Source organism: Desulfosporosinus nitroreducens, from assembly GCF_023897015.1.
GTDB lineage: Bacteria > Bacillota > Desulfitobacteriia > Desulfitobacteriales > Desulfitobacteriaceae > Desulfosporosinus > Desulfosporosinus nitroreducens.
Genome location: NZ_JAMHFY010000014.1, coordinates 57,672 through 115,342, shown reverse-complemented (window position 1 = coordinate 115,342; position 57,671 = coordinate 57,672). Strand labels below are relative to the sequence as shown.

Genomic DNA, 57,671 nt, shown 5'->3' with positions numbered 1-57,671 from the left:
ATTAGTGATAAACCACTAGGAGGTGTATTCATTGGATACAAGACAAGCAGTAGTGAACAGAATCGTTGAACTTTGCAAAGAACGGAATATTACGCCCAATGCTTTGAGCTATCGTGCCGCCGTACCACAATCGACTATAAAAAGCATCCTAAATGATGAGAGCCTGAACCCTGGTATTGTAACAATTAAAAAATTGTGTGATGGTTTAGAAATCTCACTATCGGACTTTTTTAATACGGATGTCTTTCGCAATTTAGAACAAGAACTCACATGAATCTCCGATATTAACGCTGCATCTCCCCGAAATCTTTAACCGTAAATGCTTTGTTTTAGTTGGCCTTCCCGCCAAGCAGACCTAAAAGTAAGATTATCATTCATCCTTTAGATGCTCTTGTACCCTACCAATATTTATGGGAACTGGGAAACGCTTATCTGCGGACAAAGGGGGCCAACGCCGAGCTTTCCAGAGGTATGGGCTTCTATTTCTTGGAGTTAGGATTTAAAACCCGCCTCTCTGAGATTATCTCGGACAATTAGAAAACTTGGCTACGCCCACACGAAGACACTGTCTTCGCACATATTAGCCCTTCTTGCAGACACTGTACCTGCATGTCCCTTCTGCTCCTTTATTCACAAAATTGTGGCCAGACTCATGAGGATGACAAACCTCATATAAAATGCCTATTCCAAATTGGCCTGCGCGGGCCAATTTAGAATAGGCATACTTTTCTTATCCCAAATTAGCCTGCGCGGGCCAATTTGAAATAGCCTGGGTTCTGACCTTGGCGACGAATTTGGATTGTTGTCACTGTCGGGGAAGGCAAGTAGTATTGTCCCATACTAATCTTGTTGTCCTCAATCCATTTCGCAGCGGAATCTGGCTTTACCATGGATAACATTTATGCCGACTGGACGTGTTTGGGGTTAGAGATTCAGAAATCTGAATGGTTATAGGGTTAGCCCGAATTGAAGACTCAGCTCAGACAATTCTATGTGAAAAAGGAGCGAAGCCTAAGATTCCCTCAGTTTCGCTCCCTTTGTTAGTTATCCGCTCAACTGAAACTCTCTCCGGTTCTATCTTCAGAACATCAGCTTAAAATGCAAAATCTTTCCGTTTTATCCTACAACACTAAGCCACAAATCTAAGCTAATATGTAGCCATCCCCGATCCGAGGGAAGACTTGGATAAGGCTGAAACCGAGGCTGTAATGGACACGATCATTCAGAAGAATGTATTCCTTACGTCCAGCGATGAGCTGATCGGAAAGCGGGATATTAAGGTTGTTGGAACCACGATCAACGACTTCTACGACCCTCCGCAAGTTTAGGTGGAGCCAAAAAAGAACGGCGGCCGTGTGGCCGCCACTTCTCGCCTAACTTGTGGCAAGATAAACTAAGCACCGGCATATACCTAGACCAGCTCATTCTCCGGACCTCTGATCATCCTGCAGAGACACATCCGCCAGAGAGGCCCCCTCCAAAGAGTCCAGAATCAGCATCCCTTCTCCCTGGAAATTTTCCCAGAATGTATAACATTCCCTGATGACTGTCGGTTCGTCATTCATAACACCCCAGTTATGGGCTAATAGCATTGGGCTGTGCCGCTAGTTTTTCAAATCAGTCGAACTTCATAGGTATTGAAGTCAATCAGAATCACCATCTTTCCCAGGGTGCGAGCAATAGAAAGGATTTCCCCCGCGCCGCCGTGTTTGCCATTCCATAGCACAAGCACATAATTACTTTGCTTGACCATGTATTCCTTTTTCTTTCTGATGCAATCTTTACTATAATGACGCTGCAATAGAGTTTCCTTATCGCATCGTTCTACAATAGAAAAGTACCTATCACGCTGCGCTATCGTCCAATTTGCCGCCTGATCCTCACAGGGAATAACGCACTCTAGGGTAACTTCGGGATAGTCTCTTTTGAGGTCAAGGACGATTTCTGCGAAAAACTGGCCTACACATAAATCAACACCGCTGATGAAATGATTAACTCCCATAGCTTCAATCAAATAGACCGCCTGTTCCATCAGTACCTGCTTCAATCGCAGGCTCCCTGCGTTTTTTTCGTCAAACTCAATATGAAAGCTTTTATTGCGAGGTTCCGAAAAGCAGCAGGCAGTCCTTATATTGGCATCTTTAATAATCATTGCCATTTTAGGCAACCACCTTTCTCATAATAATAAGGAATTAAGGCATATATCCTCTTGCATTATACGGAATACAATTCCCTATGTCAATAGAAACATATGCTGTAATTCCGTATAAAGAGCCGATGTATTGTCTATAATCATATACAAGGTGGTGAATTGTAATGTATGAGGATTTATTTTACGAAAGATTAACCACGCTCCGCACACAAAAAGGAGTTTCCGCAAGGGATATGAGCCTGTCTTTAGGTCAAAGTGAAAGCTATATCAATAAAATTGAGAACAAAAAGTCGCTGCCTTCCATGACAGGATTTTTTTATATCTGCGAATACCTTAATCTCCCTCCCAAGGATTTCTTTAATGACGAAGTAAGCTTTCCGACAAAATTAAATGATTTAATTAACGAATCTAGGAAGCTAAGCGACGGCCAGTTGGAACATCTTCTGGCTATCATTAAGGACTTAAAAACAACGTAAGAAAAGCAGTCAAAACAAAAGGACTGACGTGTTGCGAGCACACCAGCCCAGCCGATTGTCTAACCGAAGGGTTAGCCCGAATTAGAAGTTATAAGCAATAACCGCAATCCTAGCAGGGGCGGTTATTGCTTTTTTATGATCAATACAACTCCTCTGATTCCCTTAGTAGGTCATGTTGTTCAGCATTTCACTTGTTAACCTTAAACCTTCACCGTCTTCTTCATCACAAACCCCGGCAAAGGCTCCTTCATCTTCCAGACAATACTAATGGGTGCTGAACCATAATGGCTTTGAAAATCGGCAAATCCAATACAAGTAAAGGTCGAGGCAAAAGCCCCCTCTTTCTTATACTCTCTCACAAAAAACAACATCATTCCCACCACTGGTTACTTGGTTAAGATACCTCTGCCCTGTCAGCGATTCCTCGGTTGTTCGACTCTGAGACTGCCAATGAAATAGCTCTTCACTGATGGAATAATCCTGATACATGTTTGACGGAGAATAGTCCTTTTCGGACTTGTTCTGGTCACAAAAAAGACATCCAACTTCAAAAGGGCTACAATAAAAGGCGTAAACTCAAGATTATTCCAATACCCTTCAAAGGTGGCCCGGATCTTCTCCAGAATATCGTCTGAGTCATATTGGGATAGCTTAATATTCCATTCCAATCCGCTTGTCATGGCAGACTCAGAGATATTCGACGGCTTTAAAATCCGTGGCTCCCAGATAGGAAGTGGTGATAACCCGCAGTTTGCCGCCTCCCATTGTTAAACTGAGTCAGCTCAATGTTGACCCTAGAGTGAGACTTAATATAGGGGTGACGGATGCTACACTTGGGAAAGGGATGGGGCTTACCTCAAAGGAATACATTCTATTGAGCCTCAACCCTAAACAATAAGTTGATAAGTTGGTGTCTGGCACTGGTCCCTTTCTATCTAAAGCTAAAAGTGCCTCGTGGCCAAGCTTTAAGGACTTAATAATGTCCTTATACTCCTGGGGTATATCACGAATCTTTTCGTATTTACGAACAACTGCCCTGGCAATGCCAGTTTCCTTGCTAATCATGTCGATATCCCACTGCATACCTAACAACCGATGAACGTAACGGATCCGTTCTGAACTACGCATTTTTTGCTTATTGTAGTCCCGACGTAACCGCTTTGCGATACGATAGGCAGGATCTGATTCTGGTTCGATAGTACATTGGACACTTTCCCATCCAAGGTGAACCAGACTTATATACCTCTTATAGCCGTCTACAAGAATATAGTGATCGTTGATTGGCCCCTCGACGATTAAAGGATTGTCTAATTTATTCTTTCTGATATCGGCTGTTAATCGTGTATCCTCTTCACATCCAAATAAGGGGTCCAGAAATATTTGGGACAATCTAATCCAATCAATAAGCCCGGGCATAGGAACACACCCCCAATCCTCCTAAGGAAAGGTTATGTGAGAAATAAATTGTCCTATTCTCTAATCGTCCAGTCTCTTTACTCCTAAAACTTTTCGTTTCGCGTCCTAGCCATAAAGAAAGTTATGACACTTTTAGTGCTGAGTCTTCACGATGCAATTGAAACCTTATGCCAAGCAAATTCTAGTTTACACGTTAAATTAAAACGAGGCGGCCTGATTTGTCCCTCAGCCAAAGGTTAAACTTGAAGGACTTCCCCAACACTCATCCACATGAATGAAAACGTCACTTATCAACTTCAGACCTTTACCGTCTTCTTCAACACAAGCCCGGGCAGCGGCTCCTTCTTCTTCCATACAATACTCATGGGCGTTGAAGCATTCATTTCATCTTGAAAATTTCTCTTTTAGAAATTCGCCTTATACAAGAACATCATTTTCAAAAGCAAACCGGTTATCTATGGACAGTCCCCTTTGGCAAAAAAGCGAATTGCGGACAAAAAATCGCCCCACACTTCAATAGTGTAGGGGACAGTTTTTTCTGATTCGACAGGCACCAGTGCTCCCAGGGCCCCTTATAAGGAGCAGACCCCTCCCTCGATCAGTAGTCTCAATCTTTTAGCACTTTAACTTCGTTTTCCGTCATACCTGTTGCTTTAGCTATCTTTGAAATCTCCATTCCCAAGTCCAAAAGATTCTTCGCAACTTCTACCTTTCCCTTCTGGATTGCTTCCCTCGACCGGAGTTCTGCTTCTCTGACGGCCGCCTTCTCATCTAAAACTGCCTTGCGTCTCGCAAAGTACTCTTCTCTCACATTCTTCCAGTAAATGTTCGAAATATTCCTCGTTTAAGAAGGTTCCATTTTTTAATCTCTCTTTGTCCAATATATATCCTCGGATGGCGAAAGTACGCAATACTCCGGTTGCCCATTGTCGAAACTGCGTTGCTCTGAGCGAATTCACCCGATAACCAACTGAAATGATGGCGTCGAGGTTATAGAATAAAACATCTCTTCTAACTTCTCTGTTTCCCTCTTTTTGAACTATCCGGTTTTTTCGGATAGTTGCTTCTTCCACTAGTTCACCCTCAGCGTAAATATTTTTCAAATGGTCATTTACCGTCCTAAGATCCACACCAAAAAGTTCTGCAATTAATTTTTGAGTGAGCCAAACCGTTTCATCTTCAACTCGAACTTCTATTGTATTTTCATTTGCTTGTGAAGTGAATATTAAAAATTCTGCTGTACTATTTCTGATTCGCAGTTTATTCTCGGCTTTTTTCTTATAATCCTTCACAGCAACCCCTCCAAAATATTGTAAAAATTGTCACAATGTAATAATATAACCAAACATATGTTCAGGTCAACCCCCAACCTATATTTGGTCTCAAAAGCTCTTAGTTTACCTATTAATCTTTCGTGCGTTTGGCTATGTCATAAAACATCTTCGCGCGGCTCACAACTTAGCCAACTAAACGGCTGACATAAGCCCCTGATTATCATTTGCTTACACTCTCCATAGGACGTCTGCGGGGTACATCTGCTTTTCAGGCTAATACCCATATCCGTACTGATCAGGGAGGATTTAAGATTTAGCTGATTGGCGAATCAAATATTCTTATTCGTCTTCATCTCTACCTTCGGTAAAAAGCTCATCTAGACACCCGTCATCAATAGCTGACCCTCTATTTTTATATGGAACTGGCCGTGGCCTACCCATTTTGTAAAATTTGCATGACTTAGGTCCATAACAAAAGGCTTCAAATCTATATTTTTTATGTTCTTCTCAAAATCCCATTGAATTTAACATTATCATATTTGCCTAGATACATTTATAACATTTTGTTTCCCACAAACCTTTACTTAATAGCCTGGCACCTCTTTCTTCATATGTCTGCATCGATGGAGGCATCGTCATCCAAGGCGGTGGTATATTTTCAAGATTCGTGACTGCTCTACTCAAACATTTTAAAGAGCCAGCTCTATAATAATCTGCAAATTCTCTTTCTTTATATTGTTTTGTCCAGGCTGTACCTTCAAGTACATCACCTATTCGAAATAAACCCTTAACCTGCTGATTCTCAGAAATTGCAACCGAAAACTGATTTTTACCCTCACTGCTATCGCCTACAATAAAGAGATTATACCCTATGTGATAGTGTGTTCGATTATCCATAAGATATCTCCAGACTCTGGTTCTAGGTTGAATAGCTACAATTTCACCTTGCCAATTCAGTTTTAATGAAATATTACCATAAACTCTCTTATTCATCTTCACTATTCATCCTTTAAATCGTTATCCGGGCTAGTTGATAAAGCCCCATTAAAATCAAACCTTCACCGTCTTCTTCATCACAAACCCCGGCAAAGGCTCCTTCATCTTCCAGACAATACTAATGGGTGCTGAACCATAATGGCTTTGAAAATCGGCAAAGCCCAGACAGGTAAAGGGAGAGGCAAAAGCCCCCTCTTTCTTATACTCTCTAACAAAAAACAACACATTCCCACCATTGGTTACTTGGTTAATGTACCTCTGCCCTGTCAGCGATTCCTCTGTCGTCCGACTCTGAGACTGCCAATGAAATAATTCCTCATTGATAGAATAATCCTGATACATGGTTGAGGGAGAATAGTCCTTTTCAGACTTGTTCAAGGTCACGAAAAATACATCCAGCTTCTTCTCAGCTAGATAGAGAACTCCTTCTCGAAATGAGCTCCTCTTTTGTTCCGTATGTTTTCCCAGAGCCACTAAAATCTGATCAAAGGTATAAGCACAATATAAGTCGAGTGGGAATTCATCCTCAAAACCAACTAATGGCTTATCCACAAAATTGATATTACAGAATTGAAGATCCAGCAAATCCATCAGTTCTTTGTAAAGCCGCGGATCATTAATAACCCAATATATCGCCTCTTCTATAGAAGCAAACCTATTTCCTAGATCACTCCCCCCCTTACCCCACAAGGTATAGTGAAGCATGGTTAGCATTGTCCGTTCCACCGCGGTCAAAGAATTCAATGAAGAACCTTTACCTAAAAGAATTTGCGGCAGGATCTTCTGCATAAAATTAATCCAGCGCCTGGAATTCAGCAAAGACAGCCTCCCCAGCGCTGAAGCCAGCAATCGTTCCCTCTCGGCATCGACCTGATAGCCCTTAAGTAAACCGGCTTGAGCTGCCAATCCCACAACCGTTACCTTTTTGCTGTAGATATCTTGCGGGGTTACATGATAAACCCTCGAAAAACTCCCTGACCTTTAGCTCCTGTCTGGTTTCTATAAGAACATATAGCTTGCTGATTATATTACGTTTAGTATTAATCGCATTTCGAATGTTCTCTAGAATGTAGTCCTGGGATTGTTTTTCCAATTGAATCGAGCAGCCTTTAGGAACATTGCCAAAACCCGTCTTAATCTCCTGCTCAATGGTTTTTCGACTCCTTGATAACAAGGCTTTAAAACGGTCTTCAAAGGAATACCTCTGATGCGCTTGTCCCACAAAATCTAATACCGTCAGCGCTTCTTTTCCCGCACAGAGTCATAGCCCCCTGCCTAACTGCTGCAAAAAGACGGTTAAGCTTTCCGTCGGCCGTAGAAAAAGAACCGTGTTCACTTCAGGAATATCAATTCCTTCATTATATATATCCACCACAAAAACTAAGGTGATTTCCTTCGTGACCAGGCGCCGCTTCACGCTGTCCCTCACTGCGTTATCCGACTCCGCGACTAGAAACTCTGAAGGAATCCCCGCTTTTGTTAAAAACCTGAGCCATAAATTCAGCATGCTTTTTACTTAAACAAAAGCCAATTCCGATGATTTCGGAACGATCCAGACAATATCGTTCCAGGGCGTCAATAATAAAACCAACTCGTTTTTCGGCAACGGCTTTTTCGAACACTTAGAGGTTCTCTTGTTCCCTCTCATCATAATTCCTAGCAACCCATTGAACCTGACTGAGGTCAACATTATCTGTTACACCGAAATAATGAAAGGGACTGAGCAATTTCCGTTCAATGGCTTCCCATAACCGGATTTCGGCAGCAACTCTGCCCTGGAAATAAGTATAGATGCTTCGTCCGTCCGCTCTCTCAGGCGTTGCCGTCAGTCCTAGTAACGCCTTCGGCTTATAATACTCTAAAAGTTCTTGGTAGGATGGGGCTGCGGCGTGATGGAATTCGTCAATCACAATATAATCATAGAAGTCAGGCGTAATCTGTGGCCAGTCCCCTTTGGTATGCCCTTGTTCAGGAACCTTCACGAAGTATGGTCCTAGTTAATTTATGTCTAATATAAGGGGATCATACCACATCCCTTTGATCTCACAGACAGTCGACCCAAGGTTTCACAAACTCAACAAAAAGTTGATAAGTTGGTGTCAGGCACTGACCCCTGCTGACCCCTGTTTTGATAAGTTGGTGTCAGGCACTGACCCCTGTTTTACCAGTACCGCAGCCGATTTCCAGTGTCTTACAAGGATTTATGTCCATCGTGGTTACTGTCTGAATAAGGTTAAAATCAGGTCTGCCAAGATCCCAAGGAGTTTCTCCTGCTTTATATCTTTTCTTGTAACCTTCCCCTATCATGGTCATATTTTTGCCTCCTCATATAAAACCAGTGCAATTTATTATTTGTATTCTACTTTGTACACTATAAAATATGTATTTCACCTAAGAATTAGCCACCTTTTGCAGGTCTTTGCTTTTGGAAACAATTCAGGCCAGACCTGAATGATCTGACCTTCCTCATCAAGGACTTAAAAACGATTTAAGAAAGGCAGTCAAAAAGGAACTAACTGTACTTCCTTATCTCTTCAGCTTTACCCAGTGTGACCTGTTGCATATTTTATAGTCCATAGGTATAATATTATAAAAGGACTGACGTGTCACAAGCACGCCAGTCCGGCAGGTTGTCTAACCAAACGGTTAGCCCGAATTAGAGGTTATAAGAAATAACCGCCATCCTAGCCGGGGCGGTTATTTCTTCTTCATGATCATAACAATGAGTGTAGCAAATGCAATCATTAAATACATCGCCTCAACCATTGTGATCATCCTACCACCCCCTTTCTAAAAGGGTGTGGCAAACCGTCCCACGACAACCTGTTATTAAATATTATAGCATGATTTTCCAGACAAATGGACGAAAATTATCCCTAACTATTCTAGGGATTAGGCCGCCTCATAATACGAGGGCGGCCTGATTTGTTTTTCCATGAAGTGTATTTCTAAGACTTCCGCAAGCTAATTGTATCTGTTTTCTTATAATCAGGCACGCAAAATACGCCTCTCTGCAAAGTCTTGACGCTCTCCAATTGGCCCTTCAGATTGGCAAGCTCCCTAGTCACCTCGGTGATGATACCGCTTTGGTCTTCACCGTTTTCTGGAAGTCCGCGTTCTCCTGCAAGGCCTGATCTTTTTCTTGCCAGGTCTACATACGCTCATTAAGAGCTTGCCTGAGTCCTGTTTGGTCATTCCCTCGATATCCATATCAATGATGAATTGCGCCCGTTTCTCCTTTGGACAGTTTCGCATTTTCTGCCACTTGAATCCCCCTCCGCTCCTCGTAATCATTCCCTATGACATTTTATATCCGTGAAAAATCATTTACAGAGGTAACAGTCTATAAGCTATTATGAATCGAGGTATTTTTGGAAGAGGTCCATGTGTTTCAGCCTCGCCGGTGAATAAAGGTTGGCAGTCATATCGCTGTAAAGGTCAGATAGAGGTTGTTTCATCCCTGACCGGCGACATAACAACTCCCTTAACTGAGGTATACCTTTAATGAATTCCGTGAATTCCAAGGCCAGAAGTTCAATTTCCGGCAGATCCAGCCGCAAGGATTCCAGAACTTCTCTCAAGGTCTTGTCATTGGACTTATCCCCCAAAGCACGTGTGTCGTCAGTCTCATAGGTCCCCTTAAGCTGCCACAGTAAGGTTAAATATCTGTTCTCGGCGCTCCTCCCCCTCTTCTATTCTAGAAACCTCAGGTTCGATGGTTACCTGCAACCATTCCACTAAACAAGCTATCTCCCCTCAGCAGACTCTCCACGTAAAGTCATGCAGGTACTTGTAACAAAGGCGACCAGACTTTTTTTACTGTCAGTTACCTCACACTGTAACAGACCGATTGTCTTTCCCATCTTAATAACCTTGGCTTCGGCTCTTATTAATCCCTCCCATACTGGCTTCATAAAATTTATCTTCAACTCTAATGTTGTAAATGATTCATCTTCCCCGAGCGTGGAATAATAAGCCGCACCCATAGCAGCATCAGCAACATCGCAAATTACTCCTCCGTGAAGAGTACCCATGGGGTTAGTGTGCTTCGTTCCAGCTTCAAGCTCCATCACTGCCTGACCCACACCAACTTCTACAATATTAAACCCTATCAGGCGGGCAATTGGGGGAATGGGCATGTCCCCGAATTTTCTCCTAATTTTTTCTGTCATTGTTTGGTTTCATCTCCTTTTGTGTTTTTTAAATTAGCACCTTGGTCCCCCAACTCCCATTCTCAGCCCACTATTGTGCATGAGTATTATTCGGACGGTTGAACACTCAATTTAATTGACGATTTCGCGTCTCCTTTACGATATTACATATCATTACTGGCCGACAGGACATGACTTCATACAATTAAAGCATTGATACTGATTACCTAAATGATGCGATTCACGTATTCTTTGATACTCTTCACTCATAAGCATTTTCTTTTTCTCTTCAGGCGAGGCCCCAAAAAGCTGGTTCCAGAACATTATCTCAGTCCTCACTCCGTATGGAAGTGAATGCGGCATACATTTCATCAAGTCGGTTTTTCCCTCTATATCCAAAGCTTTTCCTGGGCAATTTTCAACACAAAGATTACAATGAATACAGAAATCCTCGTTAGGTCTTGGCGAAGGATGCAAATTAAGGTTGGTAATGATACTAACAAAATTAACTCGGGTACCGAACTGAGGGTGAATTACTAGGTTGTGGCGACCAAAAGACCCCAGCCCAGCAGCAATAGCTGCATGACGATGAGAAAAGTCGGCAATAGCCCTTCTGTCATTATGGATCTCAAACGGGGCTGTCCATGGAATATTTGCTACTTTTGCCCTGAATTTGTTCTCCAGAAACCTAGCAACTCGATAGCATGCGTTCCTTGCGAACTGCTCCAAATCTAAATAGCCATTAAGGGCAATACTTAAACTTGGACTTTCGCAACTTGATAAGACTTTAAATGCTAAAACTATTATAGATTTCGCATCAGGTAGAAACTTCGTGATCTCATAAGATTTTGGGCTGTTGTAATCAAACGCATTGGCAAATCCTACATCATCAACACCTATGCTTAAAGTAAACTCGCGAATCTCTTTCTCCATGATTCCATACTCCTTTCACATTAGGAAATTGACCCTATATATTAAGTTTACTAGCAATTCTTAAGCACTTTTACTTTATAATAATTCTAACTCATTGTGTGTATATACACGTAATTGTGTAAAAAAACGTTTTAGAGTTTGGCTTCGCGCACTAAATCCTGCAGGTCGTTCAAAAGTACAGTCAAACGTTTATTGCCCATTTTCTCAGCCAGCTCTAATTGAACTCCCTCCCACATGGGTATAGCCTCTTGCAGCAATGAAATTCCCTCTTCAGTAAGGTTAAATATCTGTTCTCGGCGATCCTCCCCCTCTTCTATTTCTAGTAACCCTTTGTTTTCTAAAATTTTAGCATTACGACTTAAGGTGGACCGATCCATTCCAAGGGGACGAGCCAGCTTCCCAATCGGTATACCACGATTCCCGGCAACGGCCATCATTAAAGAAAACTGCGTTGCTTTTATTCCTGTTGGCTTTAGCGCTTGGTCATAGACCAGGCTCAAAAGCCTAGAGGCCTTGCGCAAGTTGAAGCAGACACAAGTCTTGCCCGTTATCCTGGACATTTTTTTTAAGTCTTCCCTTGTAGTTTCTTTGTGCATTTAAAGTCCCTCTTTAGCATTTAATGTTAATATAAGTATATACACATATTAGATATAATCAAGATTTATTTGATAATTTCAATAACTTTCGAAAAACTCCCTGACCTTTAGCTCCTGTTTAGTCTCGATAAGATCATAGAGCTTGCTGATTAATATTACGCTTAGTATTAATGGCATTAGCGTGATGGAATTCGTCAATGACAATATAATCGTAGAAATCAGGGCAGTGACCTCTGTTAAATCCTTCGAGTTAAAGGATTGAAATCGGCGGAACGACAAAAAGTGACTGCCCGTAAGCATGTTCCGCCGAGTACATCAGGACAGCAGCACAATGTGCGAGGAAATGTGTTCTATGCGCCTTATGAACCGGGTTATGAAAAAATAGCGTTAAATTGTGTTATATAACTGTTTTGCAAATCATTATCCTGATATTGACACCGGCTAAGATCCTTGATATACTGACCAAACAAAAGCAAATTGCAATGCGATGATTAGGAGAAGTACATACTCCCGATATTTAAGAGAGAAGATGGTTGGTGCGAATCTTCATGGAGGAAGTATGGAAGTAGCCTTTGAGCAGTGAACCGAACGAGAGAAATCTTTAGTAGACTTCAACGGAGTTTCCACCGTTACAAGGAAAGCGGTATCGATCACAGTAGTCGTGCTGATTTTATTCAGGACCATACATGTTTTCCGTACTGACAGAGTGCAGAGGTTTTTCCTCTGAATTTAGGTGGTAACACGGAAGTAGATTCGCCCTAAGCTAAAGTAAAATTTAGCTTAGGGTTTTTTATTTCCTTTAAAATTTTAAGGAGGAGACAAGATTATGCAACAAATCAGAGGCACCAGTTTATTGGTAAAAGCGTTACAGGAAGAAGGAGTAGATACAATCTTTGGCTATCCGGGCGGGCTGGTAACGGATATTTTCGACGAACTCTATCACCATGATGACATTAAAGTTGTCTTGCCGCGCCATGAGCAGGCCCTGGTTCATGAGGCAGACGGTTATGCACGTTCGACAGGTAAAGTGGGAGTCTGCCTGGTTACCGGCGGTCCCGGCGCAGCAAACATGGTCACCGGAATTGCAACCGCTTACTATGACAGTGTGCCGCTGGTTTGCTTGTCCGGGCAGGTTGCCTCCAGTCTGATTGGCGACGATGCCTTTCAGGAGGCTGACATCGTCGGGATCACCAGAAATATTTGTAAACATGGAGTTATTGTTAACGATCGCAAGAATCTAGGCAGAATACTCAAAGAAGCTTTCTATATTGCCAGAACCGGGAAACCCGGTCCGGTCTTAGTTGATTTGCCTAAGAATGTTATGGTGGAGTTAGGCAGTGATGAATATCCGGACAAGGTGAATATCCGGGGGTACAAGCCAAGTACAAAAGTCCACATCGGACAGCTTAAAAAGGCGGTAGATTTATTAAATACTTCCCAAAAACCAATTTTCCTGATTGGCGGAGGCGTCAATATCGCCGGAGCCCAGGCTGAACTGACCAAGCTGGTGGAACTGACCAAGATTCCTGTGGTCACCACCATGATGGGCAAAGGCAGTATTGATACGAAACATCCCTACTATCTCGGCAACGTAGGCATGCATGGCAGTTATGCCGCCAATATGGCCGTTACGGAATGTGATCTGCTCTTTTCCATCGGAACAAGATTCAGTGATCGGGTTACGAGTAAAATCAGTGAATTTGCCCGCAATGCTAAAATCGTGCATATCGATATTGATTCAGCCGCCATCTCCAAGAATATTAAGGTGGATATACCCATTGTCGCCGACGCCAAAGAAGCCATTACAGCTATGCTTAACTATGTAAACGAGCATGAGACAGCGGAATGGCTGCAGCAGCTTTTTACCTGGCAAGCGACCCACCCCCTTACTATGCAAAGTAACAACGGGCTGACAGCTAAAAAAGTCATTGACCATATCAATGAAACCTGCCAAGACGCCATCGTCGTGACGGACGTGGGACAACACCAAATGTGGACCATTCAGTTTTTAGAGTTAAATAGGAATATGCAGCTCTTAACTTCAGGGGGTATGGGAACAATGGGCTATGGTTTCCCTGCTGCCCTAGGTGCCAAACTGGGTAATGAGCATAAAACGGTGATTTGCATTTCCGGTGACGGGGGAATGCAGATGAACATTCAAGAGCTGGCTACTGCTGTGGCGGAAGAGCTTCCTGTGATTATCTGCCTGTTTAACAACAGTTCTTTAGGCATGGTAAGACAAGTTCAAACCCTCTTTTTCGAAAAGAATTATTCAAGTATCTGTACCAGACGCAGGAAATCATGCCCCAGAAAATGCAGCGGTACAAGTGATCAATGTCCTCCCTATTCACCGGATTTTGTGGCCTTGGCTAAAGCTTACGGAGCGGAAGGTATCCGGGTGACCACAGAAGGGGAAATTGGGGCCGCCTTCGATCAGGCCTTAAAAAACACGGATGGTCCTACGATCATCGAATTTATCATTGACAAAGACGATCTTGTTCTGCCTATGGTCCAAGGCGGCAAACCATTGTATGAGATGATTTTAGAATATTAAGGAGGGCAAAAAACATGGAAAAACGCTGGCTTTCACTTTTTGTGGAAAATGATATCGGGGTTCTGTCCAAGATCTCAGGCCTGTTTTCAGGCAAAGCCTATAATTTAGAAAGTCTCACAGTGGGCATGACAGAGGATGAGACTGTTTCCAGAATGACCATAAGATTAATCAGTGACGATGAGACCTTTGAACAGATTAAGAAGCAATTAAATCGCTGCATAGAAGTCATCAAGGTCATCGATTTTACGAATAGTCCCATTCATATGAAAGAATTGCTCTTTGTTAAAGTCAGAAAATGCTCTAAAGGGGATCTGGACGAATTGTTCAGAATTGCTGAGGTCTTTGGTGTTTCAATCATCGATTATGATAAAGAAAGTGTCTTGATGGAATGCGTTCAAACAGAAAGCAAGAACAACGCTCTGATTACTCTCTTAAGCAGTGATTTTCAAAGCATTGAAGTGGTTAGAGGCGGAAGTGTGGCCATAGAATCTATCAGTATCACTGAGCGGTGATTACAGGGTCGTTTATTCTCGTAAAAAGGCAGATGCAGACTGCCTAGAAAAGCAAGCATAGAGACTCAATAATCTGGTTGATCAACTACTTGAGCTTGAGGCTCAAATGTCCGACCCTGGAATTTCTTGTGACTCCTCAAGACATGCTTCGTTGCAGCATGAACGATATGGATATCTGTTAAGGGCTGATGGTTGGTAAAAATACAAAAAGCCTATTGGTCATAACCATAGGCAAATTATTCTTATCTCGAGTTAATATGCTTGGTCTGAATTCGGTTAAATATTCTTAAAGATCTCTCCCACTGAAAATACTGGAACTGGAAGTTATTATAGTAGTTGATGGATCGTTAATTAGTGGAGATGGAAGCCTTGCTGCTTCAAAGTGCATACCTAGTGGAACATCCGTGAGAAAACCATTCGTGGAACTTACAGCAGAGACATTCACTGCATCTCCTGCAGTTAATTGGAGGATTGCAGAAACACTTGTCACATTTCGAAACGTGATTTCACCAAAAAAATCGTTATCAACAACGACAGGATTTCCATTTATCTGGATACTTATTAACACTCTATGATTAACTTGAGTAATATCCGGATAAAAATCAACACTGGCAATAACTGAATAAATTCCATCTTGTTTTGGAGTAAAGGTCGAGCAAACCGGGTCATATTCATTGTTCAAGTCAAATACTTGATTTGGATACATCACTGGAACGACGGGAATGTCTGCAGCAACACTTTGTTGAGTAGAGTTATTGACAGCCCTGAAAGCGGATGGTCTAAGACACTTTATTCTCTTATGACAACAGGTTGAATTTAGGGTCAAATTCTGAAATCTTTTTATAATATTACGCAGTGTATCATGTTTCTCTGTAAACATAATAACGAACTCCTTTCATCGTTTGCATTAGTATATGCCGGACATGATGAGTTGGACCACTCTATGGTTACAGATTACGGAAGGGCATTAGAGAAAAAAACTGCAAATCTATAAATATAAGACAAAGCACCTGCGTAATTCGCAGGTGCTTTTTAGTTGCCTCGCAGTCTCCTCAGGGCCTGTCTTTTTCTTGCCGGGTCTGCATCCGTTCATTGAGAGCTTGCCAGAGTTCCTGATTGGTCATTCCTTCGATATCCATATCAATGATGAATTGCGCCCTTTCCTCCTTTGGGATCCCTAAAGGAATTACCGCCTAGCTGTAGTTCAAATTCGGATCCGGATCCGAATTTGAGGAGGTAGGCTGTCCGTCTCCGTACTCTTTGAAGATACGTATCAGTTTATTAGCCCTGCTCTGGGAGAAATCCACCGACTCTTCCAGCCACTTACCCCACTCTCCATACTTAGCAGGGCCTTGGCCTCCGTCAGCTGCCTTCTGATTTCGACGGCGGCTGCAAGCTAGACCCTCTCAGCCTGGTATTTGATCATATTAATTTCAGTCGCCATTACCTGGGTGGTGCGTCCGCTGATGATATCAGCTTGAGTTACTGTATCAGTCATGTATCCAAACTCATTGGGGTTAATTTCACTCATTAGGATATGTGGTCATATCTTATATTCAAGGAATCTGAGCGCTAGGTTATTCATCCAATTAAACCAATTATTACCATTTTGCATAATTCAACATCCTTTTCAATCTCACCTTCTAAGTGGATATAAATGGGCATACTATTATTGAATAACCCTTTGGCAGGTGATATGATATGGACAAAGATAAGAAAAATAGTATTACTGAGGAGGGAGAAGCCATGGCTACTCCTTTAAGCAAAAAGGAAGAAACAATTAAAGAAAAGTTAGATAGAATTAGTTCTAAAGCTTCTGTCCTTACTGGAAAAGACGGTATGATCGAACTTGATCCTAATAATCCCCAACATAAAGAGTGGTTTGAAGATGACAAATGTAAAGGGAATTAACGTCAAGACTTTTTCAGAAATCGGCATTATTGACGATGACGAGTTTATGCATATAATTGAACAAAAGATTTATATAACTAGACCTCAAAGGAGGTCTTTTTATTATCTTCATAGCCCACTCGTCGAAACTTGTCGTTTTGTGAAGGGTTCTCCTACGCGGAACGACAAGTTTCGATATAAGCTACTCTGGCAGAATACTGCGGATACTCTCGTTTGAAATATCCGAGGACAAATTTCTCATACAACCTCTTAAAATTAACCGAATGTGCTTGTGCGTAACTTTTTAATACATTTGTTATCATTGTTTCATAGCACTTGCACAAAGAGTCCTCCTACGTGAATTAAAGTTTCAACTATCTTCATTACATATTTTATAGGCATCCATAAAAAAGTTCTGATTCGCCCATTTGGAGACATCCCCCACAATATAAAGATTCTCTTTTGCACGGGTCACTGCTACGTTTAGAATATTGGGTTTAGAGCTCGCCCATTGAATCGCGCCCTGCCCTTTCGATCCGGAATCGACCCCTAAGCAGATAATGACTGTGGTGGCCTCTCTTCCCTGAAAGGTATGGATTGTTCCAATATTAGAATAAATCCATGAATTGATTACCTTTTTGTTTACTGTATCTTTATCTTTACATAATTCATGATATAAATAATCATTATCGCGCAAATATCTTATGACCCCTGATTTCACACTTCGGAATGGGCTAATAATAAAAAGTGATGGACAACTATCCACTCCATTTGCTTGCCACTCTGATAAAAATGCTTCTTTCACAATGGGTAAAACCTGCTCTGCCTGCGCGCGTACAAAATGTTTGTTAACAGCCTGCCCATGTACATCGATCCAATTACAGACTGGTTTTTCAATGTCCTTTGTCCCATAAATCATTTTTCCGTTATAGGCTATCTTATTGGCAATATTAAAGATCTTGCGCTGACATCTTCCGTGAACAAGTAATGGGGACCCTATAAAGAAATCTTTTTCTCCGATGGACCGGGAACCTACATATACATTCGCCTTATCTGCAAGACTTTGAACACTCGTTTCTTTACATGCAATAAAACCCGTTTGTTTAAAATATTGTTTTAAACATTCCATGGTAGTGTCGTGAATCGTAACTACCGGTTCAATCTGCAACGGATCACCGACTGCGATAACTTTTTTAGCCCTCCACATTGCTCCTGCTGCCGATTGCGGAAATGCCTGCCCTGCTTCATCAATCAGTAGAAGACCGAACTCTTCTTTCCCTATATTTTTTAAGAAGCTGCCAACCGATGCAAACGTAGTAGAGATAACTGGCACCACAAGCATAAAGCTCTGGAATAGTATCCCTGAAAATTTCTGCATCTCTGCCTTTGTCAGCATTCCACGTATCATTTTATTAAAGGTATCTAGTTGTACTCTCATTTGCGGTGAATTTTCCACAAATGCTTTATGTAGATTCATGGCCTCCAAAAAGAGCTTCTCACGTAATTCAGTCAGTTTATCCGCATTCCACGGTGCTGTATTCTGTGCTGCCTTACGTTCCTCTTCCGAATTTTTACCCACTAAATCTGACAAAAAGCTGTCATCCGGTAATAATCCTTGGTATCGCTTGCGTATTGGCTCAACGAAATTTTGACAATCGGATATCTGCTGCACTAATGTCAATCGATCATTCTCAAGTTGTTCCTTTATCTTATTTACCTTTATCATCGATTTATTTAACGCAGCAATTTTATCTTCTTCTGCTAATTTTTGTTTAAGTGCATTTTGCCGCCTTTTTTCAATGATATTATATTGCTGAATCATTTCATTTTTAGGTTGAAGTAAGCATCTTAATCTGAAAAAGGTCAGAATATTTCTGATCTCCTGCATCTGAGACGTGCATCTCTCAAAATCGTCATCTAATTCTGCACATAACACTTGCAACTCTTCCTTTTGCGCCACCAATTCATCACAAAACTTAGCGTTCTCTCTATATTGATTTTCCTTATCACGTTGATCTTTTAAATAACCATTTATTTCTTTCAGCTTTTGATAACAGGCGTTTATTTCTCCATATTCTGCTTGTACTGCCTGAAGGGCTTCAATAAATTTACTTTTAGCCTCTTTCCAATACTTCTCACAATCAGCAGGGGTTCTCTTCTTCTCACCATTACCAGTATGTAGATCCAACAAATGTTTATTAAATTTAAATTTTTCTTTTTCCTCTGGTTTAATCGGCCAGAACTCGTCCATGAATTCGGCACAATTTTTTCTGTTTCCCAGAGCAGCTGCGCATATTCCCCATGTCTCGTCATCTAAAATCCGATTAGATAGATCATCAAAATAGGTATATTGATCTTTATATTCCGATTTAAGCGATGACTTCTTAGGTAGTTCTATAGTAATATTCTTTACTGCTGCATTATTATTGGAGGCTACTAATATACCGTATTCTTTGAGACGATTGTCTATATCCTTTAAAGTACTGTCAAATCCTTTATAGGTGATTGTGCCTATCTCATTTGTGAAAGCATCATCCGGTCTTTCAAACTCTGAAAGCAGTAATGCTCTTTCCACCAGATTAGCTGCTATAATATCTTTCAAAAGGAACGTCTTACCCGTTCCGGGAGGCCCATTAACCGAAAATATTTTTTGGGTTAGTTTCTGTCTATCCATTGAAATATTAACTGCAACCTGCTGCATACTTCTCGCTGGATAACCATTCGGCCATTTTCCATATGGCAAATGACTAGGATCAAAAATTTCAAAAAGGGCCTCTTTATTAGTTTCAATATTAATCCGCTCTACTGCATTATGCTCAACATAGGCATCTAAAGAAACCCCAAAGTTGTTAGTTTTTACATCTGAAATAATTCTTTCCAAATCACGGGCAAAGAAGCTGTTCAGCAAATCATTGGCCTTAACAAGTTCATCGACCGACGCGTTTTCTTCTTCGATTTCTTTATCAGTCTTCACTGGGACAGACGGATCACCATGTTTTGTTTGCTTTTTATCACCAATGACACGATCAATGCGCATCCAACACTCAGCGAATTCAATTTTCCAACCTATATCTTCACTTATCTTAATTATGATTTCGTTAAGCAAAGGATACGTAATCATGGATTGAGCTTCAAACAGTTCCATAAATAGTCTTTTTTCATACCTATGGAAATCTTCATCCCAACCCTCGATATTTATCTCCTGATTATTCACTCTTTGAACTGCCCATGGAAATGAAGAAATTCTAAAATTAGATTTATCAAATGATCCATCAGAAGCAAGGCGGAATTTACAGAAACAGCTAACTTCGTCACTCTCGTCCCTGAATTCTTTCTGGGCATTTAATTGTTCGGTGATAATTTCTAAAGCACTGTCGACTTTAAAAATACCGAAATAAACCTCATAATAACGCACGGCCTTATTTTCAGGTATATCATCAAGCGCAGAGAAATCGGGAAATCCATCAGCTTTGCTGATATGATAAGTTTTGATATTCTCGTTATGTTGTTCCTCTAAAATATATGGATAGAAATGCTCTAATTTGTGCCAATACAGGATTGTATTTAGATTCACTTTGTTTCTCTCTTTCTCTTTATTCCCTTGTTGCTACCTCTCAACCAACATTTTTAGCTAATATTTAACCCCTAGATCACCCAAAAACAATTGCCCACCATTGGGCTTTAGGTTCATCCCTCACTTGTTAGCATTTATATCACTCACCGTTTTCGATTTAATTCTCCAAATTTTTATCAATTCCTGCTTATTGGTAATTAAGAATATAGGCATTGAGATTAACTCCCCATTAACAAAGCTTCCCGAAGAATACCTCTTAGGGAAGCTTTGTTAATATAGTAGTCGCACAAACAGAACGACTAAAATATTAATTAGTAGCCCATCCAAATCGAACGCTCTACCGATTTTGATAGATCCACAAATAGTGTATTTTTGCTAACTGATACTCAGATGTTTTCTGACTCTTTTAATTGTATATATAAATTTTCCAACTTTAACTGCGCAAGAATAAGCTTCTTTTCCGAATCTATAGACATGGCATTTGCTTTCTGTGCAACCTCGATAGCATCAGCAATCATAGCGCTGATGCTGACTATTATCCGTTCTATCCGTTTATCCTGTAGGTTAATGACTTCCCGCTCCATAGACTCCTCCCGAATAAAAAGCAAAGATTTGACACATATTTTAAGGGAATATCCCTTAAAAGTCAATAAGGGATATTCCCTTAAGGCATAATTATTCTGAGGTGATTGCTTGTGTATGAGAGAATCCGCAATATGCGGGAAGATAGAGACATGACTCAGTCCCAAATGGCAGAGTATCTGAGAATTCATCAGACAACTTACTCTGACTATGAGATTGGCAAACTAAATATACCGCTGCAGGTTCTGGACAAAATAGCCGACCTGTTTGAAACCAGCATCGATTATTTGGTAAACCGCACGAATGTAGAGATACCCTATCCTCGCAAGAAATAGGTTATGCTGAAAATACAGAAAAAACCTTCAAGACCCTCAGAGTATTGGCCTTAGTCTTGACGGTTTAATATATGACGATTCGACGGCTGGAAATGAGTTATTTGATGGATAGATTTTTACAACCGTCGGCAGCCTGATTGTCTGCCATCAATAGATATATCCCCCATCATTACTGTCCCCAACACCTGAGGGATAATCTCCTCATTCTCTACTATCTTGCTCGTTTCCTGTCCTGATTTTTTCTATACTTACGCTTTACAAATGATTATAATCCTCAATATAACTTTATCGAACCACCTATAATTATACGACAAAAAGTAACTGCCCGTAAGCATGTTCCGCCGAGCACAAATGCGGCTGAAGAGCTGTAATAAAACAAATCCGTCTGTTCAATATCGTTTAATTTAAGCTTAATGGTGGCATTCTTGAGTGCATGAGAATACGCAGATATTACATATGATTCGGCAATATGAACTTGAAATGAGCAGACTGTAAAAGATAAATTTGGTATCCCCCATTTAATACGGATTCATAAATATATTTTTCAGGATGTTATCCATAGAAAACAAGTAACTGCGAAAAGCAATAAAACGCACTTTGGGCTAGGTGCGTTTTAAATCGGCGGAACTTGTCGTTCCGTGCAGGTTCCTGGAACGACAACAAGTGACTGCCCGTAAGCTGTTCCGCCGAGTAAGAAGGTTGACCGCAGGGAATCCTTCTCCAGACAAATCAAAGATTTCTTCAGTTGGGAAGGTTATTGTAGTTGAAAATGGCACTAAAGGTAAAGTGTGGGGCAATTATACCACACACTTCATAGCTTCTATTATTGCCCCGCAATACCATTAGCTTTGCTATTACAACCCGACTTTGGATTTTACTACTAGCCTAGAAGGAATATTTGCTAAACGTAATAAGTCACCAAAATGACTGGTTATCCCAATATTGCCTATCAATTCAATGCCAATACCGGTTTCATTTAACTCTTTTATAGTCTTTCGAAGCTCCTCTAATCCTTTGTTCACATTAAACTGAATATATTTTTCTGGAGAGCCTTCAACAATGACATTTTGAGAACTATTTACTTTAATCTGATTAAGTTGAACAACCCAAACATCTTTCCCATCATACACCCACTCAATAGATACTTCACCTAGCTGTTTATAATGACTTCTAATTTTGCTATTGAGCTTTTTAACTTTTTGAATAATCTCACGCGGCAACTTTTCAATACTTCCTTGACCAATCATAAATGCATCACCTTTTCCAAAAACCCCTTCGATAATATCATCCTGAGGGTCTTTTTTGATAATGCATCCTCCGGAATAAATAGATTCAACAGCATTCTGAGACATTATAGAAGCAATATTTATGGGATTTTCACCTTTTTGCTCCTCTTTGTTCATCAGATCAAACGGATCGATCCATTTATCTCCGGTATAATATTTCCCCGGTTCCTTAATAACCGGGCAAGTCCTTATCCATACTTCATTTAAGCCAGTAGATTTTCCATACGTAAAAGGTGCAACATTTCTGGCTAAAACTGTTGTTTTGGGAACCTTTAGACCTAAAATATCTGCTATGAGAAGACCAAATGTCTTATCCCCAATAAATTTCGAGAAATTATTAGGCCATATTATTTCTTTATTTGAAATTGCATTCTCAAATCGCTCGTATTCCCAAATAATAGTGTGTTGTTTTTCAGTCCCCTGTCTATGCGGATGGATACTAAATTCGACCCTGTAATCTGTACCAAAATTCACCTCTGGTCTAAAACCATAGACTTTCTCCAATAGGGCCATTCCAATATCTCTGGGTAAAGAGCAAACCCCTTCCTTATCAACGCACTTTGGTGTGTCATTTGGTGAGAACTCAATAATATCCCCCAGCACTACACCTGACACACCGCCATCATTGACATCAATATTTTCATTAACTATTGAGTACTTTCCATTAGCAGCATTTTCTTCAATTATACTTATAATTTCATCTAAATCTTCGATGCTCTTGTTATAAACAAATCTGTTACCTTTCATCATTTCAGGACTAAAGCTTCTAATATTTACAGCCTTATATGATGAGGCTTCTATCAACTTTTCAATCAGTAAACGGATGTTACACATATCCGAATGTCTATATTTGCTTATATGGACATACTTTAGCCCTTCTTCCTTTATGGGAGAAAAACTAATGAATTGAGCAACGTTGCCTAAATTTTTTTCAACAATATTATGCAACTTGTCATCTTTCAACATATCTTTTTTTTCCATTTGTATACACCTTCACTCTAATAGTCGTAGTTTCCACCGATTGCGTTCAAATCTGTGTAAATAACTTCTGCATACCTATCAGTCATACTTGCAATATAATCCGCGACAATTCTCTCTTTCGAGTTGGCTCCAACTGGTTCGTTATCGTTATTGTTATCTTTATCTTTTATACGTTTTCGAATATTTAATGGCAACAACCTGATGTTCGCAACAAAATCATCAAATAAACAATTTGCTATTTTTTCTGCTTTTGCATCAGATCTCGTTATTTCAGGACTAAAAATATAATAATCATCTAGAAGTTTTCTTAGTTCCTTATAGTTTTTTCTATACTCATCGGTAAAGTTTATCATTAAACAATCCATATACGCATTCTTTTTTATTTTTTTAACAGTCTTAATTGTGCTGTCAACTAATTCTTGTTGGTCTTTGTCGTTACGCTTTTTAATGTCTTCTAATTGAGCTTCTAGTTCTTTTATTTTGTTAACTTCTAAATATTCAACATAATTCACTTCAACTGCAGAATCTTCTTTCTCTTTTTTTGCTTGCTTTAATTCTTCTTCTTTTATCAGTCGTGTAGTTTCTATTCTAATACCATTGGGTTTTAAAGTTTTTGACTTAATATTTTTTTTACTTTGATCAATGAGCTGAGCAATAATATTTCGTATCAAATTTCTTGTCTCAAAAAGCTTTATATTCTTCTTAATTTTGGGGTTTTTTGTTAACTCTGCCAAGATAGTCTTTAACTCTACTTCAAGCTGAGGGTAATTTTTTTTTGCATGTAAGTATATTTCAGTGTTATAAAAATCCTCAAAATCATGTGTGAGGTACGCAATTTTATCCGCCCAATAAACAACCTGCATTTCCAACGTGCCCGCTTCATCCAGTTTATATTGTGAACAGTCCCATTGCCTATTATCATAATCTCCTACGTACACATCAGTGTCATGTTTGAGAATCCCTTCAAATATTAAATCTTGTAGCTTTTGGACTTTTTTCGGCGTTTTGTCTTTTCTCATTTTCTCGTTTAAGTATTTTACACTCTGAATTGCATGTGAAAAGCCACCTTGCTTGTTAAGTTTTTTATTTAGGGCTCTTTCAACTGCATGTCCAAAGGGAGTATGCCCGACATCATGTCCGCAAGCTATAGCAGATACTAAGTCTGAGTTTAATCCTAGCGCATCTGATAGACTTATTGCTATTTGCTCAACTTCTAGAGTATGGGTTAACCTGGTTCTATGGTCTCCGGATTTCATTGCAGATATTACTTGCGTTTTATCTTGCAATCGTCTGAAACCACCGGTATACAAAATTCTATCTCTTTGTCTTCGAAAATTTGTTCTGTAAGTCTCTTCTTCATATAACTTCTCCGGATGCTTATACCCCCATTTTTTAATTAGCCCATTTTTGCTCTTCTCCAAATCAATACATTTCATGAGAATTTCAGACATGTACGCATCCTCCTCATATATCATCATTTTAGAAGACTATGTCCACTAGATTAGGATTTCGTTCTAAGAACTGATATTGTAACATCCATTTTAGCATGCTGAGCACTTTAATTCCATTCAACTTCTTTTGTCATTAAATCATAATAACCATAGTGACTCTGAAATCAGCTAATTCCCACACAGCTTAAGGGAGAGGGTTAAGAAACGTGTTGATCTATACCCTAAACCGCTACGGAAAAGCGAGAGAGAGGCATTGTCCCAGGGGATAATACCTCTCCTTTACATTAATCCAGTCACCATTTACTGCCTCACAGCAGCTCCTTATAAAAACCAAGACCTTTATCCCCATACGTACCAACAATAAGTCCTCTATCGAGGAAACCGTTGCGTTCTTCACAGCACGTTTCCGGTAACAGCGCACAAGCATGGCAAGCCGCAAAGTTGAGTGATTCACGTCCTTGCCCATGACTGTGGAGGGTCATGGAACCTACGCGAAACGACAAAAAGTGACTGCCCGTAAGCTGTTCCGCCGAGTACATATATCTTGAATATCAATCTCTCTTTATCCGGTAATACTCCAATACTTCACGCACAAACTTATCCCGACAATGTTCAATATCCTCGTATGCAAATCGGTTCCTCGCGATTATATCTTTGGCAACTTGCAATTGTTTCTCGTCGAGAGCGTTGAATTTATCCCACCATTCGTTCACAAGATTACTTTCATCATCATAATGACTTTGGTATTTTTCCGCAAGTCGAGTCCGAAGTTCTTCATCGTACTTTCGGCGGTAAATAATAAATGCTTCTGGCATCCAAAGAATTTTATTATATTCATCAATATCCTTTCCAAACGCTTCCTCAAAAAATGCTTTGCCACGGCCAATTTTACCTTTTGTAGCATTAAGTACAGCTTGTATTGCACGAATAAACTTACGGTTCCATTTATCTCCAATGTAATCACGATTGCGGAAATAAGTTGGGTCATCAATCGGATGGTACTTCATTGGAAATGAGTAAATTGTGACGCCAAGTTCTTCACAAAGATCTATGTTAATCCTCATTCGATAGTATAGTTCTTCCGGCTTGTCTTGATAGTTATAAAGTAGATAGTTTGAAAGGTCGGTAATACCGTGTTTAGCTGCTGATTTTATCGCCTTTATATAAACCTTATTCATAGAATAATGGTCAAATGCGATACGAAGCGGGCGAATATTGATTTCTGATAGTTTTGCCATTTTTGCGTCAGTGACCAATCTTGCGTCGACACCCTGGTTAAAATCAATATAGCGTGCACGTCTCATGTTTCTAAAAGCTTTATCATACAGTGGGCGAACTGTGTCGTCAAAAGCAAGGATATTGTCTTTTGTTGCCACTTCGGCGTACAGTAAATTTAGCTTTTCCCGTTTGCGATAGAAGTCGCCAGCGTCTTCTTCGCTCATTTTTTTTGAAAGACGGTCATAGATTCCAATCATCTTTTTTCTATACGCTCTAATATTATAATTAGCTTTCAGATTATCTATGGCGAGGCTATACTCACTTGGGGGCATATACGTTGCATCTTTCGCAAATCCACATTCTTTTATTTCATCAATAATTCCATCAAAACATTTTGATGCAAATACGTTATTGTCCATTAAAAGAAGGTCTTTTTGTGCACCGAAGCGTTCTTCTGTCTCCTTGATTTGTTGTTTTAGAGCTATATAATCCTTGTAATCCGGTTCAAGTCTTGGCACAGCACAAAATTCACACTTATTTACACAGCCCCTCGTCATGTAACCAAAGTACGCATTATTTGCGGGATACTTATAATCTATCTCATCAAGGATAGAGTAATCTAACGGCAATTCATCAATGATATCTTTATTGTCGTTATCTAAAATTCCGGGTGCGTTTAACAACCCTTTATGAGGGTCAATTCCAGTTTCTTTTATAATTTCATCTGGCAAAATGGTTGACGAAATACCTCCCACGAGCATTCTACCGTCGTGCTTACAAAAATTCTTTGCATAGTTAATTGTGTCAACCGTTTTACTCCAGTAAAAAGTAAACAGCGTAGTAATGCCTACTATGTCAAATTTCGGAAAGTCCTCAGCCTTGTACCGAAGGCGATATACTTTAATTTTTCTCTCTAACTCGCTATTCCGAAAGTCGGGGATAGCATCTAATGGAGCATATTTTCCCGTCTTAATGTGTTCAATCAGTTTAGGAAAGTGTTTGCCAAGAGAAGCATCTCCAACTTCATCAAAAAATTCCTCACAAAGGAGCCTTGCAGCAAACTCTTTAAGATTTCCCTTAAAGAATCGCACATCATCTTCAAGGCGACGATAGTATGTGGCTAATTTCATTAACCCCATAGGTGGATATTTATTTTTATAATCTGGCTCAATGAGCAACACTCTTCGATTCATTTTGCAGTTCGCCCTCGATCTTTTGAATTATAGTTTCAGCTATCTCTTTGTTCGTAGATGTAACAATAATGCCGAATATTTTTGAAATAAGTTTCCGTTCTTTTTTACTGTAATTTGATAGCTTATCCGTTCTCCACGGAATTTTGGTGTCCTTTGTAGTATCTGGTTCGGGCGGTTTTGCACTTATTACTATATGTGGTTTTTTAGTGCGTTCCGTTTCAATACGTTCAATTAACCTTCCCATGACGTTATTATCTTTTTCATCAGCCTTTTGCTTTTTCTTTTCAATTTCTTTTTTTGCTTCTTCGGCTTTGGATTTTGCTTTCTTAATTTCATCGAGTTCTGCTTCTCTGTGTGCGGTATCAACGAACACGCCATTCGCTTCTTTTTCCTTAAACTCTGCTTCTTTTTTTGCGAAGTTATCTATCTTATCAAACGCACTATTTATGGCAGAACCGCCATAATATATACTTTTGAGTTCATCATTAAAATAGAGTTTAAGTTCTCGTTCAAATCGATTACGTGTTTCATTTTCATTAAAGTAATCTCTCTGTGAGTTAGGTATTAGGTCTTTTGCCACAGCAAAAACTTCGCCAATAAAATAATGATGCCCCCGGTCTTCTTTGAATAGTTTTTGCAGTGCGTCGTCGTCACCTATCTGAATATTCTCTTTACGCAAGCGAAGACCTCGCATTTGGCAATCCTTATTAATAGACGCCTTGAAACGCGATACACCCCACCAAATCCATGCGAGAAGATTCCCATCTAAATCTCTGATATCTTTAAATTCGATAGAAAAAATTTCATCATCGCCTTTGGAGGTTTTAAAGTTCGTCTTATACTTCTTGAGCACTGCTTCACCATTCAGCGTGATATCATATTCATCAATATTATACTTTATTTCTTCAGCATGTTTATGAATCTCTTTTCGGAATATAAAAGTGTTTATATATGGAACAGGAGCCACAAAAGACAGGTATTCCTTTATTTGTGCAAAATCAAGCAAGTCAGTATTTGCATCATTAATACCAACAAGTTCAACCTTAAACCAATGATCATTGGGATTCGCCTTGTCTTCAGTCGTAAATTCGTTTATAGAATGAAGAACATCACTTGCAGTATGTTTTTCACCTTTGCTATTTGCAACAATCAATTCACGCATTTTTCGAGCATTGCAGCGCATAGTGGAGATAATAGTTTCGCCTTTTGCAGTCGATGTAAAAACCAATTCTCTACAATAAGCAAGCCCACATAGTCTACCAATACCACGAAAACCTTTATCTTCACCTATTTTCTTATCAGAATCAGCAATGTTACCTAAAGTTTTCTGAAAATCAGAGGCCGGAATTCCAGTTGCATTATCTTCGATAGTGATTATACGCCTATCGGGATCAAGCCAGATATGAATTCGTCCTTCACTTCGAAGCAAGAGTCCGTCGCGTTCTGCCTTGTCAATTTGATCACATGCATTCTGTATATACTCGCGATAAATGACTCTTGAATCTTGGTACATTCCTGTCGTAAGATTCTCTAATATATTTGCACCGAAAACATATTGGTACATTAATTCACTCCTCTCACTTTAATTGTTTGTTAATCCTTGAATTGCTTATAAATCGGTTTTGGAAATTTTATTTTCAGCAAGGAGCGGAAAATTGGATTTTGAACTAGATAATCTCCCTGTTCTAATCTAGTCAACATGTTTTTATACGTACTCGGTAAACTCCCGTAATCCTTGGTGGCAGTTTCAATAGAGTTTGTTCGACCATATGCGTGAGTAGAACAATTGCCGGTGACTCGCTGATGTATATTAGAACGGAACTGTTCAGCACCAAAAAGCACAACGCCGAGCGAGCGACCACGTTCGGTGACATCCAAAATTTCCCTCAAAATTGGTGATGTCTTTGGAGTCTCTTTGGAGGCGTATTTATTGAGTTCGTCAATGAATACAATGATTCTCGATGGTGGATTAACGCCATCATCGCCGTCATATTCACCCAATTTCAAATTGTAAATTGTACGCACCGCGTCTCCAAAAACAAATGCTTGTTTGTCCTCAGGTAGTTTAGCAACATCAATAACACAAACCTCGTTTTTACTTATGTGTTTTAAAGCGTCCGCCAAACGGCATTCATGCTTGCTTTGATCTGGACGATTTGCAAACATATCATCATTTTTAGTTGCTTTGTTGATAATACGTTTAAACTTTCTCCAACTAAGCACAGATATTTCATTAGAAACCCTTTGCTGACCTTTTGTTGAAGGTTGCGACCTTTGCGAAAGCTCATTTACCTTATCTCTGAAGTCTTGCCATGTTACAACGCGCCCACCACCAAAATCAGGGTCCAAATCATCAATAATTTTACTAATTATCGACTCCATTGTTTGTTGTGGGTCATCAACATCTGCAAACAACATTTCAAGGCTTTCCTTATCATCTTCATACGAATATTTGAATTTTTTAAGTTGTTTATATTCCATATATGCCTTTACATCATCTGCGCCAAGATAGGTGCTTCTTTTTGCTGATGTATTGCTTGAAAACGGAATATAGTATTTGACGTTCTTGAACGGCTCCGTGGAAAGTTTAAGGGTTTCATAGTCAGCAAAAACTCTTTCTTTTTCACCTGGTTTGTCGGCAATAAAGTCATTGGGTCTATCAATTGCCATAAGATCTTTGCCTTTGACATTAAAAATAACAAAAGCAACACTATCATTGGTATCGATATCGGCTTTTATGATGTAATGGTCTTGAATAGCTTTCATCAGAAACATAGCGTATGACGTCTTAGATGCAAGTCCTGAAATACCTGAGATATTTAGATGTGCGCCCTCGGGACCCAGTATGAATTTCGAATTGAGATTCACAGGCAAGGTAATCTCGTCAGTGGTTCCCTCATACATTTTCAGCGAACCGCAAACAAGAGGGTTCTGAACTTTGTCAAGCCCCAATGCCATAGTTATTTCTTCAGCTGTAGCCAGATATACTGGGGCGTTATTATGAACAGGAGTATAAAGATTTTTATCGTTAAAAGATATAGCTGCTTCAGCATAATTCATCCCTACGCGCAAAGTTGGCTCTTCGACATTAACATCTCCGAAGTCGCTGGAGATGAAATTGGTTAAAAAGCTCTGGGCGTCGGTTATATGAGAGATATTCTCAATCATACCAAACGAAAACGAGTTGTCAATATGTTTAACTTTAACTATATCGAACGCATGAAGCTTCAAATCTGAGTTTGTCCAGAAGTTGAACTTATCCATTGTGGTCGGTGTTTTTTCGGTGGCAAGTACACGCCCGATCAGTTTATTTTTACTATTCATTAATTTTAATCCTCCTCAAAATAGATGCAGAAAACTTTCTGTACTCAGGTATTTTGACTTCACAAAAGACTCAGTGAGATATACAGGATAGATGTGATTCGCCCAACGCAAATCTGAACCATAGCAAACAGGATTTCGTTCGTTTATCAAGTACGCACTAAGCACATCTACAAGGTCACTATCTATGCCATTGTCAACATCTTCTTGTGTCACGAGAATTTTCTCGACTTTCAATATTCCATCAAAAGGAGTTCGGGTCCGTTTCTTATCCCTAAGTCGGATGTACCACACCGCAAACTGGATATCATCACCTAAAAAATCGCTAACAAAACAGGCTACAGGCGTTCGGTGATAAAGTGGTAAGTCAGCAATAAATCCCGGGTTTGGTTTCCCATTAATATCCAAACATACTTCTGGGTTGAAATTCTTTGAGGCCCCTAATACCCAACTGTAATTATTTTTGAACATCTGGTATTTCCTTTTGTCAGCCTTGTCCTCTTTGGTTGGCTTATATTCAAGCGAACCATCTTTAACCAAATAGTTATCTTGGTTCAACTTTCCCTCACGAACAAGCTCCGCGACCAGTTCTTTTTCACGTTCTATCATCCGGTCTTGGATACACGCAGTTCCCCTATCTTCAAACTTCTTGTCTGTATTCTTTGCTGTTTTATATGGCAATATCGTAGAAAACTCTATACCAACCCGTCTTAACTCTGCACATTCATTTAGCTTTTTGGCTGTTGCATTAAAGAAACCCGGTATTCCGTCAGCGTCAGCAATATCTGGCAATGCCAGTACTATCTCTCGTTTGAATTTCTCTGGAATGACTGCCTTATTAACTCTACGACAGCAGCCCACTCCAATTTGTCCAGCGATTACTGGATAAATTACACTTCTGCCATTAGACACTTTATAGGCAATGTCATCAACTTTAAACACCCTACGAGAACCATCAAGAAAATAAGTAAGCAACTGCTCATTCCTTGCCGCAAGTTTTTTTCCTAAATTTTCAAGAGAAACATATTTGCGGTGAGGAGTAGTCTCAGCGGTCTTTTTCCATATGATTGAATCATCTCCATATTCTATGAATGGGCGTTCAGCGTGATCAAGTCCGTATTTGTGAGCCTTATAGCTTTTGCCTCCGGTTTCCTTCGCCAAGACAGTCATTATTTTCTCCGCCATATGTTATCCTCCTATGATGACACAATTATCATTTTTTGACGAATAGGTGTCGAGTGAAAACTTACATTTTTAAACGGTAACCAATACTAAACAATTTGTCAATTGGATTAATTTTAGACAAAATATATTTTACCACAGTACTACGACATAAATCTAAATTTAACATTCAACTTGTGTAAAATGCCTCTTTATTATAGTCTATATGTCGAGTAACGGTAAGTAGAAAAGCACCTGCCTTCATTGAGCAGATGCCTTTAATATGAGGAGAATATTCCATTTACTTATTCATTCCAACCTCAACCGTTACCTGTTTTCCCTTTTCCCCTACCGTATATTGCAGTACACAGGTATCCACGTACTCCGTCCAAGGAAACATATCCACAGATCCGAATTTCTTACCACATGTCTACCTTTTCGAAGTTTCCATATTTCTATTACACTCGCAGCAGGGACTGCCCTTCCCTAAATTCCAACACAAATATCGCTTCTATAGCGGCTTAATCAACTATATTTAATTAACCCTTTATTATTCTCTTCCTATAATACTCCTCCAACTTCTCATCACACCAACCAACAATCCAGCCCTTATCCGCCTGAGTCATCCTCTTCCAAACATGTCGATTAAACTCCACATACTCAATATCCCGGCACCGGCTCATAAACCGCATATCCTCAAACCGCTTAAAAGGATTGCTAAAGATATTTCTCTCAACATCCTTTCTCGTATATCCGGCTTTGCAATACAGGCTAGATTTCTTCTCAACCACCAGCCCGCTATCTTTTCTAGCCCTATAAAAGTCCATGTAGTAATTAACCATATCCTCGACCTTAACTCTTCCCTTTTCGTCAACATGCTCAAGCATGGCCTTGAGCAGTATCGGCTTATAGGAAAAGCTCATATCCATCGTCCTGACCATGTCCATAAACCTATCTTTCATATTGGCAGGGTTGATCAGCTCCCAGCCGTACTGTTTAGCATAGCTCTCCACGGTTGCTTCCTTAAAATATTTAAAGTTCCTTTTATCCCCGAAAGGCACCTCTAAATCAGGGGTTATCTTTCCTTCACGCAGGTACCGTTCGATGGTTTCTGTTTGCACATCAACCATCCTTACGAACTCCAGCTGAGATATCATCCCTTTCACTTCATCCTGCCAGTTAAATAGATCAATCAGCTCGTAATCCGCGGCATTCACCGGGAAATCCAGAGAAACAGACGGCTTTTCTCCTCTGGCGATTAAATCTCTGTCCAGTTCAAACTGTTTCTGGGAAGCAACAACGTACTCTCCTGCCCTATATTCCTTCAGGTTAAACATCCTGTGTAGGGAGTAGGGCATATTAAACAAGCCCGCATTATCAATAAAATCAAAAACCATCAGGTAGTCCTTACCCGCGCACTTGCGCATCCCCCGTCCCAGCTGCTGAACATAAAGTGTCTTGGACAGCGTCGGCCTAGCCATGAACAAAACTTCTGTTTTCGGGCTGTCCCAGCCCTCGTTTAAAAGGTCACAGGCACATAAGACTTGGATATCCTCATTTTCATAACGATCTAAAATCCTCGACCTTTCTGCTGACTTCATTGAACCGGAAACAGCCTCACAATTAATTCCCTTTTCCTTAAATAAAGCTGAAATCTCCTGAGCGTGGTTTACAGAAGCACAGAACACCACGGTTTTCTTATTCCTAACATAATTCAGATAGGTTTCTGCTATAAGCTTATTTCTCTCCGGCACAAAGAGTTTACTTTCTAAGTCCTGAGCGTAATATTTAATGCCATTGATTCTCACCGTGGAAAGATCCACATTGGTCTTGACCCGGATACACCTGATGGGAACAAGTTCCCCTAATTCCACGGCTTGCTGCAAATCCAGCTTATGGGCCACGTTCTTAAAGTCCTCCAGGATGCTCTCGCCATCGGCTCTGTCCGGGGTAGCCGTGAGACCCAGAGTGAATTCAGGTTTGAAATAACTCAAAACCTTCCTATATGTATCTGCCGTTCCATGATGGCATTCATCGACAATGATATAACCGAAATCTTCCGGTTTAAACCCTTCCAGATTTCTGGCAGCACTCTGAATGCTGCTGCAAACAACATAAGCGTCTTTAGCTTTTTCTTCGGCAAAATAGAGACCTGTCTCCGCCTGATCCCAAAGTTCTTCAAAGGTACCTTTAGCCTGGGTTATTAGTTCTTTGGTATGAGCCAAAAACAGGGTTCGTTTCCCCAGACGTTTGGCGTCACTGACTGCGGTCACAGTTTTTCCGGTTCCGGTAGCATGATAAAGCAGAGCGATACTCTCCCCTTGATCACGCATGGTCTCTAGGCTGTCCAAAGCAGCTTGTTGATGTTCCCGCAGTTCAATCACCTTGCCCTTCTGCTTAGGCAGATAATCCTCCAGCATTCTGAAGGAGGGTATTTCCCCGACAAAAATCCGCAGTTCGTCCTTGACCTTTTCAGGTTGGTGCTTCAATTGATTGTATACCCAGCGGTAAATCTTCCAGTTATGATAGATCAGGCTGTTTTGCTTGGTAAGGTCATCATAATATTTATTAGAAGAAACCTTATTGGGGTTATGATAGGTTTCACCATCAATCTCAATGGCAATTTTTAAGTCTTCACTTTCCAGAGCAAAATCTATGGAGCGTCTATTACCATAAATATCGGTGACCGGATACTGAAGAAACAGATACTCCGCTTGATCCGGACCAAAGGTATCACAAAACAGCTCGACGAAGAGGTCTTTGGCGACACTGCCCAGGCTGCCCTTCTGCTTGATCTTTTCTGTCAATTCCCTTCAACCCCTCAACTGTCGCTTACTTCTTTCAGCAGGGGCTTATCCCGGAAAGCGCCTCTCTCCTCGACCTTTTGCTTTCTGATATCCTCGAATTCCTGCCGAGAGACCCCTTCATAATTCAAGATGGCGTAAACGACTTCAACTAAATCCGCCAGTTCTTCAACCTTTTGGCTGTCCAGGTACTCCTGAAGCTCTTCCCCTAACTTGACGTTTAATAAATTCAGGTATTCTGGGCCTGAAACCTTTTCAATAATGGCTTTCTTGCCGTTGTCTTCGATGATCTGGGGTATCTTATCGCGAATCAGTTTATTGTAGACTCGTATCCTCTCTGATTTGCCGTCACGGACCTCATTCTCGTCTATTATTGGAATAGTAATGAACCCATCCTGATCATCACCGAAAACCTTCCCCTGATGCTTGGCCAGCCAATAAGCGGCGTAAGCACATAAAAAAGCATCCAGCTTGTCCTCAAGGTTCTTAAACCCCTTCTTAGACATAGCTTGAATGCTCGATAAATGATTGAAGAAATCTTCTATATTATGGACGGGGGGATTGAAATCACTTAACCTTTTTAAAAGGTTAACCATCCTGCCCATCTCCGTTTTAGTTGTTTCAAATTTGATCTTATGTTTGATTTTATATTTAACAGGAAAAGCATCGGGAAAAAGGCCTAAAGTTATTCCCGTGGGAAAGGTTTCGATAATCACGTGCTTTTTATTGGTTAGGTCACCGGTGAGGGCAAAAGCCGGCATCCGCTTTCGAATGGCTTTGACGACCTCTTCTCCTCGAACTACTCCGAAGTGGTTGAGCATAAAGCTTTTACTGCAGGTGAAAACGGACAGATTCTTACCATGAATTTTCTCTCTCATAATAGCTCCGTCACAGTATCTGGAACCTGTTTCGTTATTCACGATTAGGGGAGCATCAATCCCTACGATGGCTCCTTCTTGAGCATGTTCTGCAACGATGTCCGCAATCATTTCGTCGCTGAAAACCTGGGACTCACAATAGACGATTTCCCCATTGTCAGCGATCACACAAATTCCCGATTCATTGGCATAGGTCCATGCTAAGTCGATTCCGATATAATGCATTTATTTAACCCCCAAAGTCTTTGGCTTTAAGTCAATTTTCAAGCGAACAGTCTTTTGGACATCATTTGACGTATATTTTCTTTTTCGCCGAACTTCCTGCTTTTCCTTCCACCAATCACCAAATATTTTAAAAACGATAGCAAGGGGCGTCCATTTTCGAACAAGCATGACTACTCTCGATAGATTAAACTATAAAAGGGTACCCTATAGGTACCCTAAAAGCCCAAAAATCAATCTTTACTAAGCGATTCCAGTAACTTCTGAAGATAGTCGATTTGTTCTGGTGTTTTGCATGTTGAGGTCAATTTTGAAGACTTTCACCGGAATATGGGCTGCTTTAGCCCCACCACGACACTTGCAAGGGATTTCTGTCCACTAATCGTTTATAAGTATACTTTGGAAAACCTACTAACAATCCACCGGTGACAACCATGTTTTCCGGCAGGTTCAAGATACTCAGCAAGGGCTGATAATTGGCAGAGGCGCACCCTTCAAAGAATCCCGCCCAACATGTTCCCAATTCAATAGCCGGGGCGTAGAGCTCAGCGTATGCAAGGGAAAAATGGGTATTATCCCGTCCACGGGGGTGAAAGTCCTTTGCAGTCATAGCCACAATCAGACATGGAGCGTTTCGTAATATGACATCTTGACCGGTTTGGCGATAAGTTTCCACCACTCTCCTATAATACTGTGCCCATGCAGAACCCTTTTTTAATTGTTCTTCCATCCAATCAACTGTAGCAGCCGTTATTTTGCCTAGTATTTCAGCGTTATCAATGACGAGATAAGCAATCCCCTGAGTGTTGCCTCCGCTTGGGGCCAAACGCGCCATATCGAGGAGCTGCACTATTTTTTCCCGGGGTACGGGATTTTCTTTGTAGCGGCGAATAGACCGTCGGGAGCGGAGAAAGCGGGCTGCAGTGTCAGCGTCAAGGACAGGTACATTTTCAAGGGGCAACTGTTTGGCCATCGGTGCCTTCACGTTATCTATTGCCGCCACAGGACACACAGCTACGCAGTGTCCACAGGCAATACAATTCCGTTCTGTGGCCTGGGGCATTTGGTTTTCGATAATGATACTTCCTGTGGGACAGATTTCTGCACAGATTCCACAGCGGATACATTTTTCCTGGCTAACTTGAATCAGATCCATACTCATACATTCATCACTCCTACTTCCCTCTTTTTCGGACTTTTGTAAATTCTTCATATGCTTACCGATATATTGATGTGGAAGCTCTTGTCTCCCTTTCATCATGAGTAATTTGGTAAATCCCCCTGTTGTTAGATCTCAGTGGATGCCAGCCTGATTCCCATTTCCAAAGCCCTTTGACAGTCAAGCGGAAATTGTTCAGCTTTCTGTTTTGCTTTAGCCTCTTCAGAGAACATCGATGATTCATATTTTTCATAATCAGAAAATTGATAAGTATCATAGCTGTATAGAGTTGTAAGAGGATTTCCAATGGTTTTGGCAATCATCATTTCATGTAAATTTAAACTTTGCTTAAGCCCAAATTGCTCGATTTGTTTTTCTGATGCGTTCAAAGTATAGATAAACCCGGCTGGGATTTTCCTGGGATACACTGTTGGTATTTCCGGATTATAGATGCTATGGGAAAACAAGAAACGCTCTAAAAGTGCCCTCATACCGGCTGTAATGCTCATATAGTAAATCGGTGAACCAAAAATAATCCCATCAACTGTTTCTAATTTTTTCAGTATCTCTGCTAAATCATCCTTCATGGCACATTTTCCATGCTGCCCGTCTTTTCGTTTACACGCAAAGCAGCTGATGCACCCTTTGAAATTCAAATCATTGAGATGAATCAATTCAGTTTCAGCTCCTTGGGAAGCAGCCCCTTCAAGAGCTTTGTTCAGCAAGGTTGCTGTATTCCAGGTTTTTCGCGGGCTGCCGTTAAGAGCAATAATCTTCACTATAGTTCTCTCCTTCAATGATGTTGAATTTTTAAATACTGTTTAACTTTTAAAACACATTTTGCACAGCTATTTTCGTTACCTTAATACATGCTATAATTATAGTACTTGGTACAAACTATACAAGTACGCAAATTATTTTGACTAAGTATATTATTTTTTACTAAGTATATTTTATTTACTAAAGGGGCTCGATAGATGGGAAATAACCGAAGTGATAAGCCGTTAACTACCCCTGTTCAATATTTGTTGCAAGTACTCGGCAGCAAATGGAAATTGCCCATACTATGTACCTTAAGCAAAAAAGACGTCCTGCGCTTTAATGAGTTAAAACGAGAATTAGCCGGAATTACAAATATGTCCCTAAGTAACTGCCTGCAGGAATTAGAGCATTACAAAATAATCAAGCGCGTTCAATACCTGGAAATGCCGCCTCGGGTGGAATATTCCTTAACGGACAACGGCAAAAGTTTGCTTCCTATCTTAAAGAATCTTGATGAGTGGGTAAACAAGCAGCTGGAAATTAATTGCGAAAAAGCACAGGAAACCGAACCGGGGGACTCTTAACCATTTAGAAATGACAGGGCGCGGAACCGTGCCGGTCTGCATAACGAGGAGGAATAAAACATGTACATTTTCAGTATCTCAGGCAGCCCCCGAAAGGGAAGCAACACAGATCTATTGCTGGATGAAGTACTTAAAGGCGCTGCAGATGCCGGAGCAGAAGTTGAAAAAATCTACATCAGCGATTTAAAATTTGCCCCCTGTGTCGGGTGTATGAAATGCAGGGCTGATCGGGTCTGCCGGTTAGCGCCGGATGATGTCAATATGGTGGTAGAAAAGCTGGACCGTGCCGACGGCATTGTTCTGGGGGCACCGGTCTATTCAGGTCATGTACCCGGACAGTTTAAAGCCCTTTGCGACAGACTGGTGGGGCAGGTCATGAAATTTGACTTTACAGAGGGTAAAGCCAATATCACCAGTGCCCTGCCCCTAAAGACAGAAATGGTGTGGCTATCGGGGTCTGCGCCTCAAGTATGCCTGGTATGACCGATGCCGTACTGCAATTTTTAAAACTTAATCTGGCTCAGCACAAGAATAATGGAACAATCCAGGAAATTAATGCTGACGGGATGGCAATCCCTGGCCTAGTTAACCTTGAGGCCGAAAAACTGGAGAAAATTTTCGGAGCCCAGGGGCAGGCTGTTTACGAAAATGCCCAGTCGTTGCTGAAACAAGCTTACCAAGTAGGTAAAAATTTAGTTTCCTAAGCAGCCGCAGGATGAGTGAAATCCCAAAAGATGCCGACGCTTGAAATCGTCGGCATCTTTTTTCTTTGGAGGAACTAAAATTTACGAGTTACGCAATGGACGACCGTAAGCATGTTCCGCCGACTACTCTCGATAGATTAAACTATAAAGGGTACCCTATAGGTACCCAAAAGCCCAAAAATCAATCTTTACTAAGCGATTCCAGTAACTTCTGAAGATAATCGATTTGTTCCGGTGAAAGCTTTTTCGCGGTACCCAGTAGTCGTTGGATTTCCGGTCCTAAGACCTGTTCTTCTTCAGTGAAGAATTCCGCAAGACTAATGCTGAGAGCAGCGCATATGCTTTCGAGGGAACCAAGAGAGGGTTTAGAATCGTTGGCTTCAATTTTATAAATTGTAGTCGGGTCCAGTCCAACTTTCTTCGCTAAAGCATTGGCTGAAATTCCAACTGTATTACGAAAGAACTTTATTCGCTGTCCGTAATTCATTTCATCACATCCTGAATATAATTCATGTTCAATTATATCTGAATCGCACAAATGTAAGTATCATGAGTTTTATTCATTTTTAGCATCGACATGCTGAATATAATTCTATAAGGGTGACAAACCTCATATAAAATGCCTATTCCAAATTGGACTTCGCCGTCCATTTTAGAATAGGCATAACCTTTCTTATCCCAAATTGGCCTGCGCAGGCCAATTTGAAATAAGCTGGATTATTCTTATAGGTTAAATATCAGTTAAAATAAAAGTTGCTCTTCAGTTATGTAATCCTTCATTTCATCTTTTACCGGTTCCCCTGTTTAACATTTTTTGGGCAAGACACTATGGTAGCTTCTTGGTACCCTAAAGCCAAAAAGTTAATCCTTACTCATCGATTCCAACAACTTCTGAAGATATTCTATTTGTTCCGGCGAAAGCTTTCGAGCTGTATCCACCAGACGGCGAAGTTCCGGCTCAAGCTGCGGGCGTTCCTCGGCAAAAAATTCTGTAAGCGTAATATTAAGAGCCAAACATATCTTTTCAATCGTGATAGCGTTTGGTGATTTTTTCCCAGCTTCTATGTCGCTAATTGTAGTTTGCCCAATCTCCGCAATATTGGCCAAATCTTTTTGACTTAACTTATTCTTTTTTCTTAATTCCAAGAATTTAGAGCCATAATCGATTCCCATTATTTCACTCCTATCGCTAAAGCAATTATAACAAATAAAAAAGCCACTCCATAGCACGCTAAAGCGGTTGAAGTATATCGCAAAAGCAATTATAATTGTTGATAAAAGGAAGTATGGTGTATGCAAAATCTAAACTATTTTCGAACCAAACAAAAATTGTCTCAGGCTGAGCTTTCCAGACGCTCGAGTGTTTCCCAAACCTATATTTCTGAACTGGAAGCCAACAGAAAACAGCCTACCTATCCTATCCTGAAGAAACTTTCTGCCGCTCTCGGTGTTAGTATTGCCGAACTGATCGGAGAACAATCCTCTAAACAGCGGGAGGAAAACGATGTCCAGACAAGACCTCAGTGATTTTGAGATTGGCTATGAATATGTCCGTAAGCGTTATTCGTTTTTGTCCAAACATAGCTCCCAAGATTTATGGAAACTGGGAACCGCTTATCTGCAGGCAAGGGGGGCTAACGCCGAGCTTTCCCGAGGCATGGGCTTCTATTTCTTGGAGTTAGGAATTAAAACCCGCCTCTCTGAGATTATCACGGACAATTAGAAAACTTGGCAGCGCCCACACACACACGAAGACACTGTCTTCGCACGAATTAGCCCTTCTTGCAGACACTGTACCTGTATGTCTCTTCTGTTCCTTTTTCACAGAATATGTGGCCAGACTCATGAGGGTGACAAATTGGCCTGCGCGGGCCATTTTGAAATAGCCCGGGTTCTGACCTTGGCGTGTTGGGCTCTTCCAGGGCCCTACGCCCTATTCCGACTGCTGCCGCTCCCTGTTCAATAATCAAAAGATTGAGTTTGAGACCATTTCTTGCCTTTTTCTATGCCTTCTTCTTTACTTATCTTTATAGCCTCTTTCAGTCTCAGTTCTGCTCTCTTATCGCTGCCTTCTCATCGAGGACTTGCTTTTTGCCTTGACCAGTATCCATCCTCCTGAAGCAATAATCCAAGTTATAGTTTTCCAGCCAGGTAGCTCTTTACGGTTTTTACATCGTTATTGTTCTTTGAATCGTTTATTTCTTGATCCAACTTCAGATCATTAGCAAAGGACCCGTCGGCCTTTTGAAAGTAGACGGTAGCTAAGGGAGCATTCCCTTGTCCAGCATAACCATCATCAACAATGATGATGATATCTTTCAGCCCGTCTTTACTCACATCTTTAAATGAAACTGCTTTAACGTCTACCATATAGGGGAAGGTTGCCTGAAAATTATAAAGGATATCCCCCTTTTCATCGGTTAAATAAAATACTGCCGGTATATGGCTGCCTCCTGGGTTGGAGCGGGCATGGAAGGTTTTGCAGTCCCCACTGCGGGTGATGCCTCCCTGGGTTGTTGGGGGGTATTAGTTGGAGCTGTTTTTCCGCATCCTGCTGCAAGTAGGGCAACTATCATTGCTGCTAAGAGTATTTTGCTTTTCATTTTTACCTCCGTTTTTAACCCTATCCGGAATGGGGTGAAATTTGCTGATCCTTTACTATTTCGTCGAAGGTCTTACTTTTCCTTCCACCAATCACCAGGCCTTTTAAAACTATACCAGTAGAAAAGTTGGTGGTAAATTGCCCTACATGGAGAAAATTGCACTAATACAGATAGTTAACTATATCATTTATATGTTCACAGGCACAAAAAGGTGAGTACTTGTATATTTACCACTTGTTATTATAATGAAAGTGTCTGTAATCGAACCAAGAATTAAGTAAATTAGAGGAAACGATTCTCTAATGGTCAAAGGTCAGACTGGCCAGGGTCTGACGTCTTTTAGAATACAAGCCGCCGTTTCATTGTGAACGGTGGCTTTGCTCTTTTACAGACAAGATCATTAGCCTTTTAAATAGTAAACTAAATGTGATAACATAATACCTAGAAAGAAACTAACGAAGCCGAAGGGAAATTTAAGATGACCAATCAAAATTCAGCTAACATCATTGCTAAATTTGATCAAGTTTATCCCGTCTATGCCGATTTTACAAATGTCACCGAAAACCTGTTAAAAGGAATACTTCAGCTTAAGGGCATCAACGTTCACTCCATCACTTCCCGGGTAAAAAGCCGGGAAAGCTTAAAGAGAAAGGTCAATCGGGAAGATGATAAATACACCAAGCTGGAAGACATCACCGATTTAGCCGGGATTCGGATTATCACTTATTTCGCTGACCAAGTGGATCTTATCGCGGGTTTCGTGGAGGAGGAATTTGAAGTGGATCGGTCAAACTCCGTGGACAAGCGGGAATTGATTGACCCTGAGAAATTTGGTTATCTATCTCTTCACTATGTCGTCAAACTTCCCTCCTTTAGGCTCCAGCTTATTGAGTACCAACGCTTTAAAGACTGCAAGTTGGAAATTCAAGTCCGCTCCATTCTGCAGCATACCTGGGCTGAAATTGAACATGACTTAGGGTATAAAAATGAACACGCCGTGCCCCGCGAAATCCGGAGAAGCTTCTCGCGACTGGCCGGATTACTGGAGTTGGCGGATGAAGAGTTTATCAAAATTCGTTCCAACCTCGCTAATTATGAGGCCGAAGTTGAAGCTCAGATCGAAAAGACCCCCACTATGGTGCTTATCAATCAGGCCTCGCTGAAATCCTATGTTCTAAAATCTGAACTTATCCGTAGCCTCGACCAGAAAATCAGTCAAATCGTCAAGGCTGATTTGGAATTAAAGGATCGTTTTTTTGGCTATCTCACCACAGTCTTTAGTTACCTGGGCGTGAAAACCATTGGGGAACTGGATGAAATCGTTCATGACATGGGAGATGATCTCTTAAATTTCCCTCGCAATGGACTCAAAAACAAACAGGGCGAGAAGGTCAATTGGGGTACTTCTTTATTCTACTTAGCTTATGCTATCGTCGGCCGAAGAGGTTCCCCTGAGCAAGTATCTGATTATCTTGAGCACTTCAAAATCGAGACCCCTGAAAGTCGGCAGGAGCTTATCCAACAAATCCTTGCAGCCTATTCTTCCAAAGGAGTCCATTCCAGTTAAAGGGGTATCGAGAGATGAACCGTTTCTCACCTATGCGAGGTTGTTCAAACATGATCACCTCTATCTTATGACTGCCTTCAGCAAAAGGTTACTGCCATCCATGACAGGATTTTTTTATATCTGTGAATACCTATATTCCATAAATGCGAATCTGATTCGCCAGCAATAAATAATTTACCTTTTTAGGGTCTGTTACGTATATTTTCTATACCAAGAGAGAACCTACAAATTAGTGCGTTCTCTCCTCTCTCGGCATATCAGCTCAGCTAGTCCAAAGGACATTGGCACCAACTATTTGAACAGGGAGCTCGCCAAACCATTCTAACTGATAATGGCCCACAATTTATATGTAATGCGTTTGAAACAGCATGTGAGACCCTTAGAGTAGAGCATGAACGTATATTTAGCACTAGTAATGGAATGAGGTATCGTCTAAATATATGAACTACTTTTGGACTAACACAATATGGTATGTTTTATTAGGTATTTTGACTTTAATCGAATTAATTTTTGTTATGGTTAGAGTGGAAAACCGCAAGCTAACGATTGCCTTTTACCTAACTTTATTGGGTATTGTTCTTCATTTTGAAACGATAATCTTTATTTTTATGGATGCGTATGCCTATTATCCTATGATAATTAAAAACCCACCAATGCCAATTGACGATATGCTTATGGGAAATCTTTTTTCCCAGACTTCCGTATCAGCGACAGCACTTTTGGTTGCAGTTCTTAATTTAAAGTATTATTGGTTTATTATATTTGCCGTGATGTATGGTATTATCGAAGAATTGTTTTTGTCTTTAGGCATCTATAGTCATAATTGGTATCAAACCTGGATGACTGTTATTTCGTTGCCTATATATTTCTGGGTAGCAAAAAAAATGTATGAGAAAATCATCAGAGGTATAAAGCCGTCATTATACTATGGATATATTTATTTGGGGTTATTTCTCCCTAGTAGTGCTACCCTAACACATATGTTTTTTATATTGACCAGACATCAAGATTTCAATGCAACATTATTCCCCGATCCAGTTACTAGCCGATTCCTGTTATTCTCGGTACATTTTCATTTGTTATCTATTCCAATAATGCTTATATATTTTTTAAGATTTAATTTCATTTGGAAAGCATTGGTTATAATAGCGCTTTACATAATATATTATATTGGTTACAAACTAAATCTGATTTGGATTAAGGAAGGCTGGTTTCTGCCAGTTTCTACAGCAAATATTTTTGGGATGTACCTATCTGTGGTTATCTTGGATAAATTATATGATTCAAACAGAAAACAGAAGCATGACCGAAAATCCAAGATAAATTAATAATAGTGTCATGATCGAAGGTTACAATTCACACGATTCCAGAATGACCTTGTTTTGCTTCATACTCCCGATGACGATTCCCAAGGTAGTGAAAATAAGGGCTAGAATATGTATCCAACCAATTGTCTCATTTAAAAAGACGACACCACCGATCATGCCCGCAAAAGGCATGCCGTTTAAAAACATAGCCGTTCTGTTGGCACCCAAATGTCTAATACCGTCGTTCCAGCCCAATGTACCTAATGCTGTAGCTCCCCAGGCTGATAATAATAAGATAAGTACAGCCGTTGAAGATAAATGAATCTGTCCATAAACCGAAGGCCCAAAGGAAGCCAGCGTTCCGATATTTAGCAATACCCCTCCTATTAAGGTAGAATAGGCGGTCACTACTAAGGTTGGAATCGTCGTTTCCAACAATTTTTTTATCAGCAAACCCCCAATGACATAGGTCAACATGGCTAAGAACATAATGACATCTCCGATTAACGAAAATTCGAAGGATCCATCTGGGGATTTTGAGAATACTACCAAAACAACCCCTGCAAATCCTAAGAGAATTCCGAACCCTAAATTCCTTGTGAATTTTTCGCCTACAAATACGGATGCCAGAAGCGCAGTCGTCAGAGGATTTAAGCCGAGAATTAGGGAAGCATTTGTGGATGATGTGACAGAAACTCCATAGCCCAATAGCAACTGATGTATGCAGACAGAGATTAATCCAATCCATAAAAGCAATCCCCACTGTTTTTTAGTTGGATTATATAACCCGTATTTTTTAAAAGCTAAAAGTAACAAAATGATTCCCGCAAGGGGCATTCTTATTGCGGCTACCAATATTGGCGACATCTGCTGTGTTAGGAACTTAATCATTACAACATTCAAACCCCAAGACATGACAACTAACACCAATGTCAAATAAATTAGCTTCTTTCCTGTTGGCATTGTGATTATCTCCATCCTTTAAGTAACTTCAACATGCAGCGTCCATACAATCCTTTTGGCTCTTCTGCAATAACATTATAATAGCACTTCTTAGCCTGGATATCTCTCATAAATTGAAGAAAGAAATGCGAGGCCGCAACGTTGCCTCGCATTTCTTGTACTACTCACCAAGTTTTCTAGTCTTTCCCTACTCCTTATACTGTGACTCTTCTCCCTTTTCAATGCGGCATGTGCTATCAGGCGTCAAGCCTTGTTGAGTACTTCGTTTCATTAATAACCACACTGAAGCAAAGATAATGGCCAAACTTAGGATCATAGGGATTAGGATCACTGCAACTCCATAATAGCTTGTTTTTAAATTTTGCTGATTATTAACCCCATCTTTATCTTTTTGGGCTGGAGTGGCTGTAAATTTGGCCGTTTCTTTGATTTCCCCCTGATCCCCTGCCAATGATAGGTTTAAATTAGCCTGCAGATTAAACCCTTTAAAATTATCACAGCGCAGCCTAATGACGCTGCCTTTCTCCATCGACGCTTTAAACTGAGCGAAGAGCTCATTTCCGCTCGTACTAATAAAGGATTGGCCACCCGTCTTCTGGGAAATTTGGTCAGCTGCGTTCTTGAACTCCTGATCCATCGAAGCTTGCTCGTTTAAAATTAAGGTATAAACAGGTAATCTGTCAACATCGAGATAGTTTTTAAGATCATCACGACTCAAACAGTCCCCATCAACGCCGCCGTCGGTGATAAGTACAATGATACGCCGCGCAGGAATGTCTTGGGCCGTCCTACCTTCATCATAAGCTTCCCGGATTCCCGAGTATAGATAGGTCCCTGTCTTTGAACCCAAAGAAATAGCATTTCCAGTAGATTTAATCACAGTTTCTACAGCATCGGTTTCTGCAAAATCCTTAATTGTTTGTAACCTGTTGCTGACACCAAAGACAGTCGTTGCATCCTTCGATGTGCCAAAGCCTAATAATTCTTCCAATAAAATTTGAAGTTCACTCAACTGGTTTCGCATAGATACCGATGTATCGACTAGGACCAGGTAGGCAGTGTTTTCAGAGACTCCGCTCCCTTTCTTGACAGACTGAATGTCGGTTATTTGGGTAGGGCTATTGTTAATTTTAATACTCAAATTCTTTTTAAGTTTAGCACTATCCATATCGATGTTTTCCAATTGCACAAATAACGTAATGTCCGGTAAGTTAGCCTCTACTTGAGTAATTCTTATCTTCGATTCACTAGCTGCACTGCTGACGTCGGATACCATGAGAACTATTAGAATTAACAGCATTACACTAAGGAGGTTCCAGCCTCCTTTTATAGTCCCAATTACACTCCTCCCCCCAAAATGAAATGACAACGATATATGCTATGCTCAGAGGGAGTTAATTTAGATTAACAAATACTGTCATAGATTGAGGGAAGCATCAATTGCAAAGTCGTGGGTCAAGCTTCCACAGATAGGTCGAGCGGAATAAACTGTCTTTTCATTCGAGTTGCAATTGGTGTGTTGAGAGGATTGAAGATGTTTTCATGGAAAAGGGACTAAGCTCTCAGCTTAATCCCTTCAGCATTATGGTGATCACATTTTACAGTTTAAGTGCGTAATAATTATTCGGAATACCGAAACAATAAGGATAATTATCAATAACAGTTGTATCAAGAAAGGAAATGTATATTTTTTTAGTGAAGGTTACTCTGGTACAAGCGGGGAGGCGAAAAAGATGAAGTATGAGGGTTTGGGCAGTAGATTCATTTTACTTTAATCCATGTACCCTGCGGAGTGTGACGAAGTATTAAACCTTCGCTAAAGACTGCAAATGTGTTGACACAAAAAGAAGGATAGAAATCATTCATAAATGGGGTAGGGCTTCATATGTTTCTTGATTTCCACGAGGATTTGGCTAGCATTAAAGATCGAGGAATATGCTCCACTGAATACCCCAATTAGCATAGCCAAAGAAAAGACTTTTGTCGATTCCCCACCTAGAATAAATATCGAGAACAAGGCGATCAAGACCGTTGTGACCGTATTGACGGATCGGTGCATGGTCTGCCAGACGGACTTATCAACCATGTCCTCATAACTGTCTCCACGCTTCATCTTGGCTTCATTCTCACGAATTCGGTCAAAGATAACCACAGTATCGTTTATGGAGTAACCAAAGATTGTCAAGACTGCCGCCACAAACGTCGAATCGATTTGCCATTGAAACAACGAGAAAAGGCCCACGACTACTAAAACATCATGTAATAGAGCGATAATCCCGGAGATAGCAAAGACAAACTGAAACCTAAACGAAATATAGGCGATCATTAATCCAATGGCAATGATTAAAGCTTTAAAAGCGTTTCGAGTCAGTTCTTGCCCCATCGCCGGGCCTACTAAGTCAACCTTAAGAGTCGTTTTCTCATACTCTCCAACCTTGGTTTGCAAAGCCGTCATTAATTCGTTTTGTTTATCTTGGTCAAGTGCCGAGGTTCTGATCAAAGCAGTATTTCCACTGGACATCTGCACAGATGGGCCTAAAAGTCCAACAGATTTCATTGTATCTGTAATAGCCGCCTGGTTGGCAGGATTCTTGAACGTCATCTCAATCATCGTTCCGCCTTTGAAATCAATCCCTAAATTTAAGCCTTGCATAAAGAGGGAAATAATTCCTGGCACAATAATCAATAACGAAAGAGCAAACCACCAATACCGTTTCTTAACAATGTTAAAATAGAGTGGATGTATCTTTTGAACTTCATCATAAGTCGCCGGATGACCTTCTTCCATTATATAGCCCTCCTAACGCCAAACCATGTTGTCTCTAATTTGGGACTGATCCCTACGATTAATCGTAACACGAACCGCGTAAATGTAATCGCAGTAAACAAACTCGCAATAATCCCGACACCCAAGGTCAGCGCAAATCCTTTGATGGAGCCAGTTCCGAAATAATAAAGGGTCATCGCAGCTATGAACGTCGTAACGTGGGCATCAATAACCGTAATGAAGGCCCGGCTAAACCCGGATTCTATCCCAGCCCGCAGGGATTTCCCGGCCAGAACTTCCTCTTTAACACGTTCATAGATAATGATATTAAAATCCACGGCCATCCCAATGGAAAGGATAAAACCCGCGATGCCCGGAAGAGTAAGTACCACTCGAAACATCCAAAAAATCCAAAGGACAATTAGACCATATACGATCAAGGAGAAATCGGCCACAACCCCCGGTAACCGATAGAAAACAAGCATAAAGAGAAAGATAAAGATTAAACCATAAATTCCAGCCTTAATGCTTTTGTGTAAGAAGTCAATCCCTAAAGATGCTCCCACCTGACGCTTCTCAGCAATGCTCATGCTCACCGGCAATGAGCCGGAACGCATGAGGACAGCATCATTTGCTGCAGCCTCCAAGGTTGCATAATGGTCGATGTAAGCTTGACCATTAGTAATTGGCATTCTAACCTCTGGATTTTTCAAAAGTTTATCATCCAGATAGATGCCAATTTGTTGACCGATATACTTGGTCGTTAAATCAGTAAACTTTTTGGTCCCGTCAGACGAGAATGTTAAATTAACAATAAACCCTTGATTTGGATCCTGACCTTGCCCTGCCCTAGCATCCGTTAGTTCATCACCTTGCAACACAATATTTCCTTTTGGATCTCTAAACGTTAACTTTGCCGTAGTTTTTAGAATATCCACAGCTTTGTCAGGATCAGTAATACCGGCTAAATCGACAACGACCCGTTTCTTATCATAGTCTACTTGAACTATGGGTTCAGATACCCCAAGATCATTGACCCGCTTGGCGATGATCGCTTTTGCTTTGTCCATCTCATCACTAGTTATCAGAGCGCCGTTTTTATTTGGTTCAGCCTGTAGTACCAAATGCACTCCACCGCGTAAGTCAAGTCCCAACGGTATGCCCTTTGCGGGATCCACAAGGGGTTTAATCGATAAGGCAACAGCTACTGCCACAAATAGCACAAGCGCTACCAATTTGATGATGTTTCCCCTTCTCATCTGCTTTCCTCCCTGTTAATAAGATGGGACTTGTCTATGCCAAAACTTATTATCATACCAGGTTTGTGCAAGTGTCATTCTTCCAATGATCAAAAGTCTTAGATATAATTCTAAATCGTTTACTTGATTCAACAAAAAACATCCTGCTAATGTTTGTAAAAGGAAGACACTTACACCTACTGTTTTTGAAGTATCAGCATTGGCTATCTGGGTATTATCGCTAATGGCAGCATGTTTAATTACTTCGTCTGCATTCTTTTCAATAACTTTATTACTCTTATCCAAAATAATCACTGTTTTAACGGTGTTTATCAATTCCATGTCAGAAGACTTTACATCCACCGATAGGATTAATGTTGTTCCAAATATCACAGAAAGCGCACATATAAAGGCTATAATGTAATGTTTATAGCTTGTTTTAAAAGTCCTACATGCTTGCTTCTTTTCAAGACCGGCAAGAATTAGTGTGAAAGTTTCTTCCGACGATTCTATTTCATTTGTTTTACAAAAAAGTGCCCTTTTTATTTTGTTATCGAGTTCATGTATTTCCATTAAGCCCATACTCCTTTCTTTTACTAAAAAAAATATTTACAGCCGGCTCATTAAGTTCGTTTTCATTAAGTACATCATGGAGCTGTATTCTAGCATTATAAAGCCTAGATTTTACAGTTCCCGGAAAGCAGCCCAAAACCTTTGAAATTTTCTCAATGGTCATATCATTAAAGTAATATAGTATGACGACAGTTTTCAATGGTAAACTTAATTGAGCTAATGCTTCATGTACCATCAGGTTGGTCACGCTGGTATCCAATTCGGAATTGGAATCCATGATGGTTGCGCTTAATCCTTCTATAGTTTGGTCACCAACGAGGAGAAAGTAGTTGTGCTTTTTTACCATCCTCCAACCTGTTCTCACCAGAATCTTATAAAACCATGCCTCAAAGGCTTCTGGATTTTTTAGGGTTCGGATTTTTCGGAAGCATTCGATAAAGGATTCCTGTACGATATCCTCTGCGATTCCTTTTTGGTTGGATATAAGGTAAGCAGTTCCTAAAGCCTTCTTTCTGTGTAGGTGATAAAGCTCGCTAAAGCTATCTAGATCACCCAATTGACATCGTTTCATTAAGTCGGTGTTCTCCATATCGTTCCTTCTTCCTTACACATTAAAAGTTGCCCTCCTATACTAAAGTGTATTGAATATCTTAAATGGTTCACTGTTTTAAAAATAATTTTCATACAAATGTATCTGGCAGTATTAATGGACCGCTACATTTTAACGAAATTATACCCTAAGATATTTAAGGGGAGGTAAAAACAGTTTTCCCTACTCTTTGGAATAACCGGTTGAACTATTTAGCGGGCGTAAAGTTTTTAACGTTGTTATTTGCTTCGAATCAAACTTATACTCGCCCAGGAAGTTAATATGTTCCCATGTAATTGCGACAGCTAATGGGCGTTTGACTGACCAAATACGCAGTTTAAATTTTTTAGTGGTCGATTACTAGAAGTTTCAAAATTGGCTTGTACACCAATCAACTCTATCAGACATACACTAATCTATATAATATGACTTGATAGGGAGGCATTATTATGGCTGTTTTCGATACAGGGCCAATAGATAATAGGGACACACCGCGTACGACTCAGCTCACGATTCGATTGTTCAATACCGGTCGACTACCTGCGCTTGTCGGTATTGAAGTATACCAAATAAATCCCCCTGGAGGCGGATTTACCAGTGAAACGGTCTATGTGGTCAGTCTAGTTCCCCTTAATCCATTTGGTACACCCGATTCTGGTTTTACCCTGGATAACGTTTTTGCTGACCTAGACGTGTTTGGGGTTCGGGTGCTCACCAGCGGACTCGGTGCCAACGACATCGCCATTACCGTTTTGGAAAAAGATTCGGCCGGACAAATCATCGAGAAACATGTACTGGAAGGGGAACTTTCCCGAATTCAGGAGCTTTTGTTTGCATATGTTACGAATCTTGGTAATGATTCAGTTACGGTAATTAACACGGCAACGAATACGATATTGACTACGATTTCCTTACCTGACGATAGCTTTCCTAAAGGAGTTGCGATTACTCCCGACGGTTCACGAGCTTATGTCACTAATAGAGGTACGCCTGATTCGGTTACGGTAATTAACACGGCAACGAATACTATTGTGACTACTATTCCCTTACCTGACGGAAGTGATCCTGCTGGAATTGCGATTACCCCCGACGGTTCACGAGCCTATGTCACAAATAGTGGTACGCCCGATTCGGTTACGGTAATTAACACGGCAACGAATACGATATTGACTACGATTCCCTTACCTGACGGAAGCAATCCTGAAGGAATTGCGATTACCCCCGACGGTTCACGAGCTTATGTTACGAATTTTGGTAATGATACCGTTACAGTCATTAACACGGCAACGAATACGATATTGACTACTATTATCTTACCTGCCGGAAATCCTGCTGGAATTGCGATTACCCCCGACGGTTCACGAGCCTATGTCACAAATAGTGGTATGCCCGATTCGGTTACGGTAATTAACACCGCAATTAATTCGATATTAACTACTATTATCTTACCTGCCGGAACCGATCCTTTTGGAATTGCGATTACCCCCGACGGTTCTCGAGCTTATGTCGCGAATAATAACGATGAATCAGTTATGGCGCTCGATACGGCTATTAATGGGGTCATTGCAACCCTGCCGGCAGAATTCAATGCTTCTGGAATTGCGATTACCCCAATTCTATTATTTTAAGTTAAACCTTTTTGAGAGCGGGGGTTGTTGGCTTAACCTAAGAAACAAGACCTCCCGAGCGATTTACCCAAGAGGTCTTGTTGTCCTCAAAAGTATGGAATAACTTCGCTAAAGACTGCTAAAACCTTGCCGGCCAGCAGTATCCCACTGGTTATTAAAAGAACATGGGGCTGTCTCAAAAAAAATGGCTTCACTTTTGTTTTCATCTTTATTTCTCATGGACCAATAATAAACGATCATTTCGTTTAATGTGAATTATACTCGCCGTATAGTTCGTTTCCGGGATGGCAGGATTGAAAAAGACGAGATGGTATCTGCAATGTAACTATGGACAATACTAAAATGTAAAGAAAATCAAGGGAGAGGTGATCATTTTGATGGAGGATTTCAATAATATTGAAGCTGAGCCCGATCAACAGCAGAATGCAACTAATGCCGCAGAAGGTTCAATTCCATTTACCGATCTTTTTTCGTCTCAATTTATGCAACAGTACACACAGTTTGATTCCATTGACGAGTTGCTGTCATCTGGTGGATTTGAAGTAAATTCTGAAGAAGATTATGAAGCTATCTCAGATGAAGACATAGATGCTCATGTAGTAAAGACTACCAAATTTAATTCTTGGAAAGAAATGCTTACGAACGCGATAGCAACCGAATTTACTATGAAATAGGGTCGTTATGTGAAATTGCTTTTTCTTGATTAGTGTTAACTAGTAAAACAAGGTGTCCCGCTAAACAGCGAAACACCTTGTTTTTGAGTGTTCGGCACTTTACCGAGAGTTGAGATCTAAATCAGGGCTCCTTTTACCTGTCCGCTTTGCTTACCTTGCGAAGCCGGCCCTTGATTGGAGTGTTTTGCAGATTCTGCAACACTAACTCCCCTTTATTGTTTAAGATTTCGACAAAGGTGGATACATCCAGGATATTGATGATCCCAATATCTGCCGCAGTAATACCCTCAATACTGCAAAGAGTGCCCACAATATCGACGGGTCTCATCTTCGTTTTCTTCCCGGCATTCACATGGATCTTCATGATTTCGGTGCTCAACTGCACGCCTTTTGTTTCCTTGATTTCTGGCAACGCATTGTTTTTCTCCATAAAATCTTGTTTCGACTCATGCACCGTTTCTTCTTCCGGTCGTTCCTTTAAAAGAATCTCTTTGCCGATGTAGTCGTGGATTTCCTTTAAAAACTTATCCTCATTTTTGGTAACAAAGGTTATGGCCTTACCCAGTTTGTTGACTCGACCTGTTCTTCCGATCCGATGAACATAGCTTTCTCGGTCGTATGGGATGTCATAATTGATGACCAAGGTAATGTCCTCGATATCCAGACCTCTCGAGGCAACATCTGTCGCACATAGATACCTGAAATACCCTTGTTTAAATTCCTTCATAACATTCAATCGATCTCGTTGTTCCATTCCGCCATGAAGCTTATCACAAGAATAGTCCAGCTTCACGAGTTCAGTGTAAACTTCATCAACCGTTTGTTTAGTATTGCAAAATATCATGCAGCTGTCCGGGTTTTCAACAATCGTCAGATCTCTCAGAAGTTTCATCTTGTCTGTCTGATCGACATGATATCTTTCCTGAGCGATCCGATCTGCCGCCGGATTCTGTTCTTCGATTTCCACGCGGATGGGATTTTTCATAATCTTACTGCATAAAACATTGATGTCTTGGGGCATTGTCGCTGACAACAAAATGGTCACCCGTTCTTGAGACAAGTTGGCAACGATAGTTTCGATTTGCTCGATAAAGCCCATATTCAGCATCTCATCTGCTTCATCGATGACCAAATATTTTATATTTGATATATCCAAGGTCCCTCTTTCGATATGATCGATCAAGCGACCCGGGGTTCCAACCACAACATGGGTTTTTTGTTTAAGTTCCTTTTCCTGAACATGAAAAGGGTACTTCCCAAAAATTGATGCTACTTTTATTCTTCTAAATCTGCCGATATGAAACAGATCTTCTTTGACCTGAACTGCAAGTTCTCTGGTAGGGGTAAGCACTAATGCCTGTGGCTTATTCTGTTCCCAATCCACCAATTCACAAATAGGGATGGCAAAGGCTGCCGTCTTTCCGCTTCCGGTCTGGGACTTGACGATGATATCCTTTTGGGCCAAGACAGCCGGGATCACCTGCTCCTGGACTTTGCTGGGACTGGTGAAATTTAATAAGCTAATTGCTTTTAATAACTCACCACTTAATTGAAAGTCGTTAAAATTACCCTTGTTCATTTAGAGGTCTCTCTTTCATTATGCGTTTCCTGATACTGGCTTTCAAAGTATAAGATTACTAAACATTAGGTAATAACCCAAACTAAATTATAATGCAAATCCATATTTAAGCAAATTTATGCTTATCTTTTTCAAATCCCCTCTGAATCCCGCAGTTCTCGGAACAGTGATTATGGGGCTGTACTATAAATTAGAGTGAATATCCAGAACAAAATGAGCCACTGAACGACCAATTATTCGGATGACAATCGCTACTGACCGTCGATGGAGTGCGTTTCATATGTATTAATAAGTAGGATTTGTATTCGCGCTGGTCTGTAGGAGTGACACGCTCATGAGTAAGTGTTTCTCCATTCGTCGATTCGAACCACTCAGCAAAAACGCAGCACCCTTTGGCTAGGCTCGGAGGGTTTTTTCGCTTCATAACGAAGATGTTCTAACCACTCAAATGCATATTTAGCCCAAAAAGGCCTTAGGAGTTTGCGCTCCTAAGGCCTGCCTTCTCTAAGCGGGATAGCTGATACACATAGTATTTGCTGAGTTAAAAAAATCTGTTTATCACTGCCTGGATAAAGCCTTTTATATCCTTAAGGTTTTCTTGTAAAATCCGATAAATCTCAGCGTCATCAACCTCTTGGTACAGGTGCACAATTCGATTACGGAACTTCACCATTTGCACTAGCGAGTGTTCTTTATCTTCACCCAATATCCCATGTTTTATTAATAGCTTAACAGCTTCTGCAGATGTATTGGGGATTCCCCACCGCTCTCTTGCTACTATATGATTAGAAACATCTATTAAGGCCTCAATACAAACTTGCAGGTTATATTTCGCCGCATCTACCGCCTGAAAACTGGCTAAAAAGTCCTGACGTTCTATGAGCTTTAAAGTCTCTAAATTACGCAACTTTAAATCTATGAAAGAAAGTTTTCGCTGCATGATATCCTTATCCACCATGACTGTATTCCTCCTTAAGAGCCAACTCGTAATCTCGAGCGAATACTGCATACTTAACTGCATAGTCAGGATAAGTCTTTATCACACATTCAATAAAATCGCTATGTTTTACATAATCTCCTTCGTAAAGAAGCATGCCTTCCTGGAGTGCACGAAATTGTAAAGCGATAGGTGAGCGATTCAGATTTACCAAATCTATTCGATCATGACCAATATGAATGCTTAAGGCTCCATCCAGCTCCAACTCTTCCGATAATGTAACTGGGCGAGTAAAAACTACCCCCAAATCGATGTCACTCTGCGGATGCTCAAACTCTGTCCCAAGTGATCCAAATAAATAAACAGCAGCTATCTCAACTCGGGCCTGAAAAAATTCCTTCCAAGATTGCAGCTCCACGGGTACCTTTCGCATAGATATGTCCCCCCTTGTCCCATTATAGCATGGCTTATGTGAACAAAAAAGGCATATGGTAAAATTTTACTATCCCGTTATCCGTCACTCAAGGAAATTTCATTTTAAAACAAATGACAGGCAACCCAATGGCCGGGAGAAACTTCTTTCAGTTTCGGTGTATTTAGTTTGCAAGGTTCAAACTCCTTAAAACAGCGGGAACTGAAGCGGCAACCGGCGGGTGGATTAATCGGACTGGGCACGTCGCCCTTTAAGATAATGCGTTCCTTTTTCTCCGAATTAATGACCGGAATAGCCGAAAGTAAGGCCTGAGTGTAAGGGTTCAGGGGGTTGGCGTAAAGCTCTTTTTTCGGAGCGATTTCAACCAGTTTCCCCAAATACATCACACCTACCCTGTCGCTGATGTGTTTGACTACCCCTAAGCCATGAGCAATAAACAGATAAGTAAGCTTGAACTCTTCCTTTAAATCATCGAGCAGATTTAAGACCTGAGCTTGGATGGAAACATCCAAGGCGGAAACCGGCTCATCACAGACGATTAGCTTGGGCTCCACAGCCAAGGCCCGGGCAATCCCCACCCGCTGCCTCTGACCGCCGGAGAACTCATGCGGAAAGCGGTTGCGCTGGTGCCTTGCCAGGCCCACACAGTTTAAGAGAAAGATGACACGCTCTTCCACTTCACTCATCGGAAGCAGCTTGTTGATGATGATTGGTTCGGCGATGATATCCCCAACTGTCATTCTGGGATTTAAAGAAGCGTACGGATCCTGGAAAATCATCTGGATATCCTTGCAATAGGAACGGCGCTGTTTCTTATTTAGAGCGGACAGTTCCTTGCCCTCAAAAAATATCTTTCCGCTTGTAGGACTGTAAAGATTGACCAGTATTTTACCCAGGGTTGTTTTCCCGCAACCCGATTCGCCAACTAGACCGAAGGCCTCCCCTTTGTTAATGGTTAAGGACACTTCATCAACTGCTTTTAAAACGGAAACAGGCTTGCCGCGCCAATCAGTATCAATGGTAAAATACTTGGAAAGGTCTTGAACTTTCATTAATACTTCGTTCATTTTGCGCTCAATTCCCCTTCCTCGGCTTTGTCATATAAAAAGCAACGTACCTTGTGCCCGTTAATTTCTTGCAACTCCGGCATTTCTTTGGTGCAACGTTCCATGCAACGGTCGCAGCGGTCGGAAAAGGAACAGCCTGGCGGCATATGCAAGGGGTTAGGCACCATACCTTTGATCATGAATAAATGTTCATCACTCTCATTATCGATTTGAGGAATAGATTGCAGCAAACCAACCGTATAAGGATGTTGGGGTTGCTCAAAAAGGGTCTTCACGTCGGCTTCCTCCACAATTTTACCGCAGTACATTACGATAACCCGATCGGCTGCTTCGTAAACAACGCCTAAATCATGGGTGATGAGCAGAACAGCCATATTAAACTTTTCCCTCATTTGATAAAGCAACTCCAGAATTTGAGCCTGAATTGTTACGTCCAGTGCCGTAGTCGGTTCGTCGGCAATCAAAAGATCCGGTTCGCAGGAAAGTGCCATAGCGGTCATGACTCTCTGGCGCATTCCACCGCTCATCTGATGGGGATAGTCGTTGGCACGTTCGGCCGGGGAAGGTATGCCTACTGTATC

Annotated in this window: 54 protein-coding genes, 4 pseudogenes and 1 other annotated feature (1 of these 59 only partly in view); of the genes and pseudogenes, 16 read left to right on the top strand and 42 right to left on the bottom strand. The window is 40.8% G+C overall.

Translation table 11 applies throughout. The annotated features are described in order from the left end of the window. The first annotated feature begins 31 nt into the window (after positions 1 to 31). Complete coding sequence (locus M8E35_RS16005) at positions 32 to 274, top strand: helix-turn-helix transcriptional regulator (protein WP_252470202.1); 243 nt, start codon at positions 32 to 34, stop codon at positions 272 to 274. A gap of 880 nt (positions 275 to 1,154) precedes the next feature. Further along, positions 1,155 to 1,328: pseudogene (locus M8E35_RS16000) on the top strand (DUF2922 domain-containing protein); the annotation flags it as partial. Between the two features lie 284 nt (positions 1,329 to 1,612). Here M8E35_RS16000 and M8E35_RS15995 read toward each other — a convergent pair. Further along, complete coding sequence (locus tag M8E35_RS15995; protein WP_252470201.1) at positions 1,613 to 2,158, bottom strand: SLOG family protein; 546 nt, start codon at positions 2,156 to 2,158, stop codon at positions 1,613 to 1,615. Between the two features lie 158 nt (positions 2,159 to 2,316). On the opposite strand from M8E35_RS15995, the gene M8E35_RS15990 reads away from it, so the two are divergent. After that, on the top strand, positions 2,317 to 2,628 hold the full coding sequence (locus M8E35_RS15990) for a helix-turn-helix domain-containing protein (RefSeq protein ID WP_252470200.1): 312 nt from the start codon (positions 2,317 to 2,319) through the stop codon (positions 2,626 to 2,628). A 200-nt stretch (positions 2,629 to 2,828) separates the two neighbouring features. Here M8E35_RS15990 and M8E35_RS27185 read toward each other — a convergent pair. The 11 genes and pseudogenes from M8E35_RS27185 to M8E35_RS15920 form a co-directional block, all read right to left on the bottom strand. Then, a pseudogene (locus M8E35_RS27185) lies at positions 2,829 to 3,269 on the bottom strand (DUF3427 domain-containing protein); the annotation flags it as partial. 136 nt (positions 3,270 to 3,405) lie between these two features. Beyond that, complete coding sequence (locus M8E35_RS15975) at positions 3,406 to 4,044, bottom strand: ParB/RepB/Spo0J family partition protein (protein ID WP_252470197.1); 639 nt, start codon at positions 4,042 to 4,044, stop codon at positions 3,406 to 3,408. 225 nt (positions 4,045 to 4,269) lie between these two features. Next, on the bottom strand, positions 4,270 to 4,398 hold the full coding sequence (locus tag M8E35_RS26545) for a hypothetical protein (protein ID WP_289710870.1): 129 nt from the start codon (positions 4,396 to 4,398) through the stop codon (positions 4,270 to 4,272). A 253-nt stretch (positions 4,399 to 4,651) separates the two neighbouring features. Then, positions 4,652 to 4,855, bottom strand: a complete 204-nt coding sequence (locus M8E35_RS27230; RefSeq protein ID WP_464244704.1) for an Rpn/YhgA-type helix-turn-helix domain-containing protein — start codon at positions 4,853 to 4,855, stop codon at positions 4,652 to 4,654. Then, positions 4,812 to 5,336 (bottom strand): virulence RhuM family protein, encoded by a 525-nt coding sequence (locus M8E35_RS26750; RefSeq protein WP_252470196.1) that lies wholly within the window; start codon positions 5,334 to 5,336, stop codon positions 4,812 to 4,814. Before M8E35_RS26750 ends, M8E35_RS27230 begins: the two co-directional genes overlap by 44 nt. Positions 5,337 to 5,861: 525 nt before the next feature. Further along, positions 5,862 to 6,311, bottom strand: coding sequence for a hypothetical protein (locus tag M8E35_RS15965; RefSeq protein WP_252470195.1), 450 nt, complete (start codon positions 6,309 to 6,311; stop codon positions 5,862 to 5,864). Between the two features lie 57 nt (positions 6,312 to 6,368). Continuing rightward, positions 6,369 to 8,248, bottom strand: a pseudogene (locus M8E35_RS26745) (DUF3427 domain-containing protein); the annotation flags it as partial. 208 nt (positions 8,249 to 8,456) lie between these two features. Continuing rightward, on the bottom strand, positions 8,457 to 8,627 hold the full coding sequence (locus tag M8E35_RS15940) for a hypothetical protein (protein ID WP_252470189.1): 171 nt from the start codon (positions 8,625 to 8,627) through the stop codon (positions 8,457 to 8,459). A gap of 1,433 nt (positions 8,628 to 10,060) precedes the next feature. Continuing rightward, positions 10,061 to 10,486 (bottom strand): PaaI family thioesterase, encoded by a 426-nt coding sequence (locus M8E35_RS15930; protein ID WP_252470188.1) that lies wholly within the window; start codon positions 10,484 to 10,486, stop codon positions 10,061 to 10,063. 153 nt (positions 10,487 to 10,639) lie between these two features. Continuing rightward, a complete protein-coding gene (locus tag M8E35_RS15925; RefSeq protein ID WP_252470187.1) occupies positions 10,640 to 11,398 on the bottom strand; it encodes a 4Fe-4S binding protein in 759 nt (252 codons plus the stop codon). A gap of 131 nt (positions 11,399 to 11,529) precedes the next feature. Beyond that, positions 11,530 to 11,994: a MarR family winged helix-turn-helix transcriptional regulator gene (locus tag M8E35_RS15920; protein WP_252470186.1), complete on the bottom strand. Its 465-nt coding sequence runs from the start codon at positions 11,992 to 11,994 to the stop codon at positions 11,530 to 11,532. A 478-nt stretch (positions 11,995 to 12,472) separates the two neighbouring features. Beyond that, positions 12,473 to 12,758: a binding site (T-box leader), on the top strand. Positions 12,759 to 12,820: 62 nt separating this feature from the next. On the opposite strand from M8E35_RS15920, the gene ilvB reads away from it, so the two are divergent. Both ilvB and ilvN read left to right on the top strand, forming a co-directional pair. After that, positions 12,821 to 14,548, top strand: a complete 1,728-nt coding sequence (gene ilvB, locus M8E35_RS15915; protein WP_252470185.1) for a biosynthetic-type acetolactate synthase large subunit — start codon at positions 12,821 to 12,823, stop codon at positions 14,546 to 14,548. Positions 14,549 to 14,562: 14 nt separating this feature from the next. After that, positions 14,563 to 15,060 (top strand): acetolactate synthase small subunit, encoded by a 498-nt coding sequence (gene ilvN, locus M8E35_RS15910; RefSeq protein WP_252470184.1) that lies wholly within the window; start codon positions 14,563 to 14,565, stop codon positions 15,058 to 15,060. Between the two features lie 286 nt (positions 15,061 to 15,346). Here ilvN and M8E35_RS15905 read toward each other — a convergent pair whose 3' ends face one another. Together M8E35_RS15905 and M8E35_RS15900 are read right to left on the bottom strand one after the other, a co-directional pair. After that, positions 15,347 to 15,940, bottom strand: coding sequence for a complement C1q domain-containing protein (locus M8E35_RS15905; RefSeq protein WP_252470183.1), 594 nt, complete (start codon positions 15,938 to 15,940; stop codon positions 15,347 to 15,349). Positions 15,941 to 16,118: 178 nt separating this feature from the next. Next, a pseudogene (locus tag M8E35_RS15900) lies at positions 16,119 to 16,438 on the bottom strand (DUF3102 domain-containing protein); the annotation flags it as partial. 323 nt (positions 16,439 to 16,761) lie between these two features. Between M8E35_RS15900 and M8E35_RS15895 the strand changes: the two are divergent. Continuing rightward, positions 16,762 to 16,971 (top strand): hypothetical protein, encoded by a 210-nt coding sequence (locus M8E35_RS15895; protein ID WP_252470182.1) that lies wholly within the window; start codon positions 16,762 to 16,764, stop codon positions 16,969 to 16,971. A gap of 349 nt (positions 16,972 to 17,320) precedes the next feature. On the opposite strand, the gene M8E35_RS15890 is transcribed toward M8E35_RS15895, so the two are convergent. Both M8E35_RS15890 and M8E35_RS15885 read right to left on the bottom strand, forming a co-directional pair. Further along, positions 17,321 to 20,524: a DEAD/DEAH box helicase gene (locus tag M8E35_RS15890; RefSeq protein ID WP_252470181.1), complete on the bottom strand. Its 3,204-nt coding sequence runs from the start codon at positions 20,522 to 20,524 to the stop codon at positions 17,321 to 17,323. A gap of 386 nt (positions 20,525 to 20,910) precedes the next feature. Further along, positions 20,911 to 21,108 carry a hypothetical protein gene (locus tag M8E35_RS15885; RefSeq protein ID WP_252470180.1) on the bottom strand — a complete coding sequence of 66 codons (198 nt, stop codon included), beginning with the start codon at positions 21,106 to 21,108 and terminating at the stop codon, positions 20,911 to 20,913. Positions 21,109 to 21,219: 111 nt separating this feature from the next. Here M8E35_RS15885 and M8E35_RS15880 point away from each other — a divergent pair, with 111 nt between their 5' ends. Next, positions 21,220 to 21,441, top strand: coding sequence for a helix-turn-helix domain-containing protein (locus M8E35_RS15880; protein WP_252470179.1), 222 nt, complete (start codon positions 21,220 to 21,222; stop codon positions 21,439 to 21,441). An 854-nt stretch (positions 21,442 to 22,295) separates the two neighbouring features. On the opposite strand, the gene M8E35_RS15875 is transcribed toward M8E35_RS15880, so the two are convergent. The 11 genes from M8E35_RS15875 to M8E35_RS15825 form a co-directional block, all read right to left on the bottom strand. Beyond that, entirely contained in the window at positions 22,296 to 23,708 is a 1,413-nt protein-coding gene (locus M8E35_RS15875) for a hypothetical protein (protein WP_252470177.1), read from the bottom strand. Between the two features lie 17 nt (positions 23,709 to 23,725). Then, positions 23,726 to 25,159 carry a dGTP triphosphohydrolase gene (gene dgt, locus M8E35_RS15870; protein WP_252470176.1) on the bottom strand — a complete coding sequence of 478 codons (1,434 nt, stop codon included), beginning with the start codon at positions 25,157 to 25,159 and terminating at the stop codon, positions 23,726 to 23,728. Between the two features lie 308 nt (positions 25,160 to 25,467). Next, entirely contained in the window at positions 25,468 to 25,662 is a 195-nt protein-coding gene (locus tag M8E35_RS15865) for a hypothetical protein (RefSeq protein ID WP_252470175.1), read from the bottom strand. A gap of 48 nt (positions 25,663 to 25,710) precedes the next feature. After that, the gene (locus M8E35_RS15860) at positions 25,711 to 27,570 is read right to left on the bottom strand and encodes a radical SAM protein (RefSeq protein ID WP_252470174.1); all 1,860 of its coding nucleotides are present in this window, start codon (positions 27,568 to 27,570) and stop codon (positions 25,711 to 25,713) included. After that, positions 27,545 to 29,134 (bottom strand): ATP-binding protein, encoded by a 1,590-nt coding sequence (locus M8E35_RS15855; protein ID WP_252470173.1) that lies wholly within the window; start codon positions 29,132 to 29,134, stop codon positions 27,545 to 27,547. The genes M8E35_RS15860 and M8E35_RS15855 overlap by 26 nt, the downstream gene beginning before the upstream one ends. A gap of 29 nt (positions 29,135 to 29,163) precedes the next feature. Next, entirely contained in the window at positions 29,164 to 30,894 is a 1,731-nt protein-coding gene (locus tag M8E35_RS15850) for an ATP-binding protein (RefSeq protein ID WP_252470172.1), read from the bottom strand. Positions 30,895 to 30,909: 15 nt separating this feature from the next. Continuing rightward, a complete protein-coding gene (locus M8E35_RS15845; protein ID WP_252470171.1) occupies positions 30,910 to 32,076 on the bottom strand; it encodes a hypothetical protein in 1,167 nt (388 codons plus the stop codon). A 515-nt stretch (positions 32,077 to 32,591) separates the two neighbouring features. After that, positions 32,592 to 34,859 (bottom strand): DEAD/DEAH box helicase family protein, encoded by a 2,268-nt coding sequence (locus M8E35_RS15840; protein WP_252470170.1) that lies wholly within the window; start codon positions 34,857 to 34,859, stop codon positions 32,592 to 32,594. A 14-nt stretch (positions 34,860 to 34,873) separates the two neighbouring features. Then, entirely contained in the window at positions 34,874 to 35,959 is a 1,086-nt protein-coding gene (locus M8E35_RS15835) for a DUF429 domain-containing protein (protein WP_252470169.1), read from the bottom strand. A 337-nt stretch (positions 35,960 to 36,296) separates the two neighbouring features. Further along, complete coding sequence (locus tag M8E35_RS15830; RefSeq protein WP_252470225.1) at positions 36,297 to 37,112, bottom strand: nitroreductase family protein; 816 nt, start codon at positions 37,110 to 37,112, stop codon at positions 36,297 to 36,299. Positions 37,113 to 37,243: 131 nt separating this feature from the next. Beyond that, entirely contained in the window at positions 37,244 to 37,894 is a 651-nt protein-coding gene (locus M8E35_RS15825; protein ID WP_252470168.1) for a flavodoxin family protein, read from the bottom strand. 198 nt (positions 37,895 to 38,092) lie between these two features. On the opposite strand from M8E35_RS15825, the gene M8E35_RS15820 reads away from it, so the two are divergent. The 3 genes from M8E35_RS15820 to M8E35_RS15810 are packed head-to-tail and all read left to right on the top strand — an operon-like array spanning position 38,093 to position 39,165. Continuing rightward, entirely contained in the window at positions 38,093 to 38,461 is a 369-nt protein-coding gene (locus M8E35_RS15820) for a winged helix-turn-helix transcriptional regulator (RefSeq protein WP_252470167.1), read from the top strand. 60 nt (positions 38,462 to 38,521) lie between these two features. After that, the gene (locus tag M8E35_RS15815; protein WP_252470165.1) at positions 38,522 to 38,944 is read left to right on the top strand and encodes a flavodoxin family protein; all 423 of its coding nucleotides are present in this window, start codon (positions 38,522 to 38,524) and stop codon (positions 38,942 to 38,944) included. Beyond that, a complete protein-coding gene (locus M8E35_RS15810; RefSeq protein ID WP_252470164.1) occupies positions 38,932 to 39,165 on the top strand; it encodes a hypothetical protein in 234 nt (77 codons plus the stop codon). The genes M8E35_RS15815 and M8E35_RS15810 overlap by 13 nt, the downstream gene beginning before the upstream one ends. Before the next feature lie 181 nt (positions 39,166 to 39,346). On the opposite strand, the gene M8E35_RS15805 is transcribed toward M8E35_RS15810, so the two are convergent. After that, entirely contained in the window at positions 39,347 to 39,652 is a 306-nt protein-coding gene (locus M8E35_RS15805; RefSeq protein WP_034597720.1) for a helix-turn-helix domain-containing protein, read from the bottom strand. A 374-nt stretch (positions 39,653 to 40,026) separates the two neighbouring features. Then, positions 40,027 to 40,338 carry a helix-turn-helix domain-containing protein gene (locus tag M8E35_RS15800; RefSeq protein WP_252470163.1) on the bottom strand — a complete coding sequence of 104 codons (312 nt, stop codon included), beginning with the start codon at positions 40,336 to 40,338 and terminating at the stop codon, positions 40,027 to 40,029. A gap of 120 nt (positions 40,339 to 40,458) precedes the next feature. Between M8E35_RS15800 and M8E35_RS15795 the strand changes: the two genes are divergently transcribed. Together M8E35_RS15795 and M8E35_RS15790 are read left to right on the top strand one after the other, a co-directional pair. Further along, complete coding sequence (locus M8E35_RS15795; RefSeq protein WP_252470162.1) at positions 40,459 to 40,692, top strand: helix-turn-helix domain-containing protein; 234 nt, start codon at positions 40,459 to 40,461, stop codon at positions 40,690 to 40,692. Continuing rightward, positions 40,670 to 40,888 (top strand): hypothetical protein, encoded by a 219-nt coding sequence (locus M8E35_RS15790; protein WP_252470161.1) that lies wholly within the window; start codon positions 40,670 to 40,672, stop codon positions 40,886 to 40,888. The genes M8E35_RS15795 and M8E35_RS15790 overlap by 23 nt, the downstream gene beginning before the upstream one ends. A 410-nt stretch (positions 40,889 to 41,298) precedes the next feature. Here the strand turns inward: M8E35_RS15790 and M8E35_RS15785 are convergent, their stop codons facing one another. Together M8E35_RS15785 and M8E35_RS15780 are read right to left on the bottom strand one after the other, a co-directional pair. Beyond that, positions 41,299 to 41,535 carry a hypothetical protein gene (locus M8E35_RS15785; protein WP_252470160.1) on the bottom strand — a complete coding sequence of 79 codons (237 nt, stop codon included), beginning with the start codon at positions 41,533 to 41,535 and terminating at the stop codon, positions 41,299 to 41,301. A 50-nt stretch (positions 41,536 to 41,585) separates the two neighbouring features. Then, a complete protein-coding gene (locus M8E35_RS15780) occupies positions 41,586 to 41,768 on the bottom strand; it encodes a hypothetical protein (protein WP_252470159.1) in 183 nt (60 codons plus the stop codon). 478 nt (positions 41,769 to 42,246) lie between these two features. Here M8E35_RS15780 and M8E35_RS15775 point away from each other — a divergent pair, with 478 nt between their 5' ends. After that, positions 42,247 to 43,335 carry a GTP pyrophosphokinase gene (locus tag M8E35_RS15775; RefSeq protein WP_252470158.1) on the top strand — a complete coding sequence of 363 codons (1,089 nt, stop codon included), beginning with the start codon at positions 42,247 to 42,249 and terminating at the stop codon, positions 43,333 to 43,335. Between the two features lie 440 nt (positions 43,336 to 43,775). Beyond that, positions 43,776 to 44,663 (top strand): hypothetical protein, encoded by an 888-nt coding sequence (locus M8E35_RS15770; RefSeq protein WP_252470157.1) that lies wholly within the window; start codon positions 43,776 to 43,778, stop codon positions 44,661 to 44,663. Between the two features lie 21 nt (positions 44,664 to 44,684). On the opposite strand, the gene M8E35_RS15765 is transcribed toward M8E35_RS15770, so the two are convergent. From M8E35_RS15765 to M8E35_RS15740, 6 genes are all read right to left on the bottom strand, one after another. Next, positions 44,685 to 45,605, bottom strand: coding sequence for a DMT family transporter (locus tag M8E35_RS15765; protein WP_252470156.1), 921 nt, complete (start codon positions 45,603 to 45,605; stop codon positions 44,685 to 44,687). Positions 45,606 to 45,792: 187 nt separating this feature from the next. After that, the gene (locus M8E35_RS15760) at positions 45,793 to 46,905 is read right to left on the bottom strand and encodes a vWA domain-containing protein (RefSeq protein WP_252470155.1); all 1,113 of its coding nucleotides are present in this window, start codon (positions 46,903 to 46,905) and stop codon (positions 45,793 to 45,795) included. A gap of 558 nt (positions 46,906 to 47,463) precedes the next feature. After that, positions 47,464 to 48,393, bottom strand: coding sequence for a protein translocase subunit SecF (gene secF / locus M8E35_RS15755; protein WP_252470153.1), 930 nt, complete (start codon positions 48,391 to 48,393; stop codon positions 47,464 to 47,466). Further along, on the bottom strand, positions 48,393 to 49,631 hold the full coding sequence (gene secD / locus M8E35_RS15750) for a protein translocase subunit SecD (RefSeq protein ID WP_252470151.1): 1,239 nt from the start codon (positions 49,629 to 49,631) through the stop codon (positions 48,393 to 48,395). Before secD ends, secF begins: the two co-directional genes overlap by 1 nt. A 15-nt stretch (positions 49,632 to 49,646) precedes the next feature. Next, entirely contained in the window at positions 49,647 to 50,183 is a 537-nt protein-coding gene (locus M8E35_RS15745) for a hypothetical protein (protein ID WP_252470149.1), read from the bottom strand. Beyond that, positions 50,170 to 50,772, bottom strand: coding sequence for an RNA polymerase sigma factor (locus tag M8E35_RS15740; protein ID WP_252470147.1), 603 nt, complete (start codon positions 50,770 to 50,772; stop codon positions 50,170 to 50,172). Before M8E35_RS15740 ends, M8E35_RS15745 begins: the two co-directional genes overlap by 14 nt. Positions 50,773 to 51,221: 449 nt before the next feature. Here M8E35_RS15740 and M8E35_RS15735 point away from each other — a divergent pair, with 449 nt between their 5' ends. Beyond that, a complete protein-coding gene (locus M8E35_RS15735) occupies positions 51,222 to 52,400 on the top strand; it encodes a YncE family protein (protein WP_252470146.1) in 1,179 nt (392 codons plus the stop codon). Positions 52,401 to 52,777: 377 nt separating this feature from the next. Beyond that, a complete protein-coding gene (locus M8E35_RS15730) occupies positions 52,778 to 53,074 on the top strand; it encodes a hypothetical protein (RefSeq protein ID WP_252470224.1) in 297 nt (98 codons plus the stop codon). A gap of 133 nt (positions 53,075 to 53,207) precedes the next feature. Here M8E35_RS15730 and M8E35_RS15725 read toward each other — a convergent pair whose 3' ends face one another. The 5 genes from M8E35_RS15725 to M8E35_RS15705 all read right to left on the bottom strand — a co-directional run. Then, on the bottom strand, positions 53,208 to 54,653 hold the full coding sequence (locus M8E35_RS15725) for a DEAD/DEAH box helicase (RefSeq protein ID WP_252470144.1): 1,446 nt from the start codon (positions 54,651 to 54,653) through the stop codon (positions 53,208 to 53,210). Between the two features lie 541 nt (positions 54,654 to 55,194). Continuing rightward, positions 55,195 to 55,611 (bottom strand): type VII toxin-antitoxin system HepT family RNase toxin, encoded by a 417-nt coding sequence (gene hepT / locus M8E35_RS15720; RefSeq protein ID WP_252470142.1) that lies wholly within the window; start codon positions 55,609 to 55,611, stop codon positions 55,195 to 55,197. Continuing rightward, complete coding sequence (mntA, locus tag M8E35_RS15715) at positions 55,601 to 56,023, bottom strand: type VII toxin-antitoxin system MntA family adenylyltransferase antitoxin (protein WP_252470141.1); 423 nt, start codon at positions 56,021 to 56,023, stop codon at positions 55,601 to 55,603. Before mntA ends, hepT begins: the two co-directional genes overlap by 11 nt. Positions 56,024 to 56,127: 104 nt before the next feature. After that, positions 56,128 to 57,090: an ABC transporter ATP-binding protein gene (locus M8E35_RS15710; protein ID WP_252470140.1), complete on the bottom strand. Its 963-nt coding sequence runs from the start codon at positions 57,088 to 57,090 to the stop codon at positions 56,128 to 56,130. Further along, positions 57,087 to 57,671, bottom strand: partial view of an ABC transporter ATP-binding protein gene (locus tag M8E35_RS15705; protein WP_252470223.1) — the 3' portion only. Its footprint extends 402 nt past the window's final position; the window shows 585 of its 987 coding nt (coding positions 403-987); its start codon lies off the right edge, out of view; its stop codon occupies positions 57,087 to 57,089. The genes M8E35_RS15710 and M8E35_RS15705 overlap by 4 nt, the downstream gene beginning before the upstream one ends.

Excerpts from the sequence above, each read along its gene's own strand:
- M8E35_RS15995 (WP_252470201.1), bottom strand. The coding sequence starts at position 2,158 with ATGGCAATGATTATTAAAGATGCCAATATAAGGACTGCCTGCTGCTTT.
- M8E35_RS15990 (WP_252470200.1), top strand. The coding sequence starts at position 2,317 with ATGTATGAGGATTTATTTTACGAAAGATTAACCACGCTCCGCACACAA.
- M8E35_RS15975 (WP_252470197.1), bottom strand. The coding sequence starts at position 4,044 with ATGCCCGGGCTTATTGATTGGATTAGATTGTCCCAAATATTTCTGGAC.
- M8E35_RS26545 (WP_289710870.1), bottom strand. The coding sequence starts at position 4,398 with ATGGAAGAAGAAGGAGCCGCTGCCCGGGCTTGTGTTGAAGAAGACGGT.
- M8E35_RS15965 (WP_252470195.1), bottom strand. The coding sequence starts at position 6,311 with ATGAATAAGAGAGTTTATGGTAATATTTCATTAAAACTGAATTGGCAA.
- M8E35_RS15940 (WP_252470189.1), bottom strand. The coding sequence starts at position 8,627 with ATGACCATGATAGGGGAAGGTTACAAGAAAAGATATAAAGCAGGAGAA.
- M8E35_RS15930 (WP_252470188.1), bottom strand. The coding sequence starts at position 10,486 with ATGACAGAAAAAATTAGGAGAAAATTCGGGGACATGCCCATTCCCCCA.
- M8E35_RS15925 (WP_252470187.1), bottom strand. The coding sequence starts at position 11,398 with ATGGAGAAAGAGATTCGCGAGTTTACTTTAAGCATAGGTGTTGATGAT.
- M8E35_RS15920 (WP_252470186.1), bottom strand. The coding sequence starts at position 11,994 with ATGCACAAAGAAACTACAAGGGAAGACTTAAAAAAAATGTCCAGGATA.
- ilvB (WP_252470185.1), top strand. The coding sequence starts at position 12,821 with ATGCAACAAATCAGAGGCACCAGTTTATTGGTAAAAGCGTTACAGGAA.
- ilvN (WP_252470184.1), top strand. The coding sequence starts at position 14,563 with ATGGAAAAACGCTGGCTTTCACTTTTTGTGGAAAATGATATCGGGGTT.
- M8E35_RS15905 (WP_252470183.1), bottom strand. The coding sequence starts at position 15,940 with ATGTTTACAGAGAAACATGATACACTGCGTAATATTATAAAAAGATTT.
- M8E35_RS15895 (WP_252470182.1), top strand. The coding sequence starts at position 16,762 with ATGGACAAAGATAAGAAAAATAGTATTACTGAGGAGGGAGAAGCCATG.
- M8E35_RS15885 (WP_252470180.1), bottom strand. The coding sequence starts at position 21,108 with ATGGAGCGGGAAGTCATTAACCTACAGGATAAACGGATAGAACGGATA.
- M8E35_RS15875 (WP_252470177.1), bottom strand. The coding sequence starts at position 23,708 with ATGGAAAAAAAAGATATGTTGAAAGATGACAAGTTGCATAATATTGTT.
- dgt (WP_252470176.1), bottom strand. The coding sequence starts at position 25,159 with ATGTCTGAAATTCTCATGAAATGTATTGATTTGGAGAAGAGCAAAAAT.
- M8E35_RS15860 (WP_252470174.1), bottom strand. The coding sequence starts at position 27,570 with ATGAATCGAAGAGTGTTGCTCATTGAGCCAGATTATAAAAATAAATAT.
- M8E35_RS15855 (WP_252470173.1), bottom strand. The coding sequence starts at position 29,134 with ATGTACCAATATGTTTTCGGTGCAAATATATTAGAGAATCTTACGACA.
- M8E35_RS15850 (WP_252470172.1), bottom strand. The coding sequence starts at position 30,894 with ATGAATAGTAAAAATAAACTGATCGGGCGTGTACTTGCCACCGAAAAA.
- M8E35_RS15845 (WP_252470171.1), bottom strand. The coding sequence starts at position 32,076 with ATGGCGGAGAAAATAATGACTGTCTTGGCGAAGGAAACCGGAGGCAAA.
- M8E35_RS15835 (WP_252470169.1), bottom strand. The coding sequence starts at position 35,959 with ATGCATTATATCGGAATCGACTTAGCATGGACCTATGCCAATGAATCG.
- M8E35_RS15830 (WP_252470225.1), bottom strand. The coding sequence starts at position 37,112 with ATGGATCTGATTCAAGTTAGCCAGGAAAAATGTATCCGCTGTGGAATC.
- M8E35_RS15820 (WP_252470167.1), top strand. The coding sequence starts at position 38,093 with ATGGGAAATAACCGAAGTGATAAGCCGTTAACTACCCCTGTTCAATAT.
- M8E35_RS15815 (WP_252470165.1), top strand. The coding sequence starts at position 38,522 with ATGTACATTTTCAGTATCTCAGGCAGCCCCCGAAAGGGAAGCAACACA.
- M8E35_RS15810 (WP_252470164.1), top strand. The coding sequence starts at position 38,932 with ATGCCTGGTATGACCGATGCCGTACTGCAATTTTTAAAACTTAATCTG.
- M8E35_RS15805 (WP_034597720.1), bottom strand. The coding sequence starts at position 39,652 with ATGAATTACGGACAGCGAATAAAGTTCTTTCGTAATACAGTTGGAATT.
- M8E35_RS15800 (WP_252470163.1), bottom strand. The coding sequence starts at position 40,338 with ATGGGAATCGATTATGGCTCTAAATTCTTGGAATTAAGAAAAAAGAAT.
- M8E35_RS15795 (WP_252470162.1), top strand. The coding sequence starts at position 40,459 with ATGCAAAATCTAAACTATTTTCGAACCAAACAAAAATTGTCTCAGGCT.
- M8E35_RS15790 (WP_252470161.1), top strand. The coding sequence starts at position 40,670 with ATGTCCAGACAAGACCTCAGTGATTTTGAGATTGGCTATGAATATGTC.
- M8E35_RS15785 (WP_252470160.1), bottom strand. The coding sequence starts at position 41,535 with ATGGTAGACGTTAAAGCAGTTTCATTTAAAGATGTGAGTAAAGACGGG.
- M8E35_RS15780 (WP_252470159.1), bottom strand. The coding sequence starts at position 41,768 with ATGAAAAGCAAAATACTCTTAGCAGCAATGATAGTTGCCCTACTTGCA.
- M8E35_RS15775 (WP_252470158.1), top strand. The coding sequence starts at position 42,247 with ATGACCAATCAAAATTCAGCTAACATCATTGCTAAATTTGATCAAGTT.
- M8E35_RS15770 (WP_252470157.1), top strand. The coding sequence starts at position 43,776 with ATGAACTACTTTTGGACTAACACAATATGGTATGTTTTATTAGGTATT.
- M8E35_RS15765 (WP_252470156.1), bottom strand. The coding sequence starts at position 45,605 with ATGCCAACAGGAAAGAAGCTAATTTATTTGACATTGGTGTTAGTTGTC.
- M8E35_RS15760 (WP_252470155.1), bottom strand. The coding sequence starts at position 46,905 with ATGCTGTTAATTCTAATAGTTCTCATGGTATCCGACGTCAGCAGTGCA.
- secF (WP_252470153.1), bottom strand. The coding sequence starts at position 48,393 with ATGGAAGAAGGTCATCCGGCGACTTATGATGAAGTTCAAAAGATACAT.
- secD (WP_252470151.1), bottom strand. The coding sequence starts at position 49,631 with ATGAGAAGGGGAAACATCATCAAATTGGTAGCGCTTGTGCTATTTGTG.
- M8E35_RS15745 (WP_252470149.1), bottom strand. The coding sequence starts at position 50,183 with ATGGAAATACATGAACTCGATAACAAAATAAAAAGGGCACTTTTTTGT.
- M8E35_RS15740 (WP_252470147.1), bottom strand. The coding sequence starts at position 50,772 with ATGGAGAACACCGACTTAATGAAACGATGTCAATTGGGTGATCTAGAT.
- M8E35_RS15735 (WP_252470146.1), top strand. The coding sequence starts at position 51,222 with ATGGCTGTTTTCGATACAGGGCCAATAGATAATAGGGACACACCGCGT.
- M8E35_RS15730 (WP_252470224.1), top strand. The coding sequence starts at position 52,778 with ATGGAGGATTTCAATAATATTGAAGCTGAGCCCGATCAACAGCAGAAT.
- M8E35_RS15725 (WP_252470144.1), bottom strand. The coding sequence starts at position 54,653 with ATGAACAAGGGTAATTTTAACGACTTTCAATTAAGTGGTGAGTTATTA.
- hepT (WP_252470142.1), bottom strand. The coding sequence starts at position 55,611 with ATGGTGGATAAGGATATCATGCAGCGAAAACTTTCTTTCATAGATTTA.
- mntA (WP_252470141.1), bottom strand. The coding sequence starts at position 56,023 with ATGCGAAAGGTACCCGTGGAGCTGCAATCTTGGAAGGAATTTTTTCAG.
- M8E35_RS15710 (WP_252470140.1), bottom strand. The coding sequence starts at position 57,090 with ATGAACGAAGTATTAATGAAAGTTCAAGACCTTTCCAAGTATTTTACC.